Origin of the sequence: Micromonospora sp. LA-10 (assembly GCF_051853095.1) — a bacterium.
Lineage (GTDB): Bacteria > Actinomycetota > Actinomycetes > Mycobacteriales > Micromonosporaceae > Micromonospora > Micromonospora echinospora_A.
The window spans coordinates 113,205-169,643 of sequence record NZ_CP195710.1 but is presented as its reverse complement, the minus strand read 5'-3'; the positions used below and the strand labels follow the sequence as shown (position 1 = coordinate 169,643).

General features: G+C 74.6%; 50 protein-coding genes, 1 pseudogene and 1 riboswitch (2 of these 52 running past the window's edge). Of the genes and pseudogenes, 28 read left to right on the top strand and 23 right to left on the bottom strand.

Features of this window, described 5'->3' with window-relative positions; genetic code table 11:
* The 6 genes from ACSDG8_RS00755 to ACSDG8_RS00730 form a co-directional block, all read left to right on the top strand.
* On the top strand, window positions 1-2,808 hold the 3' portion of the coding sequence (locus tag ACSDG8_RS00755) for a penicillin acylase family protein (protein WP_439427521.1). Its footprint begins 378 nt before the window's first position; the window shows 2,808 of its 3,186 coding nt (coding positions 379-3,186); the start codon falls outside the window, past its left edge; the stop codon is at window positions 2,806-2,808.
* A 97-nt stretch (window positions 2,809-2,905) separates the two neighbouring features.
* Window positions 2,906-4,093, top strand: coding sequence for a DNA polymerase IV (gene dinB / locus ACSDG8_RS00750; RefSeq protein WP_210894510.1), 1,188 nt, complete (start codon window positions 2,906-2,908; stop codon window positions 4,091-4,093).
* 105 nt (window positions 4,094-4,198) lie between these two features.
* Window positions 4,199-5,131, top strand: coding sequence for a hypothetical protein (locus ACSDG8_RS00745; RefSeq protein ID WP_210894512.1), 933 nt, complete (start codon window positions 4,199-4,201; stop codon window positions 5,129-5,131).
* A complete protein-coding gene (locus ACSDG8_RS00740) occupies window positions 5,128-5,580 on the top strand; it encodes an ABA4-like family protein (RefSeq protein ID WP_210894514.1) in 453 nt (150 codons plus the stop codon). The genes ACSDG8_RS00745 and ACSDG8_RS00740 overlap by 4 nt, the downstream gene beginning before the upstream one ends.
* Before the next feature lie 9 nt (window positions 5,581-5,589).
* The gene (locus ACSDG8_RS00735; protein WP_210894516.1) at window positions 5,590-6,798 is read left to right on the top strand and encodes a sensor histidine kinase; all 1,209 of its coding nucleotides are present in this window, start codon (window positions 5,590-5,592) and stop codon (window positions 6,796-6,798) included.
* Window positions 6,795-7,421, top strand: a complete 627-nt coding sequence (locus ACSDG8_RS00730) for a response regulator (protein ID WP_439427520.1) — start codon at window positions 6,795-6,797, stop codon at window positions 7,419-7,421. Before ACSDG8_RS00735 ends, ACSDG8_RS00730 begins: the two co-directional genes overlap by 4 nt.
* Before the next feature lie 12 nt (window positions 7,422-7,433).
* Here ACSDG8_RS00730 and ACSDG8_RS00725 read toward each other — a convergent pair whose 3' ends face one another.
* The 3 genes from ACSDG8_RS00725 to ACSDG8_RS00715 are packed head-to-tail and all read right to left on the bottom strand — an operon-like array spanning window position 7,434 to window position 10,018.
* Window positions 7,434-8,147, bottom strand: a complete 714-nt coding sequence (locus tag ACSDG8_RS00725) for an RraA family protein (RefSeq protein ID WP_210894520.1) — start codon at window positions 8,145-8,147, stop codon at window positions 7,434-7,436.
* Complete coding sequence (locus ACSDG8_RS00720; RefSeq protein WP_247678506.1) at window positions 8,102-9,205, bottom strand: FUSC family protein; 1,104 nt, start codon at window positions 9,203-9,205, stop codon at window positions 8,102-8,104. Before ACSDG8_RS00720 ends, ACSDG8_RS00725 begins: the two co-directional genes overlap by 46 nt.
* A gap of 60 nt (window positions 9,206-9,265) precedes the next feature.
* Window positions 9,266-10,018 carry a dienelactone hydrolase family protein gene (locus ACSDG8_RS00715; RefSeq protein WP_210894522.1) on the bottom strand — a complete coding sequence of 251 codons (753 nt, stop codon included), beginning with the start codon at window positions 10,016-10,018 and terminating at the stop codon, window positions 9,266-9,268.
* 148 nt (window positions 10,019-10,166) lie between these two features.
* Between ACSDG8_RS00715 and ACSDG8_RS00710 the strand changes: the two genes are divergently transcribed.
* Together ACSDG8_RS00710 and ACSDG8_RS00705 are read left to right on the top strand one after the other, a co-directional pair.
* Window positions 10,167-10,565: a DUF2267 domain-containing protein gene (locus ACSDG8_RS00710; RefSeq protein ID WP_210894524.1), complete on the top strand. Its 399-nt coding sequence runs from the start codon at window positions 10,167-10,169 to the stop codon at window positions 10,563-10,565.
* A 10-nt stretch (window positions 10,566-10,575) separates the two neighbouring features.
* Complete coding sequence (locus ACSDG8_RS00705; RefSeq protein WP_210894526.1) at window positions 10,576-10,836, top strand: hypothetical protein; 261 nt, start codon at window positions 10,576-10,578, stop codon at window positions 10,834-10,836.
* 3 nt (window positions 10,837-10,839) lie between these two features.
* Here ACSDG8_RS00705 and ACSDG8_RS00700 read toward each other — a convergent pair whose 3' ends face one another.
* Complete coding sequence (locus ACSDG8_RS00700) at window positions 10,840-11,769, bottom strand: diacylglycerol/lipid kinase family protein (RefSeq protein ID WP_210894528.1); 930 nt, start codon at window positions 11,767-11,769, stop codon at window positions 10,840-10,842.
* Between the two features lie 114 nt (window positions 11,770-11,883).
* Between ACSDG8_RS00700 and ACSDG8_RS00695 the strand changes: the two genes are divergently transcribed.
* The 5 genes from ACSDG8_RS00695 to ACSDG8_RS00675 are packed head-to-tail and all read left to right on the top strand — an operon-like array spanning window position 11,884 to window position 18,969.
* Window positions 11,884-13,590: a sugar ABC transporter permease gene (locus tag ACSDG8_RS00695; RefSeq protein WP_210894530.1), complete on the top strand. Its 1,707-nt coding sequence runs from the start codon at window positions 11,884-11,886 to the stop codon at window positions 13,588-13,590.
* Between the two features lie 47 nt (window positions 13,591-13,637).
* Window positions 13,638-14,189, top strand: coding sequence for a hypothetical protein (locus ACSDG8_RS00690; protein ID WP_210894532.1), 552 nt, complete (start codon window positions 13,638-13,640; stop codon window positions 14,187-14,189).
* A gap of 11 nt (window positions 14,190-14,200) precedes the next feature.
* Window positions 14,201-14,746 carry a hypothetical protein gene (locus ACSDG8_RS00685; protein ID WP_210894534.1) on the top strand — a complete coding sequence of 182 codons (546 nt, stop codon included), beginning with the start codon at window positions 14,201-14,203 and terminating at the stop codon, window positions 14,744-14,746.
* A gap of 8 nt (window positions 14,747-14,754) precedes the next feature.
* A complete protein-coding gene (locus ACSDG8_RS00680) occupies window positions 14,755-16,176 on the top strand; it encodes a hypothetical protein (protein ID WP_439427519.1) in 1,422 nt (473 codons plus the stop codon).
* A gap of 48 nt (window positions 16,177-16,224) precedes the next feature.
* The gene (locus tag ACSDG8_RS00675; RefSeq protein ID WP_210894538.1) at window positions 16,225-18,969 is read left to right on the top strand and encodes an ATP-binding protein; all 2,745 of its coding nucleotides are present in this window, start codon (window positions 16,225-16,227) and stop codon (window positions 18,967-18,969) included.
* 5 nt (window positions 18,970-18,974) lie between these two features.
* Here the strand turns inward: ACSDG8_RS00675 and ACSDG8_RS00670 are convergent, their stop codons facing one another.
* A complete protein-coding gene (locus tag ACSDG8_RS00670) occupies window positions 18,975-19,553 on the bottom strand; it encodes a TetR/AcrR family transcriptional regulator (protein WP_210894540.1) in 579 nt (192 codons plus the stop codon).
* A 70-nt stretch (window positions 19,554-19,623) separates the two neighbouring features.
* Between ACSDG8_RS00670 and ACSDG8_RS00665 the strand changes: the two genes are divergently transcribed.
* Window positions 19,624-20,169, top strand: coding sequence for a hypothetical protein (locus ACSDG8_RS00665; RefSeq protein WP_210894542.1), 546 nt, complete (start codon window positions 19,624-19,626; stop codon window positions 20,167-20,169).
* A gap of 3 nt (window positions 20,170-20,172) precedes the next feature.
* Here the strand turns inward: ACSDG8_RS00665 and ACSDG8_RS00660 are convergent, their stop codons facing one another.
* The 6 genes and pseudogenes from ACSDG8_RS00660 to ACSDG8_RS00635 form a co-directional block, all read right to left on the bottom strand.
* Window positions 20,173-21,090, bottom strand: coding sequence for a carbohydrate ABC transporter permease (locus tag ACSDG8_RS00660; protein ID WP_210894544.1), 918 nt, complete (start codon window positions 21,088-21,090; stop codon window positions 20,173-20,175).
* A complete protein-coding gene (locus tag ACSDG8_RS00655) occupies window positions 21,087-22,040 on the bottom strand; it encodes a carbohydrate ABC transporter permease (RefSeq protein WP_210894546.1) in 954 nt (317 codons plus the stop codon). Before ACSDG8_RS00655 ends, ACSDG8_RS00660 begins: the two co-directional genes overlap by 4 nt.
* 6 nt (window positions 22,041-22,046) lie before the next feature.
* Window positions 22,047-23,399, bottom strand: a complete 1,353-nt coding sequence (locus ACSDG8_RS00650) for an extracellular solute-binding protein (protein WP_439427518.1) — start codon at window positions 23,397-23,399, stop codon at window positions 22,047-22,049.
* Between the two features lie 131 nt (window positions 23,400-23,530).
* Window positions 23,531-24,303, bottom strand: a pseudogene (locus tag ACSDG8_RS00645) (SIR2 family NAD-dependent protein deacylase).
* Window positions 24,300-24,587, bottom strand: coding sequence for a DUF1905 domain-containing protein (locus ACSDG8_RS00640; RefSeq protein WP_439427517.1), 288 nt, complete (start codon window positions 24,585-24,587; stop codon window positions 24,300-24,302). Before ACSDG8_RS00640 ends, ACSDG8_RS00645 begins: the two are co-directional and overlap by 4 nt.
* Window positions 24,588-24,591: 4 nt before the next feature.
* The gene (locus ACSDG8_RS00635) at window positions 24,592-25,242 is read right to left on the bottom strand and encodes a DUF998 domain-containing protein (protein ID WP_439427516.1); all 651 of its coding nucleotides are present in this window, start codon (window positions 25,240-25,242) and stop codon (window positions 24,592-24,594) included.
* Window positions 25,243-25,375: 133 nt separating this feature from the next.
* Here ACSDG8_RS00635 and ACSDG8_RS00630 point away from each other — a divergent pair, with 133 nt between their 5' ends.
* Window positions 25,376-26,659 (top strand): histidine kinase, encoded by a 1,284-nt coding sequence (locus tag ACSDG8_RS00630; protein WP_439427515.1) that lies wholly within the window; start codon window positions 25,376-25,378, stop codon window positions 26,657-26,659.
* The gene (locus ACSDG8_RS00625) at window positions 26,647-27,306 is read left to right on the top strand and encodes a response regulator transcription factor (RefSeq protein ID WP_439427514.1); all 660 of its coding nucleotides are present in this window, start codon (window positions 26,647-26,649) and stop codon (window positions 27,304-27,306) included. Before ACSDG8_RS00630 ends, ACSDG8_RS00625 begins: the two co-directional genes overlap by 13 nt.
* A gap of 6 nt (window positions 27,307-27,312) precedes the next feature.
* On the opposite strand, the gene ACSDG8_RS00620 is transcribed toward ACSDG8_RS00625, so the two are convergent.
* Window positions 27,313-27,735, bottom strand: a complete 423-nt coding sequence (locus ACSDG8_RS00620; protein WP_439427513.1) for an acyl-CoA thioesterase — start codon at window positions 27,733-27,735, stop codon at window positions 27,313-27,315.
* A gap of 72 nt (window positions 27,736-27,807) precedes the next feature.
* Between ACSDG8_RS00620 and ACSDG8_RS00615 the strand changes: the two genes are divergently transcribed.
* Window positions 27,808-28,551, top strand: coding sequence for an N-acetyltransferase (locus ACSDG8_RS00615; RefSeq protein WP_307856215.1), 744 nt, complete (start codon window positions 27,808-27,810; stop codon window positions 28,549-28,551).
* 4 nt (window positions 28,552-28,555) lie between these two features.
* On the opposite strand, the gene ACSDG8_RS00610 is transcribed toward ACSDG8_RS00615, so the two are convergent.
* Complete coding sequence (locus tag ACSDG8_RS00610) at window positions 28,556-28,861, bottom strand: DUF1330 domain-containing protein (RefSeq protein WP_210894565.1); 306 nt, start codon at window positions 28,859-28,861, stop codon at window positions 28,556-28,558.
* A gap of 165 nt (window positions 28,862-29,026) precedes the next feature.
* On the opposite strand from ACSDG8_RS00610, the gene ACSDG8_RS00605 reads away from it, so the two are divergent.
* Window positions 29,027-29,989 (top strand): hypothetical protein, encoded by a 963-nt coding sequence (locus ACSDG8_RS00605; protein ID WP_439427512.1) that lies wholly within the window; start codon window positions 29,027-29,029, stop codon window positions 29,987-29,989.
* A gap of 40 nt (window positions 29,990-30,029) precedes the next feature.
* A complete protein-coding gene (locus ACSDG8_RS00600; protein WP_439427511.1) occupies window positions 30,030-30,362 on the top strand; it encodes a putative quinol monooxygenase in 333 nt (110 codons plus the stop codon).
* Window positions 30,363-30,416: 54 nt separating this feature from the next.
* On the opposite strand, the gene ACSDG8_RS00595 is transcribed toward ACSDG8_RS00600, so the two are convergent.
* A complete protein-coding gene (locus ACSDG8_RS00595; RefSeq protein WP_439427510.1) occupies window positions 30,417-31,259 on the bottom strand; it encodes a S1 family peptidase in 843 nt (280 codons plus the stop codon).
* Window positions 31,260-31,643: 384 nt separating this feature from the next.
* Here ACSDG8_RS00595 and ACSDG8_RS00590 point away from each other — a divergent pair, with 384 nt between their 5' ends.
* Both ACSDG8_RS00590 and ACSDG8_RS00585 read left to right on the top strand, forming a co-directional pair.
* Window positions 31,644-33,092, top strand: coding sequence for an endo-1,4-beta-xylanase (locus tag ACSDG8_RS00590; protein ID WP_210894572.1), 1,449 nt, complete (start codon window positions 31,644-31,646; stop codon window positions 33,090-33,092).
* Between the two features lie 116 nt (window positions 33,093-33,208).
* Entirely contained in the window at window positions 33,209-34,141 is a 933-nt protein-coding gene (locus tag ACSDG8_RS00585; protein ID WP_439427509.1) for a superoxide dismutase, read from the top strand.
* Window positions 34,142-34,182: 41 nt separating this feature from the next.
* Here the strand turns inward: ACSDG8_RS00585 and ACSDG8_RS00580 are convergent, their stop codons facing one another.
* A complete protein-coding gene (locus tag ACSDG8_RS00580) occupies window positions 34,183-35,757 on the bottom strand; it encodes a Na+/H+ antiporter (RefSeq protein ID WP_307856216.1) in 1,575 nt (524 codons plus the stop codon).
* Between the two features lie 78 nt (window positions 35,758-35,835).
* Window positions 35,836-36,456, bottom strand: a complete 621-nt coding sequence (locus ACSDG8_RS00575) for an L-threonylcarbamoyladenylate synthase (protein WP_073828564.1) — start codon at window positions 36,454-36,456, stop codon at window positions 35,836-35,838.
* Window positions 36,457-36,553: 97 nt separating this feature from the next.
* On the opposite strand from ACSDG8_RS00575, the gene ACSDG8_RS00570 reads away from it, so the two are divergent.
* Both ACSDG8_RS00570 and ACSDG8_RS00565 read left to right on the top strand, forming a co-directional pair.
* Window positions 36,554-36,886, top strand: a complete 333-nt coding sequence (locus ACSDG8_RS00570) for a hypothetical protein (RefSeq protein ID WP_210894576.1) — start codon at window positions 36,554-36,556, stop codon at window positions 36,884-36,886.
* A 258-nt stretch (window positions 36,887-37,144) separates the two neighbouring features.
* Window positions 37,145-40,126: a glycosyl hydrolase gene (locus ACSDG8_RS00565; RefSeq protein ID WP_439427508.1), complete on the top strand. Its 2,982-nt coding sequence runs from the start codon at window positions 37,145-37,147 to the stop codon at window positions 40,124-40,126.
* A 92-nt stretch (window positions 40,127-40,218) separates the two neighbouring features.
* Here ACSDG8_RS00565 and ACSDG8_RS00560 read toward each other — a convergent pair whose 3' ends face one another.
* From ACSDG8_RS00560 to ACSDG8_RS00540, 5 genes are all read right to left on the bottom strand, one after another.
* A complete protein-coding gene (locus ACSDG8_RS00560; protein ID WP_210894581.1) occupies window positions 40,219-40,599 on the bottom strand; it encodes a VOC family protein in 381 nt (126 codons plus the stop codon).
* A 46-nt stretch (window positions 40,600-40,645) separates the two neighbouring features.
* Window positions 40,646-41,512 (bottom strand): SDR family NAD(P)-dependent oxidoreductase, encoded by an 867-nt coding sequence (locus ACSDG8_RS00555; RefSeq protein ID WP_439427507.1) that lies wholly within the window; start codon window positions 41,510-41,512, stop codon window positions 40,646-40,648.
* Window positions 41,513-41,985: 473 nt separating this feature from the next.
* Window positions 41,986-44,781, bottom strand: coding sequence for an FAD-binding and (Fe-S)-binding domain-containing protein (locus tag ACSDG8_RS00550; protein WP_439427506.1), 2,796 nt, complete (start codon window positions 44,779-44,781; stop codon window positions 41,986-41,988).
* A 36-nt stretch (window positions 44,782-44,817) separates the two neighbouring features.
* Complete coding sequence (locus ACSDG8_RS00545) at window positions 44,818-45,588, bottom strand: nucleotidyltransferase domain-containing protein (RefSeq protein WP_210894587.1); 771 nt, start codon at window positions 45,586-45,588, stop codon at window positions 44,818-44,820.
* Window positions 45,589-45,617: 29 nt separating this feature from the next.
* Window positions 45,618-46,553 carry a diacylglycerol/lipid kinase family protein gene (locus tag ACSDG8_RS00540; protein ID WP_210894589.1) on the bottom strand — a complete coding sequence of 312 codons (936 nt, stop codon included), beginning with the start codon at window positions 46,551-46,553 and terminating at the stop codon, window positions 45,618-45,620.
* Between the two features lie 167 nt (window positions 46,554-46,720).
* On the opposite strand from ACSDG8_RS00540, the gene ACSDG8_RS00535 reads away from it, so the two are divergent.
* From ACSDG8_RS00535 to ACSDG8_RS00520, 4 genes are all read left to right on the top strand, one after another.
* Window positions 46,721-47,854 (top strand): hypothetical protein, encoded by a 1,134-nt coding sequence (locus ACSDG8_RS00535; RefSeq protein ID WP_439427505.1) that lies wholly within the window; start codon window positions 46,721-46,723, stop codon window positions 47,852-47,854.
* Window positions 47,855-47,985: 131 nt separating this feature from the next.
* Window positions 47,986-48,654: a hypothetical protein gene (locus ACSDG8_RS00530; protein ID WP_210942932.1), complete on the top strand. Its 669-nt coding sequence runs from the start codon at window positions 47,986-47,988 to the stop codon at window positions 48,652-48,654.
* Window positions 48,655-48,846: 192 nt separating this feature from the next.
* Window positions 48,847-51,165 carry a transglycosylase domain-containing protein gene (locus ACSDG8_RS00525; RefSeq protein ID WP_439427504.1) on the top strand — a complete coding sequence of 773 codons (2,319 nt, stop codon included), beginning with the start codon at window positions 48,847-48,849 and terminating at the stop codon, window positions 51,163-51,165.
* A 448-nt stretch (window positions 51,166-51,613) separates the two neighbouring features.
* On the top strand, window positions 51,614-53,677 hold the full coding sequence (locus tag ACSDG8_RS00520) for a M4 family metallopeptidase (RefSeq protein ID WP_210942934.1): 2,064 nt from the start codon (window positions 51,614-51,616) through the stop codon (window positions 53,675-53,677).
* Window positions 53,678-53,881: 204 nt separating this feature from the next.
* On the opposite strand, the gene ACSDG8_RS00515 is transcribed toward ACSDG8_RS00520, so the two are convergent.
* Both ACSDG8_RS00515 and ACSDG8_RS00510 read right to left on the bottom strand, forming a co-directional pair.
* Entirely contained in the window at window positions 53,882-54,331 is a 450-nt protein-coding gene (locus ACSDG8_RS00515; protein ID WP_210894597.1) for a YbaB/EbfC family nucleoid-associated protein, read from the bottom strand.
* 185 nt (window positions 54,332-54,516) lie between these two features.
* Complete coding sequence (locus ACSDG8_RS00510) at window positions 54,517-55,170, bottom strand: transglycosylase family protein (protein WP_210894600.1); 654 nt, start codon at window positions 55,168-55,170, stop codon at window positions 54,517-54,519.
* Window positions 55,169-55,340, bottom strand: a riboswitch (cyclic di-AMP (ydaO/yuaA leader). It overlaps the preceding gene by 2 nt.
* A gap of 144 nt (window positions 55,341-55,484) precedes the next feature.
* Here ACSDG8_RS00510 and ACSDG8_RS00505 point away from each other — a divergent pair.
* A protein-coding gene (locus tag ACSDG8_RS00505; RefSeq protein ID WP_210894602.1) for an LLM class flavin-dependent oxidoreductase crosses the window boundary here: on the top strand, window positions 55,485-56,439 show its 5' portion. 608 nt of this gene lie beyond the right edge of the window; 955 of the gene's 1,563 nt are visible here — the first part of the coding sequence; the start codon lies at window positions 55,485-55,487; the stop codon falls past the right edge of the window.

Genomic DNA, 56,439 nt, shown 5'->3' with positions numbered 1-56,439 from the left:
ATCGTGCGGGACAAGGCCACCGGCGTCCCGCACATCACCGGCACCACCCGCGCCGGCACCATGTTCGGCGCCGGGTACGCCGGCGCCCAGGACCGGCTCTGGGTGATGGACCTGCTGCGGCACGTCGGCCGCGGCAACGTCAGCTCGTTCGCCGGCGGCGCCCCCGGCAACCGGGAGCTGGAGCAGAGCGTCTGGGCCAACTCGCCCTACACCGAGGCGGACCTCCAGGCCCAGGTGGACGCGCTGCGCCTCAAGGGCACCCGGGGCCAGCAGCTCTACACCGACGTGGCCGACTACATCGCCGGCATCAACGCCTACATCGACAAGTCGATCGCCGACGACAACTACCCCGGCGAGTACGTGCTCACCGGCGCCGGCAAGCCCAAGCACTTCACCATGACCGACCTGATCGCCACCGCCGGCGTCATCGGCGGCCTGTTCGGCGGAGGCGGCGGCAGCGAGGTCCGGTCCGCGCTGGTCCGGGTCGCGGCCCGCGCCAAGTACGGGGCCACCGAGGGCGACCGGGTCTGGGCGGCGTTCCGCTCGCAGAACGACCCGGAGACCGTGCTGACGCTGCACGACGGGCAGAGCTTCCCGTACGGCGCGACGCCGCCCGGCGCCACCAGCGCGGTGCTGCCCGACGCCGGCACCGTGGCCGCCGAACCGCTCGCGTACGACGCCACCGGCGGGGCCGCCGCCCGCACCGGCAGCAGCGCCGCCACCAAGGACCTGCTCGGCGGCCTGTCCACCCTGCGCACGCACGGCATGTCCAACGCGGTGGTGGTCTCCGGCAGGCACACCACCACCGGCAACCCGGTGGCCGTGTTCGGCCCGCAGACCGGCTACTTCGCCCCGCAGCTGCTCATGCTCCAGGAACTCCAGGGGCCGGGGATCAGCGCGCGCGGCGCCGCGTTCGCCGGGCTGAACCTCTACGTGCTGCTCGGCCGCGGCCAGGACTACGCGTGGAGCGCCACCTCCGCCTCGCAGGACCTGACCGACACGTACGCGGTGCCGCTGTGCACCACCGACGGCACCGCGCCGACGCTGCGCTCCAACCGCTACCTCTACCGTGGGCAGTGCCTGGCCATGGAGGTGCTGGAGAAGCGCAACTCGTGGTCGCCGACGCTCGCCGACTCCACCCCGGCCGGCGCGTACACGCTGCGCGCGCTGCGCACCAAGTACGGGCTGGTCGCCTACCGGGGCATGGTGAACGGGCAGCCGACCGCGTTCACCAAGCTGCGCTCCACCTACCGCCACGAGGCCGACTCGGCGATCGGCTTCCAGGCGTTCAACGACCCGGCGGCGATGGGCAGCGCGGCGGCGTTCCAGGCGTCCGCGGCGAACGTCGGGTACGCGTTCAACTGGTTCTACGTCAACTCGACCGAGGCGGCGTACTACAACTCCGGCGCGAACCCGGTGCGCTCCTCCACCTCCGACCCGAACCTGCCGATGAAGGCCGAGCCGGCGTACGAGTGGGTCGGCTGGAACCCGGACACCAACGACGCCACCTACGCCCCGGCGTCGGCCCACCCGCAGTCGGTCAACCAGGACTACTACGTCAGCTGGAACAACAAGCAGGCGCGGGACTTCGGCGCGGCCGACGGCAACTTCAGCTACGGCGCGGTGCACCGCGGTCAACTGCTCGACGGTCCGGTGCGCGCCGCGATCGCCCAGCGCAAGCTCGGCCGCGCCGACGTCGTCCGGATCACCGCCGAGGCGGGGGTGACCGACCTGCGCGGCCAGCAGGTCCTCGCCGAGCTGCTGCGGGTGCTGGACAGCACGCCGGTCACCGATCCGGCGCTGGCCGCCGCGGTGACCAAGCTGCGGGCCTGGCAGCAGGCCGGGTCCCGCCGGGTGGAGACGTCACCCGGCTCGAAGGTCTACCAGCACGCCGACGCCATCCGGATCTTCGACGCCTGGTGGCCGCTGCTGGCCGCGGCGCAGTTCCGGCCCGGCCTCGGCCCCGACCTGTACGGCGCGCTGGTCGACGCCCTCCAGGTCAACGAGTCGCCCTCGGGCGGTCAGAACGCGGCGCGCGACGGCACTGTGAGCTGGGCGTCGCAGGGGCAGGCGCACAAGGGCTCGGCGTTCCAGTACGGCTGGTGGGGCTACGTCGACAAGGACCTGCGCGCGGTGCTCGGCGACCCGGTCGCCGGCGGGCTCGGGCGCACGTACTGCGGCAACGGCAACCTGGGCGCGTGCCGGCAGTCGCTGCTGGACACGCTCGGCCAGGCCGCGGCGGCCCCGGCCACCACCGTCTACCCCGGTGACTCGTCCTGCGGGGCCGGGGACCAGTGGTGCGCCGACGCGATCGCCCAGTCCGGGCTCGGCGGCATCACCCACCCGCTGATCGGCTGGCAGAACCGGCCCACGTACCAGCAGGTCGTGTCGTTCCCGGCGCGCCGGGGCGACACGGTGACCAACCTGGCGCAGGGTCGTGCCGCCACCGCGTCCAGCACGCAGTTCCTGACCAGCAACACCCCTGCGAAGGCGGTCGACGGCAGCCTCAACAGCAGGTGGGCCAGCAGCTACAACGACAACCAGTGGCTGCGGGTGGACCTCGGCTCGGCCCGCACGATCAGCCGGGCGGTGCTGCGGTGGGAGGCCGCGTACGCGACCGGCTACCGGATCGAGGTCTCCGGTGACGGCAACTCCTGGCAGCCGGTGTTCAGCACCACCACCGGCAACGGCGGCGTCGACAACGTGACGTTCGCGCCGGTCAGCGCCCGCTACGTGCGGATGTACGGCGTCACGCGGGCCACCTCGTACGGCTTCTCGCTCTACGAGTTCGAGGTCTACGGACGGTGAGCCCGGGCGGCCGGCCGGCGGGAGTCATCCGCCGGCCGGCCGTCACGTCCGGGCAGGCCAGCCGCCATCTTTCGAACAGGTGTGCGAGGATGGCGGGGTGTCGAGCGAGGCCACCATCCTGCACGCCGACCTGGACGCGTTCTACGCCTCGGTCGAGCAGCGCGACGACCCCCGGCTGCGCGGCCGGCCGGTGATCGTCGGCGGCGGCGTGGTGCTCGCGTGCAGCTACGAGGCCAAGGCGCGGGGCGTGCGCAGCGCGATGGGCGGCCGGCAGGCGCGGCGGCTCTGCCCCGACGCGATCGTGGTGCCGCCCCGGATGGCCGCGTACACCGCCGCCAGCCGGGCCGTGTTCGAGATCTTCCGGCACACCACCCCGCTGGTCGAGGGGCTCAGCATCGACGAGGCGTTCCTCGACGTGGGCGGGCTGCGGCGGCTCGCCGGAGCGCCGGCCGGCATCGCGGCCGGACTGCGCGAGCGGGTACGCCACGAGGTCGGCCTGCCGATCACCGTCGGCGTGGCCCGGACGAAGTTCCTGGCGAAGGTGGCCAGCGGCGTGGCCAAGCCGGACGGGCTGCTGGTGGTCGAGCCGGAGCGGGAGCTGGCGTTCCTGCACCCGCTGCCTGTCGAACGGCTGTGGGGCGTCGGCCCGGTCACCGCCGCGCGGCTGCGCGAACGCGGCATCCGTACCGTCGGGCAGGTGGCCCGGCTGGACGAGCCGGCGCTGGTGTCGCTGCTCGGCGCGGGCGCGGGCCGGCACCTGCACGCCCTGGCCCACAACCGCGACCCCCGGGCGGTGCAGGTGGGCCGCCGCCGCTCCTCGATGGGCGCGCAGCACGCGCTCGGGCGGGGGCCGCACTCCCCCGCCGAGCTGGACGCGGTGCTTGCCGGGCTGGTCGACCGGGTCACCGGGCGGATGCGCGCCGCCCGGCGCACCGGCCGCACGGTGACGCTGCGGCTGCGTTTCGCCGACTACACCCGGGCCACCCGGTCGCACACGCTCGACGAGCCGACCGCGCAGACCGCGCTGCTGCGGGCCGCCGCCCGTGACCTGCTGGACGCCGCGCTGCCGCGAATCGCGCTGCACGGCGTCACGCTGCTCGGCGTCTCGGTGGGCAACCTCGGCGACGGGCACACCCAGCTGGCCCTGCCGTTCACCGCCGACCCGGGCCCGGCGCTGGACGCCGCCGTCGACGCGGTACGGGACCGCTTCGGCTCCCGCGCGCTGACCCGAGGCGTGCTGCTCGGCCGCGACCCGGGCGTGGAGATGCCCCGGCTGCCGGACTGACCGGTTCGTCTCCTCCCTCGGTAGGAGACGCGCTCCGACCCGGGGTCGCGGACGCGGCCTGCGGACGGGCGCGCGCGTCCCGCTCCGCGACCAGCATCTACAGGCATGACTACCGTGCGGAACCGGGCGGCCGGATGGCACCGCCCCCTGATGCTCCTCGTGTCCGCGATGGCGGTGCTCACCGTCGTCGCCGCGGTCGGCGTCGTGGCCGACCCGCGCGCGCTGACCGGCGCGCCCATCTGGCTCAAGCCGCTGAAGTTCGCGATCTCGTTCGTGCTCTACGGCGTCACGCTCGCCTGGATGCTCTCCCTGCTGCCGCGCCGCAGCCGGGCCGCCGAGCGGGCGGCCACGGTGATCGTGGCCATGGCGGTGCTGGAAATGACGATCATCGTGGGTCAGGTGCTGCGCGGCACCGCCAGTCACTTCAACGGCGCCACGACGCTGGACGCGATGCTGTTCAGCGTCATGGGCGTGGCCATCACCGTGCTGTTCGCCGCCCAGCTCGTGCTGGCGGTCGTGCTGTCCCGCCGCTCCCTCGCCGACCGGGCGGGCGGGTACCCGGTCCGGCTCGGCCTCGCCGTGTCGCTGCTCGGCATGCTCGTCGCGTTCCCGATGGTGGCTCAGCAGCCGGCCGGCGCGCCCGCCGGGATCAGCGGAGCGCACAGCGTCGGCGTGCCCGACGGCGGTCCCGGGCTGCCGCTGGTCGGCTGGAGCACCACCGGAGGCGACCTGCGCGTGGGGCACTTCGTCGGAATGCACGCCCTGCAGGCGCTGCCGCTGCTGGCGCTCCTGCTCGACCGGTTCCTCGGCGCGCGGCTGGACGAGCTGACCCGGGCGCGACTGGTGCTCGTCGCCGGGGCCGCGTACGCCGCTCTCACGCTGCTGCTGACCGCCCAGGCCCTGCGCGGACAGCCGCTGCTCGCCCCGGACGCGCTCACGCTCGCCGCGGCGGGAGCGCTGGTGGCGGCCACGGCGGCGGCCACCGCGCTGGTGCTCGCGCGACGGGCCCGCCGCGCCGGGGTGGTGCTGGTCGGATGACCGAGATCCTGTTCGGCCTGACGTTCACGCTCGCCGCCCCGTTCTGGGCGCTGATGATCCTGGCGCCGCGCTGGTCCTGGACCAGCCGGATCGTCGGCTCGCCTCTGATCGTGGTGCCGGTGCTGCTGATCTACGCCCTCCTCGTGCTCCCGTCGCTCGGTACGGTGCTGCCGGTGGTGACAGCGCCCACCCTCGACGGTCTGCGGGACCTGCTCGGCGCCGCCGACGGCGCGGCGGCGGCGTGGGCCCACATGATCGCCTTCGACCTGTTCGTGGGCCGGTGGATCTGGCAGGACGCGCGGGACCGTGAGCTGCCGGCACTGCTCATCGCACCGGTGCTGCTGCTCACGCTCCTGCTCGGCCCGCTCGGGCTGGCCGTCCACCTCGGACTGCGCGCCGGGTGGCGGCGGCGGGCGAACGTGGTGGCTCCGGCCGCCCCGGTTGCCTAGGCTGACGCGGTGGGCTGGGTCGGTCGGCTGTTCGACGCACGCGACACGCTCGCGCGGATCCTGCTGCTGAATCTCAGCGGCATCGGCTACCTGGTCGTCGGCGTGCACGGCCGTCCCGGGCCCACCGGGACGCAGTGGACGCTGGCGGTCCCGGCGTTCCTGCTGGCGCTGCTGTGCCACCGCCGGCCGCTGCTGAACCTGCTCCTCCAGTCGGCCCTGCTCGCGGCGGCGTTCCCCCTGGTCGACGACGTGATGATCAATCAGGTCGGCGCGAGCTGGGCGCTGCTGGAGCTGACCATGCGGGCCACCCGGCCGCGCACCGTCTGGGTGGGCGCCGGGCTGCTCGCCGCCGTCGACCTCAGCAACCTGATCGGCGAACCGGTCCGCACGGCGCTCACCGGGCTGTTCGGGCTCGCCGTCACCGTCTTCCTGCCGCTGCTGCTCGGACTGGTCGTGCGGACCACGAGGGAGTTGAGCCGGCAGGCCGAGGAGCGCGCCGAGGCCGAGCGGCGCCGGCGCGAGTCGGAGAGCCGGGCGGCCCGCGCCGACGAGCGCGCCGCCATCGCCCGGGAACTGCACGACGTGCTCGCGCACCACGTCGCGTCGATGGTGCTGCGGGTCGGGGTGGCCCGGCACGTGCTGCCCGACCTCGATCCGCGGGTCGGCGCGGTGTTCGACGACGTGCACGCCACCGGCACGGCGGCGCTGACCGACCTGCGGCGGCTGGTGGCGGTGCTGCGTGACCCGGACGGCGTACGCGGCGACGCCGCCCTGACCGCGATCGAGCCGTCGGCGCTGCCGACGGCGCTCGGCGCGGCGGTGGACCGGGCCCGGCAGGCGGGCGTCGTCGTGGAGGCCGACGTCGACCCGGCCGTCGGGACCCTCGACGCGGTACGCGGCCAGGCGGTGCTGCGACTGACCCAGGAGGCGTTGACGAACGTGGCCAAACACGCGGGCGCGGCGGCGCGGGCGCGGCTGACCGTGTCGGTCGAGGACGGCGCGGTGCACTGGACGGTGTCCGACGACGGGCGGGGCGCGGCGCCCGCCGGGGTGCCCTCCGGCGGCGGCCACGGGCTCGTCGGCATGCGGGAGCGGGTGGAGGTGCTCGGCGGGCGGCTGGAGGCCGGGCCCACCGAGTCCGGCTGGCGGGTGCGGACCGTGCTGCCGCCCGCCCACCCCGCTCCCCGGCCCCGCCCGGGCGCGCCGGAGCCGGTGTGATCCGGCTGCTGCTGGTCGACGACCAGCACCTCATCCGGGCGGGCCTGCGCATGCTCTGCGACGCCCAGCCCGACCTCGACGTGGTGGGCGAGGCCGACAACGGCCGGGACGCCGTCGCGCTCGCCGCCCGGCTGCGGCCGGACGTGGTGGTGATGGACCTGCGGATGCCCGGTGTCGACGGCATCACCGCGACCAGCCGGATCCTCGCCGACCGGCCCGCCACCCGGATCATGGTGCTCACCACGTTCGGCGACGACGACCGCCTCTACCCGGCGCTGACCGCGGGCGCCTGCGGCTTCCTGCTCAAGGACGCGCCCCCGGCCGACCTGCTGGACGGCATCCGCCGCGCCGCCGCCGGGGACAGCCCGTTCAGCCCGGAGGTCCTGCGCCGGCTGGTCGAGCGTGCGGTGCACGCCCGCGCCGGCGCGCCCCGGCGCACGGCCGAGCTGACCGCCCGCGAGCGGGACGTGCTGGACCTGGTCGCCGACGGACTGTCGAACACCGAGATCGCCGACCGGCTGCACATCGGCGTGACCACTGTGAAGACGCACATCACCAGCCTGATGACCAAGACCGGCAGCCCCAACCGGGTACGCCTGGCGCTGTGGGCGCGCGGCGGCTGAGCGCCCGGCGGCTCACTCCTCGATCGCGCCGCCCACCGCGCGCAGGTGCGCCCGGAACGTCAGCGCCGGGTCGGCCGCGCGGGCCGTCAGGTAGGCGGCGAACCCGACCTGCGACCGCAGCGACTGCCCGGCCCGGATCCGGTCGGCCTGCCGCCGCTCGGTATCCCGGATGGACTCGGCCAGGTCGAACAGCTCCCCGGCCCGGTCGGCGGGCACGAACAGCACGCCGTCGTCGTCGGCCAGGGCCAGGTCCTGCGGGCCGACTGTGAACGACCCGACCCGCGCCTGCTCCAGCGCCCCGTCCGGGCGCGGCTCCAGCTCCAGCGGCCCGCTCGGGGTGGCGCCGAGGCTGAACACCGGCAGCCCGACCGCCACCAGGTCGGCGGTGTCGCGGTGCGCGCCCCACACCACCAGGCCGGCCAGGCCGGCGGCCCGCGCTTCCAGCACCACCAGGTCACCGACGCAGGCCCGGTCGGTGCGCCCGTCGTCGTCGACGACGAGCACGTCACCGTCGGCCGCCCGCTCGATCGCCTCGAGGAAGACGTCCACGCTGCCGACGTGCCGGGCCGGGCGGACCCGGCCGGCCAGGCGCCGCCCGGGCAGCACCGGGCGCACGGCGGCCGGAGCGCAGCGGACCTCGACGCCGGCGCGCAGGCAGGCGTCGGCGACGTGAGCGGTGGTCAGCGCGGCGAGCCGCGCGGCCGGGACGCTGTGACGGGTGTCCATGGCCCGACGCTAGCGAGCCGCACCTGCCCCGGCAGGTGCCAGTTGCCGCCCGGTGGCCTTTCCGCGAAGAGGCCGCGGGCCGGGTCAGGCGACGCGGCTCGGCGGGCGGAACGGGTCCTTCCGCCGGCCCGGCGCGCCGCGTCCGGCAGCGCGGGCGGGATCGGCTCGCCGTACTGCAACGCGGTGGCGGAGCGGCGGGCGATCGACCGGGCGTAGAGCACCAGCCGTTCGAGGTGCTGCGTCGCCTCGGCGTACCTGTGGAACTGGGCCCGGCGGTGCCAGCGGGCGGGCGCGATGGTCACCACCTCCTCGGCCCCGCTGAGCGCGTCGTTGAGCCGCCCGATGTCGGGCTCCAGTCCGCGCAGGTCCTCCAGCGCGCGCTGGGCCGCGTCGGCGTCGCGCCGGGTCAGCGCGTGCGCGACGGCGTCGAGCCGCGCGGTGAGCCCGGTGGTCACCGGCTCCACGGCCTTGTCCAGCACCCGGATCGGGTTGACCGGCAGCAGCAGCGCCACCACGAACAGGCCGACCAGCCCGCCCACCAGGGCGTCGAAGAGCCGGGGCAGCTCCAGGCCGGGCTGTACCGGCGCGAGCGTGGCGATCAGCACCGCCGTACCGCCGGCCTGGCCGACCAGCGCTCCGCCGCGCCCGGCCACCAGCAGCGCGGTGGCGATGGCGAGCGTGACCACCAGGCCGGTCTGCCAGGAGCCGCTGCCGAGCAGGGCGCGCAGCAGGTCACCGACCACGATGCCGAGGCCGACGCCGATGAGCAGTTCGAACGTGCGCCGGGCCCGCTGGCCGATCGCGGTGGCGATGGTGCCGACCGCGGCGGCCGGGGCGAAGACGTGCGCGCCGGAGCCGAGCAGCCACTGGGCGAGCAGCGCGGCGAGCGCCGCGGCCAGGCCGGCCTGCGCGGAGATCACCAGGGTGATCTCCAGTTGGCGCATCCGGTTCCGGCCGGCCGTGCCGCCCTCGGCGCGGACCCGGGCGAGCACGCTGCCGCCCCGTTCGACCGCCCGGTCCAGGGGCGAACGGACGGTGTCGCGCGGGCGGTCGGCCATGGCGACGGTTACCCGCCTCCGTGGCGGTGAATCGTCCGCCCGGCTCGGCCGGTGCCCGGATCAGCGCCCGAAGGTGCGATCGAGCAGGTCGAACAACGCCGCCCAGTGCCGCTTCGTGGCCTGCTCGTCGTACATGGGCGTGTCCGACTGGGTGTAGCCGTGGCGGGCGCCGGGATAGACCTCGGAGCGGTAGGTGACACCGGCCGCGTCCAGCGTCTTCTCCAGCACGGCGATCTGCTCGGCGGTCATCGACGGGTCGGCGTCGGCGTGCCCGAAGTAGAGCTCGCCGGTCACCGCGCCGACGCCCAGGTGCGGGCTGTCCGGGGCGTCGGTGACCACCCGGCCGGCGTGGAACGCGGCCACCGCGGCGATCCGGTCCGGCAGCGCCTCGATCGCGCGCAGCGCGTTCATGCCGCCCATGCAGTACCCGGTGACCGCCGCCGGGCCCGGCGCCACGTCCGGCTGGGTGGCGAGGAAGTCCAGGTAGGCGGCGGTGTCCCGGGCCACCGTGTCCGGCGTCAGCGCGGCCATCATCGGGCCGATCCGCTCGAACAGGGCGCCGCGGCGGCTGTCGTCGGCGAGCGCGCCGAGGTCGATCAGCGGGGCGCGCCCGGCGCGGTGGAACAGGTTGGGCGCCAGCACGACGTATCCGCGCTCGGCGATCGTCGCGGCCATCTCCGCCACCCGGGGCCGCAGCCCGAAGGCGTCCATGAACAGCAGGACGGGCGGGAAGGGCCCACCGGAGTCCGGCCGCGCCAGGTAGGCGTCCGCCGTGCCGTCGGGGGTGGGCACGTCCACGATCGTCGGCTGCACTGTCTCGACCTCCTCGCGCTCGGGTTTCCCGCCGCACGCTACTCCCGGCCCGGCAGGGCCAGGACCTCGGGTTTCCGCTCCGGGGACGCGCCCGTTTGCCGGGGCCGAGCGCGGGAATCCCGCTGTCCCGGCGGAGGAAGGCGGCGAGATGGACCAGGATCAGTTCATCGGCGCGGTGGCCCAGCGGAGCGGCGCGTCCACGGAGCAGGCCACGGCGATCACCCGGGCGACGTTGACGACGCTGGCCGAGCGGATCGACGGCGGGGAGGCCCGCGACCTGGCCGACCAGCTGCCCGAGGCGCTGCGGGCCTACGCGTTCGGCCCGGCCGAGGCCGCCGAGCCGTTCGGGCTCGACGTGTTCGTGGAGCGGGTGAGCGGGCGCGCCGACGTGGACGTGGACGCCGCCCGCGACGGGATCACCGCGGTCCTCGATGTGCTGCGCGACGCCATCGACCCGGCCGCGTACGCGCAGGTCGTCGCGCAGCTCCCGGCCGAGTACGGCGACGTGGCCGACCAGAGCGCCCCGTACGTGCGGCGCACGGCGTGACGGGGGCGCGATGAGCGAGGACGCGCTGCGCCGCCCGCCCGAGGCCGACGCGCAGGAGCAGCGGCAGGACGAGACGCTCGTCGGCCCGCCCGACACCGTCGACACGGCCGTGCCCGAGGCGAGCGAGGCGGACCTGGCCGAGCAGGGCGTGCTGCGCCCGCCGAGCGACCGGGCCGGCCTGGGCGAGTCGGTGCGCGGCGACCTGACCGCCGCCGACGCGGTGGAGCAGAACACGGAGGTCCCGCTGCCCGACGAGGAGCACTGGGCCTGACCGTCAGTGGTCCGGGCTGTCCGGGCGGGCCATCAGCCGCAACGCGTTCGGGTCCAGGCCGACGCGGACCGGGGTCTGCCCGTACGGCTCGCCGTCGACCTCGATGCGGGCCGGCCGGTCGGTCTCCAGCCACAACTGGCGTACCGCCAGGAACGGCTCGTCGCCGAGCGTGCGGCGGTGGCCGGCCGCCGCGTTGCGCGCCGTCTCGCGCAGCAGTCCGCGCCGGGTCGGCCCACCCACCGGGTACGCGACCAGCAGCCGGTCGTCGGCGGTGGCGTCGGCGGTGATCGGGCGGCCGGCGTGGAAGCCGCCGTTCGCCACGTACACCTGGTGGGTGGTGAACGTGTGCTCGCGGCCCTCGGCGCGGACCGTCACCGCCAGCGGCCGGTGCCGGGCCAGCAGCCCCAGCCCGGTCATCGGGTACGCGAGCCGCCCGGCGATCCGCTTCAGCCCCGGCGGCGCGGACTGCATGATGTCGGCGGACAGCCCGATCCCGACGTGGTTGGTGAACCGGGTGTCGCCGATCAGGCCCAGGTCGACGTCGATCACCTTCCCACCGGTGAGGACGCCGATCGCGGCGTCCAGGTCGAGCGGGACGCCGACGGTGCGGGCGAAGTTGTTCGTGGTGCCCAGCGGCAGCAGGCCCAGCGCGATGTCCCGGTGGGCGAGCAGCCGGGCGGCCGCGCCGACGGTGCCGTCGCCGCCGCCGGTGACCAGCAGGTCCGGGCCGAGGTCGGCGGCCTCGGCGAGCACCCGGTCCAGTTCGCCGGGCCGGTCCACCGGGTACGCGCCGAGCAGCGCGAACCCGGCCGCGCGCAGGCGCGAGTGGACGGTGTCGTAGAGCCGCCGGCCACGGCGGGAGTGGGCGTTGACCACGAGCGCCGCCCGCCGTCGTTCCCGGATCGCCGTCGACAGCTCCTGCTTGGTCCGCACGGTTGCGACAGTAGCCGCCCCCACGGGGCCGTGGGCCGGTTGCGCTGCCGACGTTGACGGGGTTGGTTATCGTCGCGACGGCCGTGATCGTCGATCTTCCAGGATGGTGCCCAGATGAACCAGCCGGCAGCGCCGCAGGCGACAGCACCGGTGCCCCCGCCCACGCAGCCGAAGCGCCCGGCGCGGACCCTGATCGGGCTGGCGCTGATCGTCCCGGCGGTGATCGCCTGGATCTGGTCGTACGTCCTGCCGACGCTGTCCACAGTGGCTCGCAGCTTCCAGGGTGACGCGCTGCGCGGCTCGGGCGAGTCGGTCGGTACGGCGAACTACGAGGCCGCCTTCACCTCCGGGTTCGCCGGCCAGGTCGGGTTCGCGGTGCTGCTCAGCCTGATCCCGCTGGCGGTGGCGCTGCTCGCCGCGCCGCTGCTCGCCGTCCTCGCCGACCGGGCTGGCCGGGTCGCCCGCCTGGTCACCCGGGGCGCGCTGGCGCTGCCGCTCGCCGCGTACGCGCCGGTCGCGGTGTTCCTCGGCCGACGCGCCGAGCACATCGAGGACGGCACATTCGCCCAGACGCTGCAGTCCCCCCGGACGTTCCTCGTCTCGGCGCTGGCACAGGTGACGTTCGGGCTGGTCGTCGCGGTGGCCGCGACGCTGTACCTGAGCGCCCTGCGCCGCCGCGAGCCCGACCAGCGGCCCGCGTCCGCCATGCTGGCCGTCGGCGGGCTGCTCGGCCTGAGCGTCCTCGCCGCCGCCCTGCAGACCTACACCGCCCCATACATCCTGACCGGCGGCGGACCGCGCGGCGACGACACGGCGACGCCGGTGTTGACCGCCGCGCAGACCTCGTTCCGGACGATGCGCCTGGGTGCCGGATCGGCCACGTCGACGCTGCTGCTGGTGCTGCTCGGGCTGCTCGGACTGGCCGCGGTGGCGCTCATCCTGGCCACCCGGCTGCGCATCGAGTTCGACGGCTGGCGGGACGGCCCGGCGGTCCGGGAGGCGGAGTCCTACTCCGGCCGCCGGCCGCTGCTCGTCGGGCTGACCGCTGTCGCGCTCGTCGTCGTCCTCGGCGTGACCGTCTGGGCGTCGCTGCCGTGGCTGCGGAACCTCTCCTCCGACACCGGGCCCCTGCCCCGGGGGGTCGAGACCTCGAACCTGTTCGCCAACACCTGGGTGCCGCCACTGCTGTCCACACTCGTCGCGGTGGCGCTCGCGGCGCTGGCCGGGTTCGGGATCGGCGCGCTGCGCCCGCTCGGGCGCTACAGCGAACTGCTGCTGGTGCCGTTCGCGCCGTGGTTGTTCGTCGGTATCGGCCCGCTGGCCATCGCCGGTTTCGAGCGCACCATGGAACTCAGCCAGCTCGGCCTGTTCCTCGGCCTGGTGCCGCCGACCTGGCTGTCGGTGCCCGCGCTGTTCGCGTTCACGCTGCTGTTCCGGGGTCAGCACGAGCGGTGGCGCTCCGGCGGCGGCGTCGCCCGTACGCTGCTGCTGCCGGCGCTGCCGATGCTGGCCGTGACCGCGTTGGCGACCTGGCTGGCGCACGCCCAGTCGCCACTGTGGTCGACGCTGGTGGGCCGGGGCCCGGACAGCCTGACCGCTCCCGCGCTGGTGAACATGATCGCCAGCCGCGCCTTCGGCGCCGGGGGCGAGCTTCCGCTGGGCCTGATCCTGCCGCTGCCCATGCTGATCCTGTTCGTGCTGCTGTTCGTCGCGCTCATGGTCGGCTACGTGGACCGGCTCGCCATCCGGGTGGGACGGCACAGCGACGCGGACGCGCCGCCTGCCGGGGCGGGCGAGCTCGTCGCCAAGGTCACCGCATAGGGAAACCCCCGATTACGGGCGGTGACGGCGCGCCTAGCGTCGCAGGCATGGCAACTGACGCGCTCACACCGGTCCGGACCGCCCGTCTCCACCGCGCCCGCCTGGCGCTGCCCCTGGTGCTGCTCGCCCTGCTCGCGCCGGCCGGATGCGACTCCGGCGGCGACGTGCTCGACGGCGGCTCGGCCGACACCGTGGCGGGCGAGGACGGCGGCGACCCGGACGCGGGCGCGGTGGACGACGTGCGGCCACCGTGCCCGTTCACCGCCGCCCAGGTCTCCGAACTGGTCGACCGGAAGCTGCGCGACGAGGGCAACTGCTCGTTCGGCGACGGCATCGCCCAGCTGGCGGTCACCACCGCCTCGGCCACCGCCGGCAAGGCCACCTACGACTACCAGCACAACCAGGCCGCCGAGCAGTACGAGAAGGTCGTCGACCTGGACCGGGGCGAGCGGGGCTACCTCGCGGTCAAGGACGTGCGCGGCGAGGCGGTGCTGATCGACGGCAAGGGCACGTACACGGTGACCATCAGCAGCTTCGGCGGCGGCACCGCCGGCAACGAACAGATCCTGCGTCGCGCCCTCGACGCGATCCCGGCCTGAGCGGGGCCGGCATGCGAACCCGCCGACTGATCGCGCTCGCGTTGACCGCGACCCTGCTCACCGCGCCGGCCGGCTGCGGCGGCGACGACCCGCCGGCCGCCGGTGGCGCCGCGCCCGGCGCGGGCTCCCCGGTGGCGGACCCGACCGGGGAGGCGCCGGTCGAGCCGAGCGCCGAACCGGTGGACGCCGCCGACGCGCCGGACGCCTGCTCGCTGGTGCCCAAGGCCGACGCCGAACGCCTCGCCGGCACGCCGCTCGACGAGCCGGTGGTGGCCGGGCAGTCCTGCACCTACACCGCGCCGACGAGCGGGCCGACCGCCCAGGTCGAGGCGTTCGTGGGCGAGGGCGCCAAGAAGTACCTCGACATCGAGCGGCAGCTCGGGCACGAGATCCGCGAGCTGAGCGGGGTGGCCGACGAGGCGCTGCTCACCTACGAGGCGTTCTTCCTGCGCAGGGGCGAGCTGTGGGTCGCGGTGCGGCTGGTGCGGCTCAACGACCCGCAGGAGAACAAGGCGCCGCTGGAACGGCTCGCCCGTACCGTCGCCGGCCGGATGTGAGACGCCCGGTGCGTGGCCGTCGGCTGCTCGCGGCCGGCCTGGTGGCGCTGCTCGCGGTGACCGGCTGCGGCGGCCCCGCGCCCGGCCCGGCCGACGCGGGCGACGGGGAGCAGCCCCGGTACGGGCAGGCCCCGGCGCCGGGGAAGGACGTCACGCTGCAACCGGACGTGGTGCTGGTCGGCGGCGGCAGCCGCACCGTGCGGTCGGTGAGCCCGGACGGGCTGACCTGGCGGCTCGACCCGGACGCGCGCGACGCCGACCGGCTGGCGCCCGGCCGGGTCATGTTCCTCACCGGACGCGGCGTGGGCCGGGTGCTGGACCTCGCCGAGGAAGGCGGCGACCTGGTCGTCACGATCGGCCCGGTGACGCTCACCGAGGTGATCCGCGACGGCACGTTCGGCGGGGACGACGTCACCCTCGACCGCCCGACCGTCTACGTGGCCGGCGAGCCGTCGTGGACCCGGGACGCCGCGGCGGCCGGTGGCACGCTCGGGCGGGCCCGTCGGCTCGCCGTCGCGCCCGCGCAGCCGCCGCCAGCGCCGGGCGGGCAGGCCGCCGCGAGCGCCCACGGCTACCGGGTACGGACGTTCTGCTGCGCCGGTGGCGTCGGCACGCACTTCACGTACGACGACGGCGGCGTCCGGCTCGCCGGCACCGTCACGCTGACCGTCGGCCGTCCCGCCGCGTCGTTCCACCTGGCCATCGGCGCCGGCCGGGTGACCCGGGCCGAACTGGAGATCGGCGGCGGCTTCGGCGTCAAGGTGGACTTCACCGCCGGCGTCGACGGCGGGCAGAACCACCGCCGGACGTTCCCCGTCCCGGTCGACATCGCGTTCCCGATCGGGCTGGTCGCCGGCCTGCCGCTGTCGTTCACGGTGAGCCAGACGCTGGAGGCGGCCACCGCGTTCGGCGCCCGCCTGGGCACGTTCCGCGGCGCCGGCGAGTACGCGCTCGCCGGCAAGCTCGGGTTCGGTTACGCCAACGGCCAGGTGGGCTCGCGCGTGACGGAGGGCTTCGCGCGCCGGGTGAGCCTGCTCGACTCGCTCACCGGCGTGCCGGTCGGCGTGATGGGGCTGGTCGTCCGGCACGGCGTGCGGTTCACCATGGGCATCAGCGCGTTCCTGTTCACCGCCGGCATCTGGTTCGAGCTGGTGACCTCGTACGGGGCCACGATCGGGTCCGCGCTGGGCGCGCCGTACGCGGTGTGCCGGGGCGTCGGTCTCGGCGTACGGGCCCGGTTCGGCATCGGCTACCGCATCCTGGAACCCGTCGTCCAGGTGATCAACAAGTTCCTCAACCTGCTCAGCCCCTCCCGGGCGCCCCGGATTCCGCCGATCGCGGCGACCGCCGGACCGAGCTGGAGCGCCGACGTCTACCGCAACCAGGAGGTGATCCCGCCCGTCTCGATATGCGGACAGGTTCCGGGCTAGGCCGCGCCGACGCTGGGCTCGGGGGCACCGCTGTGCCACCATCCCGCCATGGACGCCGCACTGGTCGGCCGCGACGCGGTCGTCGAGCGGGTGTGGCGCGCCCTGGCGGCGGGCACTCCGGTGCTGCTCGACGGTCCCAGCGGCATCGGCAAGACGGCGCTGTGGCGGGCAGTGCTCGACCACGCCCGGCGCACCGGCTGGCGGGTGCTGTCCGCCGCGCCCACCGAGGCCGAGACCGCGCTGCCGTACGCGGCGCTCGCCGACGTGCTCCGCCCGCTGGCCGACGCGCTCCCAGGGCTGCCGGCGCCGCAGCGCGCCGCGGCCGACATGGTGCTCCTGACCGGCGAGCACGACGGCGCGGCGGTCGACGAACGGGCCGTGGGCGCCGCCACCCGCACCCTGCTCGACACGGCGGTGACCGACACGCCCCGGCTCCTGCTCGCCGTCGACGACCCCCAGTGGCTGGACCCGCCGAGCGCCCGGGCGCTGCGGTTCGCGCTGCGCCGGCTGTCCCGGTGGCCCGCCGTCCTGGCCACCCACCGCGCCGGGGAGAACCCGCCGGCGCCGGTGCCGCTCGGGCTGGACGACGACCCGACCGGCCGGCACCCGCTGCTGCGCGCCGACGTGCCGCCGCTTCCCGCGCCCGACCTGCACCGCATCCTCCAGGCCCGCCTCGGCGGCACGCTCAGCCGCCCGCTGGTCGAGCGGCTGGCGCGCGACGCCGACGGCAACCCGCTGCTCGCCGTCGAACTCGCCCGGGCGGTGCTGCGGCTGCCCCGCCCGCCCGCGCACGACGAGGACCTCCCCGTACCGTCGTCGCTGCGCCGGCTGCTCGCCGAGACGCTGCGGGCGCTGCCCGGCCCGAGCCGGGAGGCGGTCCGGCTGGCCGCGCTGCTCACCGTGCCGGACATGCGGGACCTGACGGCGGCGGGCATGCCGCCGGGCGCGCTGGACGCGGCGGAGGACGCCGGGCTGGTCGTGGTCACGCCGAGCCGGATCAGCTTCGCCCACCCCCGGTACGCGGCGGCGGTCCGGGAGAGCATCCCGCCGGGGGCCCGGCGGCGCCTGCACGCGGTGCTCGCCCGCGCGGTCGCCGACCCGGACGAGCGGGCCCGGCAACTGGCCCGGTGCGCCGTCGCGCCGGACGCGGACGTCGCCGCCGACCTGGCTGCCGCGGCGGCCCGGCAGCGGATGCGCGGCGCGCCCGCGCTCGCCGCCGACTGGTACGCCCGGGCGGCCGAGCTGACCCCGCCGGCCGCGACCGCCGACCGCAACCGGCGTCGCCTCGACGCGGTGCAGTGCCGCATCGACAGCGGGGACTACGCGGCGGCCGGCCGGGCCGCCGAGGCCGCGGCCGAGGAGCTGACCGGCGCCGAGCGGGGCGAGGCGCTGCTGCTGCGCGCCCTCGTCGCCTGGTGCGCCGACGACCTGGTCACCGCCGTGCGGGTGGCCGAGCAGGCGCTCGCCGCGGCCGGACCGGACGGGCACCTGGCCGGGCGGATCCACACGCACCTGACGATGTTCCACGACCAGCCGGAGGCCGCGCGGGCGCACGCGCGGGCGGCGATCGCCCGGCTCTCCGACCGCGACGACCACCGCCCGCTGCTCACCGCCGCGCTGCTGCTGCTCTTCTTCCACGAGGTACGCGCCGGCGGCGAGGCGCCGACCGGGCTGCTCGACCGGGCGCTGGCGCTGGAGGACGGTGAACCGTCCTACCTGGCCGGTTCCGTGCCGGCGATCTGGTGGAAGGCAGTCGACGACCACGACCGCGCGCGGGCCCGGCTGCACCTGATGCTGGACCGGGCGGTGGCGCGCGGGGACGACCCGCTGCGGCACGAGGCGCTGACCCACCTCGGCGAGACGGAACTGCTGGCCGGGCGCTTCGCCGAGGCCGGTACGCACATCGCCGCCGCCCGCGACCTGGGTGAGCAGCTGGGCACGGGCCTGGTGGGCGAGAGCTGGCTGGCCGGCATGCTCGACGCGCACCGTGGCCGGCTGGCGCGGGCGGGCGCCGCCGCGGCCGGACTGCGCCGCGACGACGACCACGGCGACACGTGGAGCCGCCGGCTGCACCGCCAGCTCGCCGGGCTGGTGGCGCTCGCCTCGGGCGAGTGGGCCACGGCCGCGGCGGCGTACGGCTCGCTCGCGGACGACCTGGACGGTTCGGGCATCGCCGAGCCGCTGGGGCAGCGGTTCGAGCCGGACTGGATCGAGGCGTGCGTGGGCGCCGGTGACCTGGACACCGCGCACGCGGCGCTGGACCGGCTGGCCCGGCGGCACGCGCGGCTGCCGCGCCCGTGGACGACGCTCGGGCTGGCCCGCAGCCGGGTGCTGCTGGCCGGCGCTACGGGAGCGGACCCGGGCGAGGCGCTGGACGCGCTGGCGCAGGCCCGGGCCACCGTGCCGGAGGCGGTGCTGCCGTTGGACCGGGCCCGCTGCCTGCTCGCCGCGGGCCGGGCGTACCGGCGGGTGCGTCGCCGGCGGGAGGCGCGGGCGGCGCTCGACGCGGCGGTGGCCGAGTTCGACGCCCTCGGCGCGTCCGCCTTCGCCGACCGGGCGCGCGCGGAGCTGGGCCGCATCGGCGCCCGGACTCCGGCGCCGACGACGCTCACCGCGACGGAGGAGCGGGTGGCCCGGCTCGCCGCCCGGGGGCAGACGAACCGGCTCATCGCCGACGCGCTCTACATCAGCCCGAAGACGGTCGAGGCGAACCTGGCCCGGGTCTACCGCAAGCTGGGCATCGCGAGCCGCGCCGAGCTGGGCGCGGCGATGGGCCGCCCGCCGGGCGACTGAGGCGCTCAGGTCGCGGCGAGCGTGTCCAGGTACGCGCCGAGCAGCTCGCGGGCACGCCCGGGCGGCATCCGCTCGGGATGCAGCAGCGTGTGCAGCGCGAGCCCGTCGAGCAGGGCGTGCAGCCCGGCGACCGCCTCGGGGTCGGCGGCCGGTTCCCCGGTGAGCAGGACGACGGCGAACTCGGCCGCGCGGCGGATGCCGTCGTCCGCCTCGGCCATCCGGGCCAGCGCGGCCGGGTCGGTCTGGGCGCGCGCGGCGAGCAGCAGCCACACCTCGGCCTCGCGGACGCGCTGGCGGTCCAGCGGCAGCAGGTGTTCCAGCACCCGCTGGGCGACAGCGCGCGGGGCGCCGGTGCGGTGGTCGGCGGCGATCCGCTCGGCCGCCTCGGCCTGCACGTGCTCCATGGCGAACACCAGCAGCTCGGTCTGGGTCGCGAAGTAGTGCCGCAGGGCGCTCGGTGACCAGCCCGCCTCGGCCGCGATGCTGCGGACGGTGGCGGCGCCGACGCCGTCGCGGTAGACGACCCGCCACATCGCCCGCGCCAGTTCGGCACGGCGCGCGTCGTGGTCGACGATCTTGGGCACGGGCCCCTCCGGAACCTGGTTGACGGGCGCTGTTACGGTTATCGCACAGCGTACTAGAAAAGGAGCTCGCATGCTCGTGGCAGTGATCGTCGGGTGCGAGGTGGCGTTCTGGGTGGTCCTGCTCGCCGGCCTGGTCGCCCGGTACCCGCTGCGGCGGCCCCGCCTCGGCGCAGCACTGCTCATCGCCGTGCCCGTGGTCGACCTCGTCCTGCTCGCCGCCACCATGATCGACCTGCGCCGGGGCGCCACCGCCACGTTCGCCCACGGCCTCGCCGCCGCGTACCTCGGGTTCTCGGTGGCGTTCGGGCACAGCATGGTGCGCTGGGCCGACGAGCGGTTCGCCCACCGGTTCGCCGGCGGCCCTCCCCCGCGCCGGGCCCCCCGGTACGGAATGGCGCGGGCCCGGCACGAGTGGCGCGAGTGGGGCAAGGGCATGATCGGCTGGGCGGTCGCGTGCGCCGTGCTGCTCGGCGGCATCGCCCTGGTCGGCGACGCCGAACGGACCGCCGAGCTGTGGGCCTGGGCCGGCCGGCTCACCGTGGTGATGGCGGGCTGGCTGGTGTTCTGGCCGGTCGCGTACACCGTCTTCCCGAAGCGGGCGCCGCGCGGCGCGTGAGGCTCACCCCTTCCGTCCGCCTGCCGCGATCCCCTCGACGAAGTGCCGCTGGGCCACAAAGAACAGGACGATCATCGGCACGGTCGCGATCACGCTGGCAGCCAGGACGACCTCCCACTGTTGCTCGCCGCCGTAGCCGAACCGGTCCAGGATCACCTTCAGCCCCCGGGGCAGCGTGTAGAGCTGCTCGTTGCGCAGGTAGATCAGCGGCTTCACCAGGTCCGTCCAGCTCGCCTTGAACTCGAACACGAACGCCACCAGCAGCGCCGGACGGACCAGCGGGAACGCCATCCGCCAGAACAGCTGCGGATAGCTTGCCCCGTCGACCCGGGCCGCCTCGAAGTACTCCCGGGGCAGCGAGAGGAAGAACTGGCGCAGCAGGAAGATGTAGAACGCCGAGCCGAACAGGTTGCCGGCCCAGAGCGGCACCTGCGTGTCGACCAGGCCGAGCCGGTTCCAGATCAGGTACGTCGGGATCATGGTGACCGCGAACGGCAGCATCATGGTCGCCAGCACCAGCCCGAAGAGCAGGTTGCGGCCGGGGAACCGGAAGTACGCGAACCCGAACGCCACCCAGGCGCTGGACAGCGTCACCGCGGCGGCCGCCGCCACGCCCACCACCACGCTGTTGAACAGCCAGGTCCACAGTGGCATGGCGTCCCACGCCCGGGCGTAGTTGTCCGGCGCGAACGGGGTGGGCAGCAGGCCCGGCGCGAAGACGTACTCCCGGGGTCGCAGCGACGCGCCGACCAGCCAGACGAACGGCAGCAGGAAGATCACGGCGGCGGCCACCAGCGCGAGCACGAACAGCGCGCGCTGCCAGCGGGGCCGCTGCCCGTCGTCGGCCTGCCGCGCCGGTCCGGGCGCGGCCACCGGCGCCACCACGGGGCCGGCGGCGGGCGGCTGACTCGTGGTGGTCACCGGTCCTCCCCCTCGTAGTAGACGAACCGGTTGCCGAGCTTCACCTGCACCAACGTGATCACCAGGATGATCAGGAAGAGCAGCCAGGCCATCGCCGAGGCGAAGCCCATGTGCAGGAACTGGAACGCCTCCCGGAACAGGTGGATGACGTAGAACGACGCCGCGTCGCTGCTGAACGACCCGGCGGTCTGCCGGTTGCCGAAGTACATGGTGTAGACCTCGGTGAACATCTGCAGCGACGCGATGGTGTTGACGATCAGCGTGAAGAACAGCGCGCCGGAGATCATCGGCAGCGTGACGTGCCGGAACCGCGCCCAGGCGCCGGCGCCGTCGAGCTGGGCCGCCTCGTACAGGTCGCGGGGCACGCCCTGCAACGCCGCCAGGTAGATGATCACGGTGGAGCCGAGGCTCCACAGGCTCATCAGCACGATGCCCGGCATCACCCAGTCCGGGTCGGTGGTCCAGCTCGGACCGTCGATCCCGACCAGCGCCAAGCCGCGGTTGATCAAGCCGTCCTGCGTGTTGAGCAGCAGCAGGAACAGGATCCCGACCGCCACCGCGGGGGTCATCACCGGCAGGTAGAACACGGTACGGAAGAAGCCGGACAGGCGGCCGACGCGCTTGAGCAGCAGGGCCAGCCCGAGCGAGATCGCCATCACCAGCGGCACGTGCAGTGCCGTGTAGTAGACCGTGTTGCCGAGGCTGCGCGCGACCTGCGGGTCCGACATCAGCTGCCGGTAGTTGTCCAGCCCGGTGAACCGCGGCGAGTTGATCACGTCGTACTCGGTGAAGCTGAGCCACAGGCTGGCGATCATCGGCCCGGCGGTGAAGGCCAGGAAACCGACGATCCACGGCGCCAGGAACAGGTACGCCCAGCGGGCCTCCCGCCGGGCCAGCGACGTACGGCGCCGCCGGCCCGGTACGGGAGGGGTGACGGTGGTGGTGGCCATGCCGGCCTAGCCCGCGGCCTTGTCCAGCGCGGCGGTCGCCTCCCGCTGGGCGCGCTCGAGCGCCTGCGCGGGCTGCTCCTGGCCGGAGAGCACCCGGTTGACCGCGTCCGTCCACGCCTTGTCGAACTCGGCGCCGGCGGGCGAGGCCGGCATCGCGAACGCAGCGTCCTGCGCCTGGCGGATGGTCTGCACCGCGTCGTCGAAGCGCTTCTTGCCGGTCGGCTTGTAGACCTCGTCGAAGATCTTCTTGTCGGCGGCGGTGTTGCCGGTCCACAGGCCGGTGAAGGGCAGGTTCGCGGCCTTGCGCGCCTGCGCGCGGGCGCCGGCGGCGGCCAGCCAGGTGTCGGTGGCAGTCATCTGCTTGACGAACGCGCAGGCGGCCTCCGGGTTCTTCGCCCCCTTGCTGATCACCCACGCCTGCCCGGAGGACAGGCTCAGCGGCTTGCCCTGCCGATCCACGAACGGCTTGACCACCAGTTCGGCGTCCGGGCTGTTCTTCGCGGCCTGGTTGAGGAACCACTCCTCCATCGGCCACGCGGCGATCTGGTTCTTGGCCAGCGGGTTCTGCGCGCCGAAGAAGTCGAACGTGTCCCGGAACGACTTGAACTTCCCCCAGCCGCCCTGCGCCTGGATCAGCGCGACGCCCGTGGTGAGCGCCTCGACCACCTTCGGGTCGGTGAGGTTGGCCCGGGTCCCGTCGGCGGAGATCATGTCGGCGCCGTTGGCCTTGGCCCACATCGGCAGGAACTCGGGGATCTTGGGGTCGATGCCGATGCGGCTGAGGCGCCCTCCGGAGACGGCGGCGAGCCTGGTGTTGAGCGCGGGCAGGCCGGCCCAGTCGGCCAGGTTCACGTCGTCGGCGCTCAGTCCGGCCCGCTTGAGCAGCGCCTCGTTCAGGTAGAGCACACGGACCTGGGAGAACTCGGGGATGCCATACACGGTGCCATCAAGCGTCACCTGCTCGCGCGCGGACTGCCGGTACTGCGCCATGTCGATCCGCTGCTTCTCGACGCAGTCGGTGAGCGGCTGGATCGAGCCGCGCTTCGCGTAGGTGCCGATGAGCTTGCGGTCCATGTAGACCAGATCCGGTGGGTTGCCCGAGGCAACCGCCGACAGGAACTGCTGCTCGTCGAACGCTCCCTCGGTGATCGTCAGCCGGACGTCGGCGTGGTCACGCTTGAACGCGTCCACCCGGGTCGTGGCGATCTCGTCGGACAGGCTGAAACCCATGGTGCTCAGCGCGCCGCTGCCCTCGGCGCCACCGCCGCCGGAGTCCCCTCCCCCGCCGACGCCGCCGCAGCCGCTGATCGCCAGGGTCAGCACCCCGGCCAACGCGGTCGCCCGCAGTTTCCGTGACATCGCCACCTCCCGTGATCGCGCCGGCCACTCTGCCGGGCGCGACCTGCACTTCTCCGGTGGATGCGGCGTTCAAACCGGTCGATGCACATCGGTTACCTTCGACCCGCGACGCGGCGCGGCAGGCGCGGCGGTCAGTCCGCGTCCGGCCAGGCGGCGCGGACCAGCGCGGGCAGCACCTCGCCGGCCGGGCCGCGCAGGTTCACCGCGCAGATCGCGTCCAGCGGCGTCGGCACCGGGTTCACCTGCACCACCGGCGCGCCGAGGTGCCCACCGTCAGCAGCAGGTCGCAGCCGGACGCCGCCTCGACCGCCGCGTCGAGCGCGGCCGACGGCAGCGCCTCGCCGAACCACACCACCCCGGGCCGCACGGGCGCGCCACACCCGGCGCAGGCGGGCGGCGTCAGACGCCCGTCCGGCGGTTCCGGTGTGCCGTCGGGCGCCGCCGCGTCGCCGGGCGCCACACCGTCGTCGGCTGCCGCCGCGTCCTCAGGGATCGGCGCGGGGCGGGCGCAGGCCGAGCAGCGGGGCGCGAACAGGCTGCCGTGCAGGCGAACCGGGGCGGGGGCGCCGCCGCGCTCGTGCAGGTCGTCCACGTTCTGCGTGATCACCACGGTGTCCGGCAGCCGGGCCGCGATCGCCGCCACCGCCCGGTGACCCGGATTCGGCTCGGCCCGGCGCACCCCTCGGCGGCGTGCCTCGTACCAGGCCCAGACCAGCGCCGGGTCGGCCCGGAACGCGGCGGGGGTCGCCAGCTCCTGCGGGTCGTAGCGCTGCCAGAGCCCGGTCTGGGCGTCCCGGAACGTCGGCACGCCGCTCTCGGCGGACATGCCGGCGCCGGTGAACACCACCGGACGCCGGGCGGCGGCGAGCAGCCGGCCCGCCTCGGCCAGCTCCGGCCCGGTCACACGTCCACCGTCAGCCGCACGTCGACCCGGTCACCCAGCTCGATGCCCTCGGCCCGGCGCGCCGCGACCCGCAGCGGCACCACGTACCCGCCGTTCTTGGGCCACAGCGACGTGCGCCAGTCGGTGTTGCCGATGTGGACCGTCACCGGGATCATGCCCCAGCCGTAGGTGACCGACGCCGAGGCGGCCTCGATCGCCGCGCTCTGCTCGTCGGGCACGGTGACGAAGTGGAACGGCGCCGGGCCGCGCCAGAACCACACCTCGCCGCTGAACGCCAGCTCCATCCGGTCAGGATAGGGGCCGGGACCGACGGAAACCGAGCAGCCGCAGCCCGACCGTCGTCACCCAGGCGAACAGCGGGAACACGGCGACCCGCTCCATGCCGCCCACCCCGATGCCGACGTCGACCCGGGCCAGGAAGAGCACGGTTCCGGCGAGGCCGAGCAGGCCCAGGAGCGCGCTGACGGGCATCAGCTCGCGCAGCAGCGGCGACCGGCGGGCGAGCGCGGCGGCGAGCAGCGCCGCGTCGCTGCACGCGAAGACCAGCAGCGCGCCGAGCACGTGCCGGTTCTCGTCCACGTCGGCCGGATAGAGGCCGGCCAGCACGTACCCGCTCCCGGCGGCCACGATCGACGCGACGGCGACGGCGACGGCTGCGGCGCGGCCCGGGCGCAGCGCCCGGTGTGCGAGCAGCGCGCCGAGCGCGAGCAGCAGCCCGACGGCGACGAAGACGGCGTTCATGGCCGGGTGCCACGGCGAGCAGACCGGACGCGGCCGGCTGGTGTCCCACACGCCGCAGGTCACGTTGCCGAGGTCGCTGATGTTGTGCTCGGCCCAGCTGAACCGGGGTTGGTCCCAGGCCAGGCCGACGAGCACGTTGGCGGCCAGGAACGACACGGCGGCGAGCAGCCAGCAGGCGCCCGCTAGACGGTTTCTCACCCGCCGAGTGCACCGCCTCGGGGCGCCCCGGCGCACGGGGCGTGGCGGGCCGGTCCGGGGTAGGGCCAGACCTACCCGGCAAGCGGGGTCCAGCCGGCTGGGCCGGGCGGCCCGGCCTGGCTAGCGTCGCGGCATGACCATCGATCACGGGCTGGCCGGCGCGTTGCGCGGCCGCCGTTACCTGCTCTCCGCGTGGCCGTGGCGGGCCCTGGCGTACGCCGTCACGACGCTGCCCCTGGCCGGCGCGGCGGCGCTCGGCGCGACGGTGGTCGCCGCGCCGCTGCTGCTGGTGGCCGGCGCGCTGCGGCAGGGCCGCCCGGTCGACACGGCGGTGCTGGCGGTGCTGGCCGTGCTGGCGCTGACGGTGGTGGCGTTCGCCCCGCTGGCCGGCGCGCCGGTGGCGGTCGTCGAGCGGTGGCGCCTCGGCCTGGTCGACGACCGCCCGGTGAGCACGCCGAGGTGGCGGGGACTCGTCGCCCGTTTCACCACCGCCGACGGGTGGCGGGAGGGCGCGTACCTGGCGGTGCTGGGTGTGGCGGTGCCGTTGGCGTACGGGATGTTCGGTCTGCTCGTGCTGCTGGACGTGGCGCTGCTGGCCGGTCCGTGGCTGGCCGGCGGCGAGGACCGCATCGTGCTGGTCTGGACCACTGTCGGCTCCCCCGCCGAGGCGGTGCCGTACGCCGTCGCCGGCCTGCTCGCGGTCCCCGCGTTGGTCTACCTGGCCGGGCTGCTCGTCGCGGCGCAGGCGGCGGTGGCCCGCCTGCTGCTCGACGGCGCGCCCGGCGGGACGGCGCTGCGCGAGGTGACCCGGTCCCGGGCCCGCCTGGTGAGCGCCTACGAGGCCGAGCGCCGCCGCGTCGAGCGGGACGTGCACGACGGCGTGCAGCCGCGCCTGACCAGCCTCACCCTCCAGCTCGGGCTGGCCCGCCTCGACGTGCCGGACGACTCCCCGGCGGCGAAGCCGCTCGCGGCGGCGCACGAGCAGGCCAAGGACCTGATGGTGACGTTGCGCGGGATCGTGCAGGGCATCCGCCCGCAGCAGCTCACCGAACTCGGCCTGGCCGCCGCCGTCGGCGACCTGGCCGCCCGGTCGGTCGTCCCGGTCACCGTGCACGCCGACCTGACCCGCCCGGTGCCGGACCTGGTGGAGACCACCGCCTGGTACGTGGTCTCGGAGACGCTCGGCAACGTCGCCCGGCACTCCGGGGCCACGCGGGCCGAGGTGCGGCTGATCCGCGACGAGCGGCTGCTGGTGGTGGAGGTGCGCGACGACGGCCGGGGCGGCGCCGACCCGGCGCGCGGCACCGGCCTGACCGGGCTCGCCGACCGGGTGGCCGCGGTGGACGGGCGGCTGCTGCTGTCCAGCCCGACCGGCGGGCCTACCCTCGTGCGGGTGGAGCTGCCGTGCCGTCCGTGATCCGCGTCGTCCTGGCCGAGGACGAGGTCCTGCTCCGGGAGGGCCTGGTGGGCCTGCTGACCCGGTTCGGTTTCGCGGTGGACGCCGCCGTCGGCTCCGCCCCGGAGCTGCTGGAGGCGGTCCGCACGCACCGGCCCGACCTGCTGGTCACCGATATCCGGATGCCGCCGCAGCACCGCGACGACGGGCTGCGGGCGGCGGTGACGCTACGCGCGGAACGCCCGGACCTCGCCGTGGTGGTGCTCAGCCAGCACGTGCAGAGCGGGTACGCCGCCGCGCTGCTCGACAGCGGCGACGGCAACCGGGTCGGCTACCTGCTCAAGGACCGGGTGGCGGACGTCGAGGAGTTCGCCGCGACGCTGCGCCGGGTGGCGGCCGGCGGCGCCGCCGTCGACCCGGACGTGGTGCGGCACCTGCTACGCCGCCCCCGTGATCCGCTCGGCGCGCTGTCCCCCCGGGAGCGGGAGGTGCTGGGCCTGATCGCCGAGGGCCACTCCAACGCCGCGATCGCGGCCCGGCTGCACGTCACCGAGGCGGCGGTCGGCAAGCATGTGGGCAACATCCTGGCCAAGCTCGGCCTGCCGCCGGACGAGGACACCAACCGCCGGGTGCTGGCGGTGCTCGCCTACCTGCGCGCGGCGGGCTGAGGGGCGTTACAGGCCCATCGGTACGGGGTCGGTTGCCAGCGCCCGGAACCGCTCCCGCGGGTCGGGCACGAGCCGCCGCTCGGCGAGGTCGAGCAGGCCGCCGATGCCGGAAACGGTGGCCACCGGGGTGCCGTCGGCGCGGGTGAACTCCTGGCCGATCCGGAACGTCTTGCCCTCGCCCCAGTGGAACTCGCAGGTCACGTCGACCTCGTCGCCGCCGCGCAGCTCCCGCAGGTAGCGCACCGTCACCTCCAGCGCGACCGGTCCGACGCCGCCGGCGATCAGCCGGTCCTGGCCGATGCCGGACGCGCGCAGGCACTCCCAGCGGGCGTGCTCGGCGTACTGGAGGTAGACCGCCTGGTTGAGGTGCCCCTGCGTGTCGAGTTCGTAGCCGCGCACTGTGACGCGCACCCGGAACGGATCTGCCATGCCGGCAGCCTAACCAGCGGCGCGGCGGTAATCGGCGTGCGGTCCGGACCGCGCGGCCCTAACCTGCCCGGCGTGACTCTGGAGATCGTGACCCTGGCGCAGCGGCCCGACCTGGCGCCGCTGCTCGACACCGACTTCGACGGCGCCTGGCCGCCGTTCATGCTCTGGGATCCGATGGGCGCGCTCTACTACGGCGTCGCGCACGAGCAGTACCCCGAGTTCGTCTTCGCCGCCGTCGACCCGGCCGAGCCGGGCCGGGCCGTGGCCCGGGGGTACGCGGCGCCGCTGCGCTGGACCGAGGACGAGCTGCCCGACGGCGGATGGGACCGGGTGATCCAGCGGGCCACGCTCGGCCGCCTCACCGGGTCCACCCCCAACCTGGTGTCCGCGCTGGAGATCTGCGTGCGGCCGGACCGGCGCGGCGGCGGCGTGTCCGGGCTGATGCTCGACGCCATGCGCGCCGCGGTGGCCCGCGCCGGGTTCGACACGCTGGTGGCGCCGGTGCGCCCGAACGGCAAGGCCGCCGCCCCGGACGTGCCGATGACCGAGTACGCGGCCCGACGCCGCCCCGACGGGCTGCCGGCCGACCCGTGGCTGCGGGTGCACGTACGCGCGGGCGGGGTCATCGAGCGGGTCGCGCCCCGGTCGATGACGGTGACCGGGACGCTCGCGGACTGGCGGCGCTGGACCGGGCTGCCGTTCGACACCTCCGGGCCGGTGCGGGTGCCGGGCGCGTTGACGCCGGTGCTCGTCGACGTCGACCATGACCACGCCGCGTACGTGGAGCCCAACGTGTGGGTGCGCCACCGCCTCTGACCGGTCAGGCCGGCCAGGCGTGACCGATCCCGTCGAGCAGCAGGACCACGCCCTCGGTGGCCGCCTCCCGGTCCCGGGAGATCTCCCGGTACTCCGGCGAGGTGGACCAGCGCTCGAAGTCCTCCCGGCTGTCGAACGACAGCAGCACCGCCTTCTGGTGCGGCCACTCCCCCTCCACCACGCGCGGGTTGACGTCGGCGGCGAGCAGCCGCCCGCCGTAGCGGGCCAGCACCGGCGGGAAGGCGGCGGCGTACCTGTCGTAGCGAGCCCGGTCGTGGATGGTGATCTGCGCGAGGGCGTAGACGGTCACCGGCTCAGGTTACCGACCGCCCGAGCGCTCCGGCCTCGTCCGTCGGGCCGGAACCCGCGCCGTCGCGAGCCCTGTCAACTGTCCGGTGTGCGCTAGCCATTATGGCCCTGACCTGGGAATAGTGATAGCAGGTCCGCGCGGCGCGGGGGAAAGAGGTGGGGCGCGATGATCGAGCAGGAGACCCAGCCCGAGGCCATACCCGGGCCTCGGAACGCACCGGAGGGCCTGCCGTTCCCGCCCGCCACGTCGGTTCCCCGCGCGGTGTGGCAGGTCCGCGTCCGCACCAAGCTCGACGACCTGTACCAGCAGCTCGCGGTGCTGGCCACGCGCGACCTCGAACAGGCCGCGGCACTGCGCGCCCAGCTGTCCGGGGTGGAGGCGGTGCTCGGGCGCAGCGGCGTGATCGAGTGGCTGCGCGGCGGCAACCTGGAGTACGCGTGGCAGACCATCCACTCGGTGGAGCGGGCCATGGTGGGGCTGCGCAGTTCGGACGAGCTGACCGGGCTGCTGCCCGCGTACCGCAGCGCGGCGGCGCAGGTGCTGCCGGCCGACGACAAGGTGCTCACCGACCTCGACCCGACGGCCGGCGCCCCGTCCGAGGCGCTGCTGCGCGCCCGGGTTCAGGCGCTGCTGCTGCGCTACCACTCCGCGTCCGACGAGTTCCACGAGTCGGCGCGGCGGCTGCGCAACCGGATGCTCGGGCTGTCGGTGTTCGCGCTGGTGGCGGAGGTCCTCGTGGTGCTGGTGCAGTGGCGCAGCCACGACGTGCGGCTGCTGGAGGCGCCGACCGACGCCGGTGCCGTGCCGGCCTGGCGGCTGCTGTTCTTCGTGCTGATCGCCGGTGCGCTCGGGGCGTTCCTCAGCGCGCTGCCCTCGATGATCACCTCGCGGTCCGGCGGACTGCCCTACAAGCTGCCGTTCCAGCAGGGACTGCTGAAGCTCGCCATCGGCCCGCTGGTGGCGGTGGTCGGCATCATGCTGGTCATCGGCGGCCTGGTGGAGACCAGTGTGAGCAGCACCGCCGCGCTGCTGGGCCTGGCGATCGTGTTCGGCGCCGGGCAGCAGGCGGTCACCGCGTTCGCCGACCGGCGGGCGGCCGAACTGCTCGGCCCGGCGGCCAAGAGCTGATCGGGCGCGGGTCACCGCCGGCCCTGGGTAGCCTGATCCCATGATCTTCATTACCGCCAAGTTCCGGGTCCGCCCGGAAGACGCCGACAACTGGCCGCGGATCGCCGCCGACTTCACCGCCGCGACCCGGGCCGAGCCCGGCTGCCTGTGGTTCGACTGGTCCCGCAGCCTGGACGACCCGACCGAGTACGTGCTGGTCGAGGCGTTCCGCGACGACGAGGCGGGCGCGGCGCACGTGCAGTCGGAGCACTTCCGCGAGGCCCAGCGCACGCTGCCGCCGCACCTGGTCGAGACGCCCCGGATCGTCAACGTGACGGTGCCGCAGCACGACTGGTCGCGGCTGGGCGAGATGGCGGTGCCCGGCGACGCCTGACCGGCGGACGCAACTGCGCGCGGGCGGCGCGGCGGGCCGCCCGCGCCGGGCCGGTCAGGGGATCGTCAGGCCGTACGCGGCGAGGATCTCCAGGATCGGCTGGTAGTAGCTGGTGCCGCCGCTCGCGCAGTTGCCGCTGCCGCCGGACAGGACGCCGAGGACGGTGCCGGTCGCGGCCACGTAGAGCGGGCCGCCGCTGTCGCCCGGCTCGGCGCAGATGTTCGTGCGGATGAGCCCGGTGACGCTGCCCTCGGCGTAGTTGACTGTGGCGTTCAGCCCGGTGACGCTCCCGCACCGCACGCCAGTGGTGGCGCCGCTGCGGCAGACCGCCTGCCCGACGTACGCGCTGCCGGCGGCGGTGACGGTGACCTGCCCCGGGTAGGTGTGGATAGCGCTCGGGTGGGCGACGGTCCCGGTGTAGCGGACCACGCCGTAGTCGTTGCCGGGGAAGCTGCTGCCGGTCCGGCTGCCCAGCACCGTCGCGCGGGCGCTGTCGGCGTACCAGGTGGCGGCGAGGCGGGTGCAGTGCCCGGCTGTGACGAAGTACCAGGCGGCGCCGCTGCGCACGTTCGCACCCAGCGAGCAGCGGCCGCTTCCGCCGTAGATCGCCTGGCCGCCCGCGATGAGCGTACGCAGCCGCCCGGGTTCGTGGCGCAGCACCGCGCCGGCCCGGTCGGCCGCGCGGCGCAGCGCAGCCAGCTCGCTGCCGCGTACCGTGTCGTCGGCGGTGACGGTGAGCCGGCCGGTGGCCGGGTCGTGTCCCCAGGCGGTGCCGGGCGTGCGGATCCCGGCGAGCGCGGCGGGTCCGGCCGGCGCGGCGACCCCGGCGCGGGCGGCCCCCGGGGTGCCGGCCAGCAGGGCCGCGAGGACGAGTACGACGAGCGAGGGTCGGCGCATCCTCCAGGACCTCCTCCATCGTCTACGGTCGATTCGCCAAGCATCGGCCCGCAGGGCCCGATCCACTCAACCGGCAGAACCGGCGATTCCCGAAACTTCCGGAGTCTCGGCGGGCGGCACGCGCGCGCCCACCCCCCGCTCCCGCCCGCGCATTCCGCCCCTGCACCCGCCGCCGCGTGCCCCGATGTCGACGCATCGAGGTGATTAAGTTTTCGGAACACTTCCGGTAGGCTCCGGGCAGAGATTCGCTTCGATCCACTCACGATGTGCCGGGGATTCGCTCCCCGACCTGACGCGGCACCGGGCGGCCGCGCGGAGCCGACATCGTGGCGGGCGGTGGCCGGAGCGATCCGATCCCTTTGACAGGCTAGGAGAGGCGTTCAGATGGACAAGTTGCTCGCCCGCGGCAGCGGGAGCGCGGCAGCCCGGTCACGCCCGCGAACCGCTGTGGTCGCGATGGTGGCGGGGGCCGCGGTGGTCGCCGCCACGATAGCGGCGGCGACCAGCGCCAGCGCCGGCACGACGCTCGGCGCGTCGGCGGCGGAACAGGGCCGCTACTTCGGCACGGCGGTGGCAGTGAACAAGCTGTCCGACAGCACGTACGTCGGCATCCTGAACCGCGAGTTCAACATGGTCACCGCCGAGAACGAGATGAAGTGGGACGCCACCGAGCCGTCCCGGAACCAGTTCAACTTCAGCGCCGGCGACCGGCTCGTCGCGCACGCTCAGGCCAACGGCATGCGGGTACGCGGCCACGCGCTGCTCTGGCACCAGCAGCAGCCCGGGTGGACGGGAAGCCTGTCCGGCAGCGCGCTGCGCGAGGCGATGATCAACCACGTCACCCAGGTCGCCACCCACTACCGGGGCAAGATCCATTCCTGGGACGTGGTGAACGAGGCGTTCGACGACGGCAACAGCGGCGCCCGCCGCAACTCGAACCTCCAGCAGACCGGCAACGACTGGATCGAGGCCGCGTTCCGTGCCGCCCGCGCCGCCGACCCGGGCGCCAAGCTCTGCTACAACGACTACAACACCGACAACTGGTCGTGGGCCAAGACCCAGGGCGTCTACAACATGGTGCGGGACTTCAAGTCCCGGGGCGTGCCGATCGACTGCGTCGGTTTCCAGTCGCACTTCAACAGCGGCTCGCCGTACCCGAGCAACTACCGCACCACGCTGCAGAACTTCGCCGCGCTCGGCGTCGACGTGCAGATCACCGAGCTGGACATCGAGGGCTCCGGCAGCAGCCAGGCCACCTCGTACGGCAACGTGACCCGGGACTGCCTGGCCGTGGCGCGGTGCAACGGCATCACCGTGTGGGGCATCCGCGACACCGACTCGTGGCGGGCCAGCGGCACCCCGCTGCTGTTCGACGGCAGCGGCAACAAGAAGCAGGCGTACACCGCTGTGCTGAACGCGCTCAACGAGGGCGGCACCCCGCCGCCGACCACCGCGCCGCCGACCAGCACCCCGCCCACCTCGACGCCGCCGACCAGCACGCCGCCGACCAGTGAGCCGCCGACGACGACTCCCCCGCCGACCGGCGCCTGCACCGCCACGCTCACCACCAACCAGTGGCCGGGCGGCTTCGTCACCAACGTCCGCATCACCGCGGGCTCCAGCGGGCTCAACGGCTGGGCCGTGTCGCTGACCGTGCCGTCGGGCTCGGCGGTCACGAACACCTGGAGCGCCCAGGCCAGCGGCACCAGCGGCGCGGTGACCTTCCGCAACGTGGACTACAACCGCCAGGTCGGTGCCGGTGGCACCACCGAGTTCGGATTCCAGGGCACGGGTACCGCGCCCACCGGCACGCCGACCTGCGCGGCCGGCTGACAGTCGACGCGACCCGGCACGGGAGCACCGTGCCGGGTCGCGTCCCCGGCGGGCGCCGGCCCGCGACCGTACAGTGGGGTGGGTCCTGTCCCACCGCCGTCGCCGGAAGGACCACAGTGAACCGACGCATCAGGACCGCCCTCGGCGTCGCCCTGGCCGCCACCCTCGTGACCACCGCCGCCCCGGCGCCCGCCGCCGCCCACGACCGCCGCCCGAGCGTCATCGCACTGCCGGACGGCTTCCAGCCGGAGGGCGTCGCCACCGCCGGCCGGTACGCCTGGTTCGGGTCGCGGGCCACCGGTGAGATCTACCGTGCCGACCTGATCACCGGGGCGGGCAAGCAGGTCAGCCCCGCCACCGGCACCCCGTCGCTCGGCCTGAAGGTCGACGCACGGGGCCGGCTCTTCGTCGCCGGGGGCACCGCCGGGGACGCCCGGGTCATCGACACCCGCACCGGCGCCGTGCTCGCGAGCTACCAGTTCGCCGAGGCGCCGACGTTCGTCAACGACGTGACGCTCACCCGCGACGCCGCCTGGTTCACCGACTCGAACCGGCCGGTGCTCTACCGCCTGCCGCTGGGACGCGGCGGCACGCTGCCGCCCGCCGACGGGTTCACCACGCTGCCGCTGACCGGCGACTTCCAGCAGACCGGCACCGGCGTCAACCTCAACGGCATCGCGCCCACACCGGACGGGCGCGCGCTGATCGTCGTGCAGTCGAACACCGGCACCCTGTTCCGGGTGGACCCGGCCACCGGCGTCACCACCGCCGTCGACGTGCCGGGCGCCACCTTCCTCAACGGCGACGGCCTGCTGCTGCTCGGCCGCACGCTGTACGTGGTGCAGAATTTCCTCAACCAGGTCGCCGTGGTCGACCTGAACCGCTCCGGCACGGCCGGCGTCGCGCGCGGCGTCCTCACCGACCCGGGCTTCGACGTGCCGACCACAGTGGCCGCCGCGCTCGGCCGGCTCTACCTGCCCAACGGCCGGTTCACCACCCCGCCGACGCCGACCACCCCGTACACGGTCGTCGCTGTCGACGCGCGCTGAGCCGCTCCGGCCGTCACCCTCTCCGGGTGGCGGCCGGCGGCTCACTCCTCCATCTCCGGCCCGAGCAGCCGGATCTCCTCGATGTCGATGGCCGCCTGAAGCTGCCGCAGCACCGTGTCGTCGATCTGCCTGGTGTTGCGCAGCCGGGTGATCTCCTGCCGCTTGTGGTCGAGCACCCGCAGCCGCAGCCGGCGGGCCATCTCCCGCTCCCCCTCCGCGTCCTCGCCGCCCGGGTCGCGGGCGTCGGCCAGGTGGTCCTCGTAGTCGGCGCGCAGCCGGTCCACGGTGTCCTGGGTGGCGCCCACGTCGCTGGCGGCCCGGGGCAGCGCCTCCAGGGCGGCCTCGGTGGCCCGGATCCGGGCCCAGCGCACCTCCTCGTCCCGTTCCCGGTCGCCGTTCAGGCCGGCCCAGCCCACGACGGCGGGCAGGGTGGTGCCCTGCACCAGCATGATCAGCACGATCACCACGACGGTGACGAAGATGATCAGGTCGCGTTCACGCACCGGGGTGCCGTCGTGCATGGTGACCGGCACGGCGAGCGCCGCGGCGAGCGAGACGGCGCCGCGGAACCCGGCCCAGCCCACCGCGGTACGCATCCGGAAGTCGAAGTGCCGCGACCGGCTCGACTCCCGCCGGTCCACGCGTTGCAGCACCGACACCGACAGGTGCACCCAGACCAGCCGGATCGCCACCACGACCGCCGCGACGAGCACCGCGATGCCGAGCGACGCGGTCGGCGAGTGGCTGGTGATGCCGCGCAGCGAGCGCGGCACCTGCGTACCGAGCAGCACGAAGAGGCCACCGTTGACCATGAAGGTGGACAGGTCCCAGAACGCGAACGCGGTGACCCGGGAGCGGGCCCGGATCACCCGGGGCGCGGCGTAGGACAGCAGCAACCCGGACACGACCACCGCGAGCACACCGCTGGCGTGCACCGCGTCGGCGAGCAGGAACGCGACGAACGGGGTGAGGATGCTCAGCCCGCCCTCGCGCATCGGGTCGTCGACGTGCTTGCGGATCAGCACCACGACCGCCCCGACGAGCAGGCCTGCGGCCACCCCGCCGGCCGACTTGCCGACGAACTCGCCGGTGAGCAACAGCGGCCCGGGCACCGTCCCGCCCGCGACCACGCCCGCCGCCACCGCGAACAGCACGAGCGCCGTACCGTCGTTGACCAGGCTCTCCGCGCGCAGCGTGGTGAGGATGCCGCGCGGCATCCGTTTGGCCAGGCCGGCCACGGCGGCCGCGTCGGTGGGGGCCAGGACCGCGCCGAGCACCCAGGCGGCGGCCGCCGCCACGCCGAGCGCCTGCGCGGTGAACGCGACAGCGGCCATCGTGACGATCACCAGCACGACGGCCAGGCCGATGATGACGACCAGGTTGGCCCGGATCTCGCGCAGGCTGATGACCAGGCTCTCCCGGTAGAGGATCGCCGGGAGGAACAGCACCAGCACGACCTCGGGTTCGAGGATCAGGTTGTGGAACGGCGGCAGCAGGCCGATCAGCGCGCCCATGGCGATCAGCAGGACGGGCGGCGCGACACTGTAGCGACCGCCGATCGTGGTGCCGACGAGCACCGTCGCGCCGAGCACCGTGATCAGCAGGAGTGCTTCCACGCCGTACCCCCGTCACCGTTCCCCCGGGTCCCTACCGTGCCCCACGACGGCGCCCGGACGGGGCGGAATCGGTGATCGTTACTCGAAGCGGGCCGGGTCTCCGGCGCCGCGGCGCAGGATCTCCGGCTCGTCGCCGGACAGGTCGACCACGGTGGTCGGCTCCAGCCCGCAGTCGCCGGCGTCGACCACGGCGTCGATCAGGTGGTCGAGCCGTTCCTTGATCTCCCAGCCCTGGGTCATCGGCTCGTCCTCGCCGGGCAGCAGCAGCGTGCTGGACAGCAGCGGCTCACCCAGCTCGGCCAGCAGCGCCTGGGTCACCGTGTGCCTCGGCACACGCGCCCCGACCACCCGCCGCCGCGGGTCCTGCAACCGCCGGGGCACCTCGGCGGTGGCCGGCAGCAGGAACGTGTAGCTGCCCGGGATGACGGACTTGACCTGGCGGAAGACCGCGTTGCTGAGCTTGACGAACTGGCCGAGCTGGGCGAAGTCGGCGCACATCAGCGTGAACGGGTGCCGGTCGTCGAGCCGCCGGATCTCGCGGATGCGCTCCACCCCGTCGCGGTTGCCGATCCGGCAGCCGAGCGCGTAGCAGGAGTCGGTCGGGTACGCGATCACCCCGTCGGCGCGCAGCAGGTCCACCACCTGCCGGATCACGCGGGGCTGGGGGTTGTCCGGATGCAGGTCGTAGTACCTCGCCACGACGGCCAGCCTATGTCCCACGTGCGGTCGGACGCAGGTTTGCCGGGCGCCGATTCCGGAAACAGGTGGGGGCCGTTCACGACAGGGGGACCGAATCATGTCCGAAGCCAGCACAGACCGCGTCGCCGACCGCCCCGCGGAGGTGACCGATCCGCTGCTGTGGGACCTGGCTGCCGCGGTGGCCGACGCGCACCAGCCCGACGCCGAACGCGTCTGCGCGAGCCCGAGCTGCGCCGGGGCCGCCTGGCCCTGCGCCGCGTGGAACAACGCGCAGGCGGGGCTGACCGCCGCCCGGGCGCCGCGGCAGTCCGCCGCTCCCCGGCAGTCCGCCACCGCGACGCAGTCCGCCTCGCCGAGGCCCGTCGCCGGTGAGCCGGGCACGGCGGCGGCGCGGACCGACGCGCGGAGCCTCGCCGCCACCGCCGCCTGACTCAGCGTAGGCGCACGTTCTCGCGCCGTCCCGGGCCACCTCGGCCGGGGCGGCGCTCGTGCGCGCCGTCGGGGCTGGTCAGCGCGACTCGCGAGGTGATCGGGAGTCCCCGTCGAGCGTGGGAGAGCGCTCTCTTTGGTAACAAAACATTGACGGATCCGTAACCCGGACCTTAATGTCCCTTCCCAAGAGAGCGCTCTCACGACGATCGGCCATCACCCCCGTACCCCCGCTTTCTCCTCCGTGAAGGGGACCTCCATGACCCTCCTGCGGGACTTCTCCCCCGACCCCGTACCCGCGACGCCCGTCCCGTCCCCGACCCGGCGGCGCGGCCGGCGGGCAGCCGCCCTCGTCGCCGCGTCAGTGCTCGCCGCCGGCCTGCTGGGCGTCGTCGTCGGCGGTGGCGGCACCGCCACCGCCGGCGCCGTCGGCGCGGGCAGCTACACCGAGACGCGACCGGCCGGCGCCCTGCTGCCGAAGGGCTGCGGCGCGATCAGCACCAACCCGAGGACGTTCACCACCGCCGACGCGCCGGCCGGCGCGATCCCCACCAACGACTGGTGGTCCTCGCTGATCTGGAAGCGCAACAACTGCACGGGCAGCGAGGTCCTGCACGCGCACCCGCTGGCGTACAAGGCCGAGAACAACGGGCTCGGACTGTCCTACACGACCACGCCGGCGATCAGCGGCACCGCCACCGGCGTGGGCGAGTTCCACTACCCCTACACCGAGGACGTCCGCGTCGGGATGCCCGGCCTGGCCGCGCCGGTGGTCAAGGCCGCCGGCTGGACCGACTGGACGGTCACCGCCGACTGGAGCGACGGCAGCCGCACCATGCGCGCCACCATCGGCCACGGCCTGCCGATCGGCTACTACACGGTCAGCGGCGGCACCGCGCAGCTCACCGCCGCCGGCACGCCCACCGTCTGGCGCAACTCCGGCGCCACCATCGGCTTCACCGTCCGCGGCCACGACTACGTCGCGTACGCGCCGACCGGCGCGACCTGGACCGTCAACGGCACCGCCATCAGCTCGACGCTGGCCGGCAAGGGGTACTTCTCCGTAGCGGCGCTGCCCGGCGGCGGCGACCGGGCCGTCCTCGCCGACACCTACGCCCGCTACGCCCACGCGCACGTCACCGGCACCCGGATGAGCTACGCCTACGACTCGTCCGCCGGCACCGTCCGCACCACGTACGCGTTCACCACCACGCCCCGCGAGGGCAGCGAGACGAAGACGGTGGTCGCGCTCTACCCGCACCAGTGGCGCAGCCTCACCGGCGCCACCCCGATCAGCCAGACGTACGTCTCGGCGCGCGGCGCCATGCGGATCCTCACCGGCGTGCCGTCGTTCACCACCACGATGCGCTTCACCGGCGTGCTGCCCGAGGTACCCGCCGTCGGCGACTCCAGCGGCGCGGACCTGTCCACCGTCACCGGCTACCTGAACGCCGAGCAGGGCAACCCGGAGGGCGTCAGCGGCCCCGACACGTACTGGGCCGGCAAGGGACTCGGCCGGGCCGCCCGCATCGCCGAGATCGCCGACCAGCTCGGGCAGACCTCGGTCCGCGACGCCGCGCTGACCGCGATGAAGAACCGGCTGACCAACTGGCTCACCGCAGGCTCGGGCGAGACCGGCCAGCTGTTCTACTACGACCGCAACTGGGGCACGCTCATCGGCTACCCCGCCTCGTACGGCTCCGACGAGGACCTCAACGACCACCACTTCCACTACGGCTACTTCATCGCCGCCGCCGCCACGGTCGCCAAGTTCGACCCGGGCTGGGCCGACGACAGCCGCTACGGCGGCATGGTCGACCTGCTCATCCGCGACGCCAACAACTACGACCGTGCGGACAGCCGCTTCCCCTACCTGCGTGACTTCGACATCTATGCCGGGCACGACTGGGCCTCCGGGCTGGCGCCGTTCTTCGCCGGCAACAACCAGGAGTCCTCCTCGGAGGGGATGAACTTCGCCAACGCGCTGATCCAGTGGGGTCAGGCCACCGGCGACACCGCCGTCCGCGACGCCGGCGTCTACCTGTGGACCACCCAGTCCGCCGCCATCTCCGAGTACTGGTTCGACGTGTACGACCAGAACTTCCCGTCCGCGTTCGGGCACAAGACCGTCGGCATGGTGTGGGGCGACGGCGGGTCGTACTCCACCTGGTTCTCCGCGGCGCCGGAGATGATCCAGGGCATCAACATGCTGCCGATCACCGGTGGTCACCTCTACCTGGGCGACTTCCCCGAGTACGTCAAGGCCAACTACGCCGAGCTGGTCACCAACAAGGGCGGCCCGCCCACGGTATGGCAGGACATCATCTGGGAGTTCCTGGCCCTCGGCGACGGCGAGCAGGCGCTGCGCAACTTCCGCGCCAACAGCGGATTCACCAGCGAGGAGGGCGAGAGCAAGGCGCACACGTTCCACTGGATCCGCAACCTGGCCGCGCTCGGCACCGTGGACACCACAGTGACCGCCAACCACCCGCTGGCGAAGGTGTTCGTCAAGAACGGCGTCCGCACCTACGTGGCGTCGAACATCACCAACCGGCCGCTGACTGTCACGTTCTCCAACGGCACCACGCTCGCCGTGCCGGCCGGGAAGACCGCCACCTCCGGGGCGTACACCTGGAGCGGCGGCAACGCCACCGGCGGCGGGGCCGTGCCGACCGGCAGCCCGTCGACCTCGGGACCCAACCCCACCCCGACCACCGCGAGCCCGACGCCGACCAGCGCGAGCCCCAGCCCGAGCACGAGCAGCCCGGCGACGCTGAAGCCGGTGCGGTACCTGCGGTCCGGCGGCGGGCTCGACGGCAACGCCGGCACCAGCGGCACGGTCAACGTGGCGGCGGCCAACGGCAACCACGACGGCACGCCGACCAACCCGCAGGTGTTCACCGCAACCGGGCTGACCGGCACGTTCACCGGCGGCGCCACCGCGTTCGACCTGGCCGTCGACGCGGGCACCGCGGTCGGCAACGGCGTCCAGATCCGGGTCTCCTACGACCTGACCGGCAACGGCAGCGTCGAGCGGGTGGAGACCTACCGGTACTTCGCCACCGACCCGATCCCGGGCGCGGAGCGCTACCGGCAGGCCCAGGGCCTGCTCTCGGCCACCGGCACGCTCGGCAACCTGTCCGGCGGGACGGTACGCGTCGAGGTGTGGAACGCCATCGGCGGCGCGCCCACGATCCTCGGCGTCGGCAGCACCTCGACGGTCACGCTGCCGTACCGCTGACGGTGGTTTGTTCCGGCGCCCCGGCTCACGTCCGGGGCGCCGGTTGCCGTCCAGTGCGCGGTTCCCCTGCGGGACGCCGGTCCGTCCGGGGGTCACGGCCAGCGGGTGGCGGTGGCCTCGAACAGCTCGCCGTCGCTGGCCACCGGGATGACGCAGAGCAGGTGCCCGCCCGGCGCACGCAGCACGTGGCAGTCGAGCCAGCGGGACACCGGCGTCGCGCCCAGCCCGCACAGCCGCTCGACCTCGGCCGGCACGTCGTCGGTCTCGATGTCGAGGTGGTAGCGGGGCGCGTCGTCGACCGACTGCACGGCGGTGACCAGCCCCGGCACCACGTCGGCCAGGCCGGTGAACTCCGGTTCGGCCGGATCGGTGCGCACGTCCGCGCCGAGCGCGGCGGACCAGAACGCGGTCACCTCCCCCGCCTCGTCCTGCGGCGCGTCGATGATCAGGGCGTACAACCGTGATCGATGCATCGCCAGAGCCTAACCGCGCCGGCCGTCCGCGGCGGCCCCGGCGAGGTCAGGCGGTCACGTGGGCGCTGTCGCCGGCGGTCGCGGCGAAGGACGTGCCGCTGACCATGCGTGCCGCGTCGGAGGCGAGGAACACCACGAGCGGCGCGACGTCCTCCGGCTCCACCCACGGCACGCCCAGCGGCGTCTTCGCCCGCAGCGCCTGAATCGCGGCGTCTTCCACCTCGGCGAGGTCACCGGAGGCAGGTTTGCCCGCCTCGACCAGCGCCTGCACGTAACGGTCCCGGTGCCGGGTCAGCGCGGTGTCGACCAGCCCCGGAATCACCGCGTTCACCGTCACGCCGTGCGGCCCGAGTTCCAGCGCGGCGGACTTCATCAGCCCGATCAGCCCCCACTTCGACGCCGAGTACGCGGACCCGTTCGTGGTGCCGTGCTGCCCCTGGGTGGACGACGTGATGACGATCCGCCCGCCACCGCGCCGCACCAGCAGCGGCGCGAACACCCGCAACACGTTCGCGGCGCCGGTGAGGTTCACGTCGATCTGGTCGTGCCAGTGCCGGTCGGACATCTCCAGCAGCGGCGCGAACGCCTGGATGCCGGCGTTGGCGAACAGCACGTCCACGCCGCCGTGTTCGCGTTCGACCGCCTCGGCCACCGCGCGTACCGCCCCGATGTCGCGCTGGTCGGCCTGGTGCGCGGACCAGCGGGCGCCGGCCGCGGTCACCCGCCGGCCGGTCTCGGCCAGGTCGTCCGGTGTCGAGGGCGGGAGGTCCAGGATCGGGCTGACCGGGCCGGCGACGTCCATCCCGGCGACGTCCGCGCCCGCCTCGGCCAGCGCCACCGCAGCGGCCCGGCCGATCCCCCGCGCCGCGCCGGTGACCACAGCGACCCGTCCCGACAACATCCCGGCCGCCATCGCGTCACCCCTCCCGTGGACTCCCCCTCTCGCACCGTAAGCCCTGCCGCCCTCGGCCCGCCCGCAATCGAGACCCCGGTACGCCCGCTCAGCTCACGGCACCCTGGTCCGCTCATCACCAACACCTACTCAACCGGCACACCGCCTCCCCGAAGCAGCAGCGTCCCCCTAGCCAGAACCAGCGCCAGCCAAGATCAACATCAGTACGGGGAGGTGGTCACATCCAACCCGCCTGGACCAGACCACTCCCCCGAGCCGGTGTCGATCTTGACTGACCTGCCCACGCCCGGCCCCCACGTCACCAAGGCCGACACCACCTCGCCGAAGTGGCGGCATCCCCCGCCTGAGAACCGAGCAACCGGGCACTCGACCAGGGCCAAGGTCAACACCACTACCGGGAAGTGGCCACATCCAACCCGCCCGGACCCCACCACCTACCCGAGCTGGTGCCGAATCTCGGAGGATCCGGGCCGCTACGGCGAAGTTGCCTCGGCCAGCAGCTCCAGCAGGTGCCGGTACGGCTGCCCGGTGGCCCGCGCCAGCCCGATCTCACACGTACGGTTCACCGAGGCGTACCCGTCGAAGGAGCGCGCCGTGACGGCGGCGGCCTCGGCCCGGGTGGCCGACGCGGTCAGCTCCGGATGCAGCAGGCCCCGGTCACCGGCGAACCCGCAGCACTGCCAGCCCTCGGGGACGACCACCTCGTCGGCGACCGCGCGCGCCACGGTGAGCAGCGCGTCGTCCAGGCCGAGGCGGACCGACGAGCAGGTGGGGTGCAGCGCGAGCGAGCCGATCCGGCGGCGCACTGTCAGCCGGGGCAGCAGCGTGCCGGCGGTGTACGCGACCGCGTCGACGACGCGCACGTCTCCGGCGCCGTCGAGGAGCCGCTCGAAGCCTTCGGTGCAGGACGCGGCGTCGCTGACCACCGGCAGCGCGCCGTCGCGGCTGGCGGCGCGCAGCACCGGCGGGACGCGGTCGCGCACGGCCCGGTAGCCGTCGGTGAGTCCCTTGGACGACCAGGGGGTGCCGCAGCACAGGTCGCCGATGCCGTCGGGCACGAGCAGGCGTACGCCGGCCCGGTCGGCGAGTGTGAGCAGCGCGGCGGCCACGCCGGTGCCGCCCTGCGCCGGGGCGAACAGCGTGCCCAGGCAGGACGGTACGAACACGGCGTCGGGGTCGTCGGCCGGGTGGGGGCGGCGCGGGGTGCCACCGCGGGGCAGGTCCCGCTGCCACTGCGGCACCCGGTCGGCGCCGAGCACCCCGCGAGCGGCCCGGGTGGCGGCCTCGGGCAGCGCCGCGGGCAGCGCGCCGGCCAGGTCCAGCCCGCGTGCCATGCCCCGGGTGGTGGCGTCCCACCGGCGGGCCGCGGTCCGCCAGCCGGCCGACGTGGCCCGGCCGTGCTCCTCGGCGCGCAGCCGCTTGACCAGGTCACCGGTGTTGATCAGGACCGGGCAGGCGGTGGCGCACATGCCGTCGACGGCGCAGGTCTGCACCGCGTCGTAGTCGTAGTCGTCGGTCAGTTCCCGGACCAGCGCCTCGTCTCCGGCGGCCTGCGCGGCGGCGATCTCCCGGCGCAGCACGATGCGCTGCCGGGGCGTGGTGGTGAGGTCGCGGCTGGGGCAGACCGGCTCGCAGTAGCCGCACTCGACGCAGCGGTCCACCTCCTCCTCCACCGTCGGCACGGTCTTGAGGTGCCGCATGTGGATCTCCGGGTCGTCGCTGAGCAGCACGCCCGGGTTGAGTACGCCCTCGGGGTCGCAGAGCGTCTTCAGCTCCCGCATCACCTCGTACAGCTCGTCGCCGAACTGGCGGCGCACATAGGGGGCCATCACCCGGCCGGTGCCGTGCTCGGCCTTGAGCGTGCCGCCGTGGCCGAGCACCAGGTCGACCATCTCCTCGGTGAAGTCGGCGTAGCGCGCCGGGGCCTCGCCGCCGTCGAACCGCTCGTTGAGCATGAAGTGCAGGTTGCCGTCCTTGGCGTGGCCGAAGATGACGCTGTCGGCGTACCGGTGCCGCTCGAACAGGTCGGCCAGCGACGCGCAGGTGCCGGCGAGGGCCTCGACCGGCACGGCGATGTCCTCCAGCAGCGCCGTGGTGCCGGACGGGCGCGCGCCGGCCACCGCCGCGTACAGGCCCTTGCGGATGTGCCACAGCGCGGCCCGGGCTGCGGGCTCGCCGCTGAGCCGGGCCGGGGCGCTCAGCGGCAGGCCGGCGAGCACCTGGCCGGCGTCGGCGACCCGGTCGGCGAGCGCCTCCGGGTCGGACTCCTGCCACTCCACGAGCAGCGCGGCGTGCCCCCGCACGGCCAGGCCGCGCAGCGCGGCGTCCGCCTTCGGGTCGCGCTGGGCCACCCGCAGGGCGACGGCGTCGAGCAGCTCGACAGCCGCCGGCCCGGCCGCCACCAGCGCCGGCATGGCGGCCATCGCCGCGCCCAGCGAATCGAAGACCAGCAGGCCCGTCGCGGCGTGCCGATGCACGGGTACGGTGCGGAACGTCGCCGACGCGACGAACGCGAGCGTGCCCTCGCTGCCCACCACGAGCCGGGTGAGCAGGCCGGCCGGGTCGTCGTGGTCGAGGAACGCGTTCACGCCGTACCCCATGGTGTTCTTCATGGCGTACTGGGCGCGGATGCGGCGCACCGAGTCGCTGTTGCCGCGTACCCGGTCGCGCAGCCGCAGCAGCCCGGCGTGCAGTGCCGGTTCGGCGGCGCGCAGCCGGGCGTCGGCGTCCGGGGCGCCGGTGTCGAGCACGGTGCCGCTGGGCAGCGCGAGCACCAGTGACTCCAGCGTCCGGTACGTGTTGAACTCGGTTCCGCAGGTCATGCCGCTGGAGTTGTTGGCGACCACGCCGCCGACCGTGCACGCGGACTCGCTGGCCGGGTCGGGGCCGAGTTTGCGGCCGTACGGCGCGAGCCGCGCGTTCACCTGCCGCAGCACCACCCCCGGTTGCACCCGCACCCGCCGCCCGTCGTCGAGCACGCTCAGGGCGCGGAAGTGCCGCCGTACGTCGACGAGCAGCCGGTCGGTGACGGCCTGGCCGCTGAGGCTGGTGCCGCCGGAGCGGAACGTCAGCGGCGTGCCGGCGCGGCGGCTGTGCGCCAGCAGCGCGGCGACCTGACCGGCGTCGGACGGGGTGATCACCGCGCCGGGGTGCAGCAGATAGTGCGAGGCGTCGTGGGCCATCCGCAGCCGGTCCGCGGCCCGGGTCGCCACGCCGCTGGGCACCACCGCCTCCAGCCCGGCCCGCGCGGACGCGCTCAGCTCCGTCATGATCACCGCACCTCCCCGGCTCACAGTAGTCGCGGTTCAGCCCGCGGTGATCCGGTCCAGTACCCGCCGCTGGAACGCCCGCGCCGCCGGACCGGACGGCGGGGTGCCGCCCCGGCGGGCGGCGATCGAGGCCCGGATCAGCGCGGCGTCCGGGTCGTCGGCGGCGATCCGCAGCCCGGCGTCGACCTTGCCCAGCCAGACGCCGTCGCGGCTGCGCACCAGCGCGCGGCAGGCCCCGAGCACCGCGTCCTCCGCGCCGGGGGCCGGTTCGTCGCCGGGTGGCGTGGGCAGCGCCAGCCACCAGCGCAGCGCGTCGGCCAGCAGCGCGCGCAGCGCCTGCGGGGACGGGTCGGCGAACACGTCGGCGGCGGGCGGGCCGAGCAGCGTACGGCCGGACTGGCGCAGGATGCTGCGGTCCAGCGCGTACCAGAACCGGCCGTCGGCGGCGGGCCGGTCGGCCGGGTCGTAGGTGGCGCGGAACGGCATGGCGGCGCCGGTGTTCAGCTCGACCTCGAAGCCCGGCTCCGGGGTGCCGGAGGCGGCCACGTCGCGGCGGTAGACCACCAGTTCCAGGCCGCGCGCCGGGCAGGGCAGCGACTCGTGCCGCAACCGGTCCACGAGCAGGCACTTGTCCGGCTCCGGCAGCGGCCCGGCGACCAGCAGCGCCACGTCGACGTCGCTGCGCCCCGGCTGGTACGCGCCCAGCCCGACCGACCCGGCCGCGTACGCGCCGACGAGGTCGTCGCCGAGCACGTCCCGGGAGCGGCGGACCAGTTCGGCCAGGTAGTCGCGGATGTCGTCGCGCATGCCGGCATCCTGCCCCGGCCCGGCCGCGGTCAGTCCGGCGGGTCGGGACAGCACACGCTCAGCGCGCCCGGCACCACCTTCACCTTGAGCCGTTTCGCCTTGCCCCGGGCGCCGCCGTCCAGCTCGTACGTCTTCGGCGCGTCGAACCGCACCGTGATCCTGCGCCCCCGGGTGATCCGCACGAACGGCGACTCCTCGGAGCGCCCGGCGGCCATCCGGCCCAGCGTGCGCGCCCAGTCCACGGCGCCGCTGGCGGTGGACACGCCGACCTCCAGCGCCCCGTCGTCGGGGCGGGCGTCGTCGAAGGCCGGGATGCCGCCGGTGATGGTGCCGACGTTGCCGAACAGCACGCAGCTCGCCTGGTCGTCGAACCAGTCCGCGCCGTCAACCCGGATCCGGGTCCGTACGCACTCGCCGCGCACGTGCCGCAGCCCGGTCCAGACGTACGCGATCCGGCCGAACCGGCCCTTGAGCTGGCGGTCGGCGTCCCGGATCAGGTCGCCGTCGAACCCGGCGCCGGCCATCACCGCGAAGTGCTCCCCGTTGATCCGGCCGAGGTCCAGCTCGCGGCGTCGGCCGTGCAGCGCGATGCGTACCGCCTCGGGCAGGTCGACCGGGATGCCGAGGTTGACCGCGAAGAGGTTGGCGGTGCCGGCCGGCAGGATGCCCATCGGCACGCCGCTTCCGGCCAGCGCGTCGGCGCACCGCTGCACCATGCCGTCGCCGCCCCACACCAGCACCAGCTCGGCGCCGGAGTCCAGCGCCGCACGGACCCGCTTGGGCGCTTTGCGGCTCTTCGGCACCTCGTACCAGAGAAGCCGCCCGACGCCGGCGCCGACGAGCCGCGAACGCAGCTCGTCGAGGCCGCCCCCGAACGTCTTCTTCCGATGGGCGACGACAGCGACCACCCCGGACGGAGGTACGGCGGGGGCGGTGTCCGGGCGTTCGGCAGTGCTCGTCTCCATGGCCCCGGTGGTACCCGGAGGGCGCGCGTCCCACGCCTGCGCCGGGCGCGACGCGCCCGGAACGCGACGCGCCGAACCGGTCGGCGTCGTACTGTGCCCGGACGGCCACTTTCGGTACAGTGCGGGCGATGATCCGCGCCGCCGGGCGCGGATCCGGAGGGTGTGCGATGACGCGACGGACCGGGTGGGTGGCGCACTACACGCTGCGCCTCGGTCTGCTGCTCGGCGGCGTGGCCGCCGTCTGGGGCGCGCACGAGGTCGCGGCCGGCTCGGCCGCCCACGCCGCCGACCGCCCGCCGCTCACTGCCGCCGTGGAGACGCTCACCCACACGCTCGGCACGGTTCTCGGCCTGCCGACGTCCGGGTCCGACGGCGTCGAGCCCGCGCCCGCCGCAGCGCCGGCATCCGGCACGACAGCTCCCGCCTCCGACACCACCGTGCCCGCGCGGGCCGCTGACGCGCCCGCGTCCGGCACGGCCGCATCCGGTACGGCCTCCCCGGGCAAGGCCGTGGCGACGGCCCCGGCTGCCGCGACGCCGGTCACCGGCCGGGTCGTCGAGGCGGTGGTGACGCCGGTCCGCGCCCACGTGCTGACGCCGGTCACCGAGGGCCTGCGCCCGGCCACCGATCCGGTACGCGAGCACCTGCTCACGCCGGTCACGGAGGTCCTGCGCCCGCTCACCGGCCCGGTCACGACGGACGTGCTCGAACCGGTCGCGGACGTGCTGTCCCCGGTGGTGGAGCCGCTGAGCCCGATCCTCGGTCCGGTCTGGCGGGGCCTGGAACCGGTGGTCGCGCCGCTGGACCCGGTGCTCGACCCGCTCAGCCCGGTGACCGATCTGCTCGACCCGCCGGCGCCGCCGCTGCCCGGTCCGGTCGATCCGACCGACCCGACCGACCCGGCCGGTCCCGCTGACCCGGCCGAACCGGCCGAACCGGCTGCGCCGGCCGTCCCCGCTGGGCCCGCCGCACCGGCCCCGACGGCGGCGCCCGCCCGCGTGAGCGTCAGCGTTCCGGTCGCCTTCGACCCGCAGGCGCGGGCCTTCGCCGTCGGACCGCTGGGGGCCGCCGTCCGTACCGGCACGCCGGCCGTCCGCACGGCGGCCGACTTCGCGCCGACACCCGTCGCGCCGCAGCCGTTCGACGGCGCGAGCCACGCCGGCGGCTCGGTGCACAGCGAGGCAGCCGACGCGGACGCGTGCCGCTGGGGGCTGCCGACGCTCGCCCACCAGTACGGGCGCCCGGCGCACGAACGCCTGCCGGCCTCCCGTACGTCGCGGCCCGGCACCAGACCCGCCTGAGCGGGCTTCACAGGCACCACCTTCGATCCGGAGCACGGGCGTGTCCCGCCCGACTGCCGCGTTCGCGCGGCGGCGCCGCCGTCCGGCGCCCGCAACCGACCTGATCAGACCTGTGAAACAGGAGTTCGTTCATGAGCACTGCCCTGCCCGTCGCGCGCGCCCGGTGGTGCGACATCGGCCGCATCGCCGATCTCGTCGCCGAGGCCCTGATGCCCACTGCCCTGGCCGGCTGGCTCGTTCCCGACGCGCCGCGCCGCCTGCCGGTCCTCGCCGCCGTGGCGCGGATCTGGACCGAGCACGCGCTTCTCTTCGGTGACGCGTTCCTGCTGCCCGACGGCAGCGCCGCCACCGTGTGGTTCCACCGCTACCGGCCGATCCCGGCGCCCCACCGGTACGCCGATCGTCTCGCCGCCGCCGCCGGCCCGCACGAGGAGCGGTTCCGCCGCCTCGGTGAGGCGCTGACCGCCCGGCGTCCGGTCGAGCCGCACAACCACCTGGCGCTGCTCGCCGCTCCCCGGGGCGGAGCGGCGGAGGCGGTCACCGGGGCGCAACGCCGGATGGACACGCTGAGCCTGCCCACCTACGCGCACCCGTGCGCCGGGGAGCAGGAGGACCTGCTGCGGCGGATCGGCTACAGCGCACAGGAGACCTTCGCGGCCCCGGACGGCACCGAGCTGCGGGCGCTGTGGCGGTCGACGCCGTTCCGCGCGGGCGGCGGCAACGACCGCTGGCCGGTACGCCACCGCGGCCCCGGCCGCGCGGACCGCGACGGCCGGACCGCCCGCTGGGCGGCCCGCTGACCGGTTGACCCGGGCCGGGGCGGCCGCCCAGCCGCCCCGGCTCCGGCTCGCCGAATGCCGGTCACCGGCAGGAGTCGCGGGCCGCGGACTCCGGTTCCCGCCACACCGGCCGACGTCGTCGGCCGGTGCCGTCGCCGCACCTCGGTTAGCCTGCGAGCCGGGCACGACTTCGCCGAGCAGCCGGAGGTAACGGTGCGAGGAACGGGAGAGACCCGGGGACCGGCCGACGCCACCGCCGCGAGCCCGAAGCGCAAGCGGCGGCGCCTGCCGGTCATCCTCGCGGTCTGCGTCCTGCTGGCCGGGTGCGGGCTGGTCGCGGGCGGCTACTACTTCGACAGCGTGCCCACACCCAGCGACCTGAAGCTGCCCGAGTCGACAACCGTCTACTACGCCGACGGGCGCACGCCCATGGCGAAGCTGGGCGCGCAGAACCGCACCATCGTGCCGTACGACCAGATGAACGACTCGGCCAAGCAGGCGATCGTGGCGGCCGAGGACCGGACCTTCTGGACCAACCGCGGCATCGACTTCAAGGGCGTGCTGCGCGCCGCCTGGGCCAACGTGAGCGGCGGCCAGCGGCAGGGCGCGTCCACGCTCACCCAGCAGTACGCGCGCATCGCCGCCGACCTGCGCGGGGTCACCTACTCCCGCAAGCTGCGCGAGGCGGTGATCGCCTGGAAGCTCGACGACGCGTACTCCAAGGAGGAGATCCTCGGCTTCTACCTGAACACCGTGCCGTTCGGCCGGGGCGCGTACGGGATCGAGGCGGCCGCGCAGACGTACTTCGGCAAGACGGTACGCCGCGACGCGCCACCCGAGCGGCAGCTCACCCAGGCCGAGGCGATGGTGCTCTGCGCCATGGTGAAGCAGCCGGAGGCGGATCCGGCCGACCCCGAGGGCACACCCGGCTACGATCCGCGCCGCAACGCGCTGGCCAGGCAGAACTCGATCGACCGCTGGAACTACATCCGCGACGGCATGGTCAAGCTCGGCTACCTGACGTCGCAGCAGGCGGCGGACCTCGCGTACCCGGACACGGTCCGGCCGATCGACAAGGACGCGGGCCGGTCCGACCTGGACCGGCCGACCGGCCTGGTGGTCAACCACGTGCTGGCCGAGCTGCGCGGAACCGAGCCGTTCCGGGGCAAGCCGGACGAGGTGATCCGCGACGGCGGCTACCGCATCGTCACCACCATCGACAAGCGCGTGCAGGACGCGGCCGAGGCGGCGGCGGACATCCGCCGGGACACCGCACCGCGGGCGGTGCGCGGGCAGCCGCGGAACTGGCAGGCGGCGCTGGTGGCGGTGGAGCCGGGCACCGGCCGGGTGCTCGGCTACTACGGCGGCGACAAGGGCTCGGGCGCGGACTACGCGGGCTGGTACTCCGACGAGGACGGCCAGGCCCGCGGCTTCGGCCAGCATCCGCCGGGGTCGTCGTTCAAGGTGTACGACCTGGCCGCCGCCGTGCGCGACGGGATCTCGGTGAAGGAGCGGTTCGACTCGCCGGACACCAAGGAGTTCCCCGCCTCGGGGCGCACGAAGGGCAGCGCGGCCGGGCCGATCCGCAACGCCGAACGGGCGTCCTGCCAGCCGGACTGCGCGCTCTGGGAGGCCACCGTCGCCTCGCTCAACGTCACCTACTTCGAGCTGACCGAGCGGCTCGGCACCGACAAGGTGATCGAGATGGCCCGGCAGGCGGGCGTGGAGTCGATGTGGGAGACGGTCCGGGGCAACCCCCGGCCGCAGCGCGTCGACCTGCGCAGCGACCCCGCCGACGAGGTGGCGAAGCGGTTCTCCACCGAGGTCGGCATCGGACAGTACGGGATCACCGTGCAGGACCACGCGAACGGGATGGCCACGTTCGCGGCCGGCGGCAAGCGCGCCGACGCGCACTTCGTCCGGTCGGTGAGCAAGGACGACGAGGAGGTGTGGACCGAGCAGCTGCGCACCACCGACCTGGGGCTGGACCGGGAGGCGATCGACCAGCTGGACTGGACGCTGCGCCGGGTCCGGGCGGCCAAGCTGGACAACGGCTGGGATTCCGCCGGCAAGACCGGCACCTGGCAGGCCGGGCAGAGCACCACCCAGAACGTGCACACCTGGATGGTGGGCTGGACCGGCGCGCTGGCCTCGGCGGTGTGGCTGGGCACCACCGACGGCAAACCGCTGCGGACGAGCGGCGGCAGCTACGAGGTGTACGGCTCCACCGGCGCCGCGCCGATCTGGCGGCAGTTCATGACCAAGGCCACCGAGGCGATGAAGCTCGACCCGGGCAAGTACCGCTTCGGTGAGCCGAAGTTCCCCGGCGACACCCCGGAGCCAACCGCGTCGGCGCCGCCGCCGGCCACCGCCGCGCCCACGCCGTCCGGCTCCCCGAGCCCGAGCCCGACCCCGTCGAGCCCCAGCCCGAGCCCGGAGCCGACCGGGCGGCCGACGTCGCGGCCCACGCTGACGCCCTCGCTGCCGCCGCCGCCCACCGTCGCGCCGACGCGGACCCGCGGCCCACGCTGACGAGGCCGGGCGCCCGGCCTCGGTGGACGGCGGCCCCGCGCGGCGTGGCGGCTCGGGCGGCGTGGCGGCTCTGGCGGTGGCGGCCTCGCGCCTATGTGCGCCATTCGCGCACATAGGCAACGCCCGCAATTTGCACGGGACGCCATCCATGGCTGGCGATGTTCGCCCTGATCAGGCCCTATTGAAGATCATGGTTGCCTGAGACGACGCGCGCGGCGACGCGCCCGACTGTCAGTCGTTGCCCAGGTCACCCATTGCTCCCGGCTCCTACGACGTGTGATTGTGCACCAGCGAGCCGCCGACCCCCGGCGACTCGCGACGGTCGATCTGTCGACCCGGAGCCACGCCGGCAGCTCCGGTGACCGGCCGTCACCCTGCCTCCCACCACCGCGCCGCCCGTCCCCACCGGGCTCCGTGCGGCGCGCCTGTAGAACAGGAGCAAACCCCCGTGAAACTCTCACCTCGCCTCGCCGCGCTCACCGGCGCGGCTGCGGCCGGCGTGATCGCCGCCGGCACCGCCGCAGCCGTGCAGGCCGCGCCACCCGGGCCCGCCGCCCCCAATCCGGCCCAGGCCCGAGCGGCCGCCGCCGACTCGACCCGCGCCCTGGTCGCGAACCGCCCCGCCTACCTCCAGGCCGGCGCCGACGACGCGTTCGTCCAGAAGCCCGTCATCTCCTCCGAGGGCACCCAGTACGTGCCGTACGAGCGCACCTACAAGGGCCTGCCCGTCATCGGCGGCGACTTCGTGCTCGCCACCGACTCGGCCGGCAACCTCAAGTACGCCTCGGTGGCGCAGCAGCGGCCGATCGGCGCTCTCGCCACCACGCCCGCGCTGACCCCGGCCGCCGCCGCGACCACGGCGCGCGCCCAGCTCAAGACGGTCAGCGCCGTCGAGGGCACCACGCTCGTGGTCTACACGCTCGGCGCCGCACCGGCGCTGGCCTGGGAGACCACGGTACGCGGCACCAGCGCGGACGGCCCCAGCCGGCTCACCGTCGACGTCGACGCCCGTACCGGCGCGGTCCTGCGCAAGCAGGAGCACGTGGTACGCGGCACCGGCACCGGCGCCTGGAACGGGCCCAGCCCGCTCACGCTCAACACCACCCAGTCGGGCTCCACGTACACCATGAAGGACCCGACCGTCACCAACCTGAGCTGCCAGGACTCGGCGAACAACACCACGTTCAGCGGATCCGACGACGTGTGGGGCAACGGCACCGCCACGAACAAGGAGACCGGCTGCGTGGACGCGCTGTTCTCCGCGCAGACCGAGCACAAGATGCTCGCCCAGTGGCTGGGCCGCAACGGCGCCAACGGCAACGGCGGCTACTGGCCGATCCGGGTGGGCCTCAACGACCAGAACGCCTACTACGACGGCAGCCAGGTGCAGATCGGCAAGAACACCGCCGGCCAGTGGATCGGCTCGCTGGACGTGGTGGCGCACGAGATCGGCCACGGCATCGACGACAACACCCCCGGCGGCATCTCCGGCGGCGGCACGCAGGAGTTCGTCGCGGACACGTTCGGCGCGGCCACCGAGTGGTTCGCCAACGAGCCGTCCAGCTACGACGCGCCGGACTTCCTGGTCGGCGAGAAGATCAACCTGGTCGGCTCCGGCCCGATCCGCAACATGTACAACCCGTCGGCGCTCGGCGACCCGAACTGCTACTCCAGCAGCATCCCGTCGACCGAGGTGCACGCCGCGGCCGGCCCCGGCAACCACTGGTTCTACCTGCTCGCGAACGGCAGCAGCCCGACCAACGGGCAGCCGTCCAGCTCGACCTGCAACAGCAGCAGCGTGGCCGGTCTGGGCATCCAGAAGGCCATCAAGATCATGTACAACGCCATGCTGCTGAAGACCTCGTCCTCGTCCTACCTGAAGTACCGCGTCTGGACGTTGCAGGCGGCGAAGAACCTCTACCCGAGCAGCTGCACCGAGTTCAACGCGGTCAAGGCGGCCTGGGCGGCGGTCAGCGTACCGGCCCAGTCGGGTGAGCCGACCTGCGCCGGCGGCACGCCGACGCCCACGCCGACCGCCACCACCACCCCGCCGTCGGGCGGCTGCTCCGGCAACAAGCTCGCCAACCCCGGCTTCGAGTCGGGCAACGTGAGCTGGACCGCCTCGTCCGGCGTCATCACCACCGACAGCGGCCAGGCGGCGCACGGCGGCTCGTACAAGGCGTGGCTGGACGGGTACGGCTCGTCGCACACCGACACGTTGAGCCAGTCGGTGACGATCCCGGCCGGCTGCCGGGCGACACTGAGCTTCTGGCTGCACATCGACAGCGCGGAGTCGACCACCAGCACCGCGTACGACAAGCTCACCGTCAAGGCCGGCAGCACCACGCTGGCCACCTACTCCAACCTGAACAAGGCCACCGGTTACGTGCAGCGGTCCTTCGACGTCTCGTCGCTCGCAGGCACCACGGCGACCATCTCGTTCAGCGGCGTGGAGGACAGCTCTCTGCAGACGTCCTTCGTCGTCGACGACACCGCGGTCACCCTGAGCTGACCGTGGCGTAGCGCGGCCGGTCGTCGTCCTCCCGGCGGCCGGCCGCCTCGTCGTCTCAGCCGCCTCGTCGTGTCAGGCCGCCTCGTCGTCTCCGGCCGGAGCCGCGTGCCGGGGCGGCGCCTCGTCGTGCCGGGGCGGTGCCGGGGCGATGCCGCGTCACGCGCGTGGCCGGCGCCGCGTCGTGCCGGGGCGTGGGCCGTCGGGTCAGACCGCGCGCCCGGCCTGGGACGAGGTGCCGCGGTCGCGGTGGATCCGGGCGGCCGCCTCGTGCATCGCGCGGCCGAACAGCTCGGCCTGGTCGCCCATGCTGCCGAGTCGGGCGGCGAGCGCGTCGGCGTCGGCCCGCGCCGACGCGCTGACCTGGGCGTCCAGCTCGGACAGCGCGGCGTTGGCGGCGGCGACGAGGTGTCCGCCGAGGACGTCGAGGGGCTCGTCGGCCAGCTCCGGGTCGATCGTCACGGAATCCAGCCGACCACCCTGGACGGCGACCGCGCGGACCCGCCCACCGGCGGCCGTGCCCTCGGCGCGCAGCAGGTCGGCCGGTTCGCCGTCGGCGTGCGCCGAGGCCCGGGAACGCATCGCGGTGAGCGCCTGCTGCGTGCGGGTCAGCAGCTCGTCGAGGCTCGCGGCCGCCGAGAACGGGTCGTTGGTCATATCCGCGCTTTCTTCACGTCTTAGCCGAGCACCGGTGACCCTAGCAACCGGCTCCGACGAATCGCGATCACCGGCCGTCGCGGGCCGTGTCCCGGCGCCGGGAGCAGGCCGGACACCGGCCACACGGCGTGTCGCGGACAGCCGGACGCCCGGCCGGGGCGAACCGGCCGGGCGTCCGGATCAGGTCAGCGCAGACGCAGCCGCTGACCGGGGAAGATCAGGCCGGGGTCGTCGCCGACCACTGCCCGGTTGCGCTCGTGCAGGGCACGCCAGCCGCCGTCGACGCGCTGCGCCACGGCGATCTCCGACAGCGTGTCCCCGCGCCGGACCACGTACGTCCCGACATTGGACGACGGCCGCGGCGCCGCCTTCGTCGCGGCCCGCTCCGGCGCGGCGGTCCGCTTCGGGGTTGCCTTCGTCGAGGTGGTCCTCTTCGGGGCCGTCTTCTTCGGGGTGGCCCGCTCGGACCGGGTCGCGGCGGCGCTCGCCGAGCCGCCCTTCTTGCCGCAGACCGGCCACGCGCCGATGCCCTGCCCGCGCAGCACCTTCTCCGCGACGGCGATCTGCTCGGACTTGCTGGCCAGGTCGGCGCGGGCGGCGTACTTCTGCCCGCCGTAGCCGTTCCAGGTGGCGCGGGAGAACTGGAGCCCGCCGTAGTACCCGTTGCCGGTGTTGATTTTCCAGTTGCCGCCGGACTCGCAGCGCGCGACCGCGTCCCAGTTGACGCCGGCGCTGGCCGGAGCGGCCGGGCCGAACAGGGTCGCGGCGCCGACGGCGGCGCCGGCCAGGACCGCTCCGAGAGCGGTACGGCGGCCTCGGGCTGAGTATTCAGTTGCCATGTGGATTCCTCCACGCCGACGAGGTGAGCTGTCGGGTTCGGGCCGAGGAGCCCGGCCGCCGGTGGCGGCTTCACCCCGAGGTGACGATGCACCGTGGAACGTGTGGTTCCCCCGCTCCCGCACGACGTCCGGTAACCGCGGCCGGCGGCGGGATTAGGCGTTTCCGGCCTGCGGTGTCCACGAATGCGAACGGAACCGACGCTAGGGACGGTTTGCGACGATCGTCCACTTCTTGTGACCCTGTTCACCCGGCCGGGCTACCACCGGTGGAGCTACGGTGGCAGGGCTGAGCAAGATCACGGGAGGCGTGACGGATGACCGATAACGGACACGAGCTGACCTTCGGCGGCTTCATCACCCCCGCCGCCGGGCAGCCCGACCAGGTGGTGGCGCTGGCCACGCTCTGCGAACAGGTGGGGCTGGACCTGGTCACGTTCCAGGACCATCCGTACCAGCCGGGCTTCCTGGACACCTGGACGCTGATGTCCTACGTGGCCGCCGCCACCGAGCGCATCCGCCTGGCCGGCAACGTGCTCAACCTGCCGCTGCGCCAGCCGGTGGTGCTGGCCCGCAGCGTGGCCAGCCTGGACCTGCTCACCGGCGGCCGGGTCGAGCTGGGACTCGGCGCGGGCGCGTTCTGGGACGCGATCGAGGCCACGGGCGGACGGCGTCTGTCCCCCGGCGCGGCGGTCGATGCCCTGGACGAGGCGATCCGGGTGATCCGCGAGGTCTGGGACACCGACCGGCGCGGCATGATCCGCGTCGACGGCGAGCACTACCGCGTGGTCGGCGCCAAGCGCGGTCCGGCGCCCGCGCATCAGGTGGGCATCTGGGTCGGCGCGTACAAGCCGCGCATGCTGCGCCTGGTCGGCCGCGCCGCGGACGGCTGGCTGCCCTCCCTGTCCTACCTGCCCAAGGGGCCGGACGAGCTGCCCGCCCTGAACGCGCTCGTCGACGAGGGCGCGCAGGCCGCCGGGCGCGACCCGGCCGAGATCCGCCGCATGCTCAACGTCAACGGCACGTTCGCCCGCTCGTCGGCCGGATTCCTGACCGGTCCGCCGGAGCAGTGGGTGGAGGAGCTGGCCGGGCTCACGCTGGAGCACGGCGTCACCACGTTCATCCTCGGCAGCGACGAGCCGCGCGCGATCCAGATCTTCGCCCAGGAGGTCGCGCCCGCGGTGCGGGAGCTGGTCGCCGCCGAGCGCACCGCGCCGGGCAGCGGCGCCCGCGCGGTCGCCGACGAGACGGCCGCCACCGGCGGCCCGGCCA

Excerpts from the sequence above, each read along its gene's own strand:
- ACSDG8_RS00595 (WP_439427510.1), bottom strand. The coding sequence starts at position 31,259 with ATGCGCCGACCCTCGCTCGTCGTACTCGTCCTCGCGGCCCTGCTGGCC.
- ACSDG8_RS00545 (WP_210894587.1), bottom strand. The coding sequence starts at position 45,588 with ATGCGCGACGACATCCGCGACTACCTGGCCGAACTGGTCCGCCGCTCC.
- ACSDG8_RS00675 (WP_210894538.1), top strand. The coding sequence starts at position 16,225 with ATGGACGCCGCACTGGTCGGCCGCGACGCGGTCGTCGAGCGGGTGTGG.
- ACSDG8_RS00685 (WP_210894534.1), top strand. The coding sequence starts at position 14,201 with ATGCGAACCCGCCGACTGATCGCGCTCGCGTTGACCGCGACCCTGCTC.
- ACSDG8_RS00600 (WP_439427511.1), top strand. The coding sequence starts at position 30,030 with ATGATCTTCATTACCGCCAAGTTCCGGGTCCGCCCGGAAGACGCCGAC.
- ACSDG8_RS00655 (WP_210894546.1), bottom strand. The coding sequence starts at position 22,040 with ATGGCCACCACCACCGTCACCCCTCCCGTACCGGGCCGGCGGCGCCGT.
- ACSDG8_RS00555 (WP_439427507.1), bottom strand. The coding sequence starts at position 41,512 with ATGGCGGCCGGGATGTTGTCGGGACGGGTCGCTGTGGTCACCGGCGCG.
- ACSDG8_RS00535 (WP_439427505.1), top strand. The coding sequence starts at position 46,721 with ATGACGCGACGGACCGGGTGGGTGGCGCACTACACGCTGCGCCTCGGT.
- ACSDG8_RS00650 (WP_439427518.1), bottom strand. The coding sequence starts at position 23,399 with ATGTCACGGAAACTGCGGGCGACCGCGTTGGCCGGGGTGCTGACCCTG.
- ACSDG8_RS00710 (WP_210894524.1), top strand. The coding sequence starts at position 10,167 with ATGGACCAGGATCAGTTCATCGGCGCGGTGGCCCAGCGGAGCGGCGCG.
- ACSDG8_RS00725 (WP_210894520.1), bottom strand. The coding sequence starts at position 8,147 with ATGGACACCCGTCACAGCGTCCCGGCCGCGCGGCTCGCCGCGCTGACC.
- ACSDG8_RS00745 (WP_210894512.1), top strand. The coding sequence starts at position 4,199 with ATGACTACCGTGCGGAACCGGGCGGCCGGATGGCACCGCCCCCTGATG.
- ACSDG8_RS00590 (WP_210894572.1), top strand. The coding sequence starts at position 31,644 with ATGGACAAGTTGCTCGCCCGCGGCAGCGGGAGCGCGGCAGCCCGGTCA.
- ACSDG8_RS00705 (WP_210894526.1), top strand. The coding sequence starts at position 10,576 with ATGAGCGAGGACGCGCTGCGCCGCCCGCCCGAGGCCGACGCGCAGGAG.
- ACSDG8_RS00640 (WP_439427517.1), bottom strand. The coding sequence starts at position 24,587 with ATGGAGCTGGCGTTCAGCGGCGAGGTGTGGTTCTGGCGCGGCCCGGCG.
- ACSDG8_RS00510 (WP_210894600.1), bottom strand. The coding sequence starts at position 55,170 with ATGGCAACTGAATACTCAGCCCGAGGCCGCCGTACCGCTCTCGGAGCG.
- ACSDG8_RS00565 (WP_439427508.1), top strand. The coding sequence starts at position 37,145 with ATGACCCTCCTGCGGGACTTCTCCCCCGACCCCGTACCCGCGACGCCC.
- ACSDG8_RS00550 (WP_439427506.1), bottom strand. The coding sequence starts at position 44,781 with ATGACGGAGCTGAGCGCGTCCGCGCGGGCCGGGCTGGAGGCGGTGGTG.
- ACSDG8_RS00570 (WP_210894576.1), top strand. The coding sequence starts at position 36,554 with ATGTCCGAAGCCAGCACAGACCGCGTCGCCGACCGCCCCGCGGAGGTG.
- ACSDG8_RS00720 (WP_247678506.1), bottom strand. The coding sequence starts at position 9,205 with ATGGCCGACCGCCCGCGCGACACCGTCCGTTCGCCCCTGGACCGGGCG.
- ACSDG8_RS00530 (WP_210942932.1), top strand. The coding sequence starts at position 47,986 with ATGAGCACTGCCCTGCCCGTCGCGCGCGCCCGGTGGTGCGACATCGGC.
- ACSDG8_RS00515 (WP_210894597.1), bottom strand. The coding sequence starts at position 54,331 with ATGACCAACGACCCGTTCTCGGCGGCCGCGAGCCTCGACGAGCTGCTG.
- ACSDG8_RS00695 (WP_210894530.1), top strand. The coding sequence starts at position 11,884 with ATGAACCAGCCGGCAGCGCCGCAGGCGACAGCACCGGTGCCCCCGCCC.
- ACSDG8_RS00605 (WP_439427512.1), top strand. The coding sequence starts at position 29,027 with ATGATCGAGCAGGAGACCCAGCCCGAGGCCATACCCGGGCCTCGGAAC.
- ACSDG8_RS00690 (WP_210894532.1), top strand. The coding sequence starts at position 13,638 with ATGGCAACTGACGCGCTCACACCGGTCCGGACCGCCCGTCTCCACCGC.
- ACSDG8_RS00740 (WP_210894514.1), top strand. The coding sequence starts at position 5,128 with ATGACCGAGATCCTGTTCGGCCTGACGTTCACGCTCGCCGCCCCGTTC.
- ACSDG8_RS00620 (WP_439427513.1), bottom strand. The coding sequence starts at position 27,735 with ATGGCAGATCCGTTCCGGGTGCGCGTCACAGTGCGCGGCTACGAACTC.
- ACSDG8_RS00665 (WP_210894542.1), top strand. The coding sequence starts at position 19,624 with ATGCTCGTGGCAGTGATCGTCGGGTGCGAGGTGGCGTTCTGGGTGGTC.
- ACSDG8_RS00540 (WP_210894589.1), bottom strand. The coding sequence starts at position 46,553 with ATGGAGACGAGCACTGCCGAACGCCCGGACACCGCCCCCGCCGTACCT.
- ACSDG8_RS00560 (WP_210894581.1), bottom strand. The coding sequence starts at position 40,599 with ATGCATCGATCACGGTTGTACGCCCTGATCATCGACGCGCCGCAGGAC.
- ACSDG8_RS00630 (WP_439427515.1), top strand. The coding sequence starts at position 25,376 with ATGACCATCGATCACGGGCTGGCCGGCGCGTTGCGCGGCCGCCGTTAC.